Below are 56,293 nucleotides of genomic sequence, written 5' to 3'. Positions count from 1 at the left end.
CAGGGCTATAATATAGGAAGACGTCCTGAAACTAAGAGAGCTTATGTAACCTTGAAAAAAGGCAGCAAGAGTATAGAGTTTTTCGATAACATGGTTCAGTAATAAGCAAAATTAAAAGGTTTTGGCCGACAAGTTTAGGAGGAACGTATTATGGCTATTAAAAAATATAAACCGACCTCACCAGGCAGAAGGTTTATGTCAGTCTCCGCTTATGAGGAGATAACAAGCAAAACTCCGGTGAAGTCTAAAATAGAAGGAAAGAAAAGTTCTGGCGGAAGAAATGCCGACGGACATATTACCGTACGTCATAGGGGCGGCGGAACAAAGAGAAAATTAAGGGAAGTAGATTTTAAAAGAAATAAAGACGGTATTGAAGCAAAGGTAGCGACAATAGAGTATGACCCTAATAGAACCGCAAACATAGCACTTTTAAATTATGTAGACGGTGAAAAGAGATACATTTTAGCTCCTTATGGCCTTTTAGTAGGAGACGTAATAGTATCCGGCCCAGATGCAGACATCAAAGTAGGAAATGCTCTTCCGCTTACAAACATACCGGTAGGTACTATGATCCATAATATAGAATTGCAGCCTGGTAAAGGCGGGCAGTTGGTAAGAAGCGCCGGTAACGCAGCGCAGCTTATGGCTAAGGAAGGTACATATGCACAGGTAAGGCTCCCTTCTGGAGAAGTAAGGATGATTTCAATCCGCTCAAAGGCAACTATAGGGCAGGTTGGAAATATAGATAATGAAAACATAGCACTTGGAAAAGCAGGAAGAAAGAGGCATATGGGTATCCGTCCGACAGTAAGAGGTTCAGTCATGAACCCTTGCGACCATCCGCACGGCGGTGGCGAAGGCAAGTCGCCTATAGGCCGCTCTGGACCTGTTACACCTTGGGGAAAACCAGCACTTGGATATAAGACAAGAAAGAAAAAGAACAGATCCGATAAATTTATCGTTAAGAGAAGAAATAAAAAATAAGGTTATTATCCGCCGAAAAGGAGTGAAAGAAAAGTATGAGCAGGTCAGTAAAAAAGGGACCTTTTGTCAGCGAAAGGCTGCTTAAAAAAATACAGGATATGAATAATAAAAATGAAAAGAAGATAATTATGTCCTGGTCTAGAGCATCTACGATCTTTCCGGATTTCGTAGGGCATACCATTGGAGTCCATGATGGGAAAAAATTTGTTCCCGTATATGTAACGGAAGATATGGTAGGACATAAATTGGGCGAATTCGCACCCACGCGTACATTTAGAGGGCATGCGGGCGAAAAAAGTTCGGCGTCCAAGTAGTTTCAAGGAGGAACAAACATGGCAAAGCGTCAAAGAGAAAAGGCGAGCATGCGTGCACAGAATAAAGATACGAGGCCAAAAGCAATTGTGCGTTATGTGCGTATATCGTCTAGCAAAGCAAAAGCAGTTATAGATTTAATCCGGGGCAAGAAAGTAGATGAAGCAGAAAAGATTTTGATGTCGCTTCCAAAAGCTTCGTCGGAAATTTTAGCTAAGCTTTTAAAATCTGCTGTAGCTAATGCTGAGAACAATTTGGAAATGGCTAAAGAAGATCTTTACGTAGCAGAAGCTTATGCGAACCAGGGGCCGACATTAAAGCGTTTTATGCCACGCGCCCAGGGCAGAGCAACTCGTATAAGAAAAAGAACCAGCCATATTACTATAATACTTGATAGGATTAAATAGGGAGGTAAACCATGGGACAAAAAGTACATCCACACGGCCTTCGGGTCGGCGTTATCAAAGATTGGGATACGCGTTGGATAGCAAACAAAAAAGATTTTGCCAATTACCTCATTGAGGATCATCAGATAAGAAAACACTTGAAAGAAAAGCTTTTTGCAGCCGGTGTTTCAAAAATTGAAATAGAGCGTGCAGCTAATAAAGTTACGGTAAATATCTTTGCATCAAAACCAGGAATAATAATCGGCAAAGGCGGAGCTGGAATAGAAGCGCTAAAGGCTGATTTAGCAAAGCGTTTCAGTAAGGCTATAAACTTGAATATAATAGAAGTTAAAAGGCCGGATACAGACGCGCAATTAGTTGCAGAAAACATTGCGGCACAGCTTGAAAAACGTATTTCGTTCAGGCGTGCTATGAAACAAGCGATTTCCCGTACGATGAAATCTGGAGTCCTTGGAATAAAGACTATGTGCTCCGGCCGTTTGGGCGGTGCTGAAATAGCAAGGACTGAACAGTACCACGAAGGGTCTATCCCACTGCAGACTATTCGTGCAAACATCGATTACGGTTTTGCAGAAGCTCATACTACTTATGGAAAGATCGGAGTTAAGGTCTGGCTATATAAAGGAGAGCTCTTAGGGGATCCGCTTAGGGATAAATATAATACTGCTGCGGAAGGGGGCAAAAAAAATGTTAATGCCAAAAAGAGTTAAACGCAGAAAAGTACAACGCGGGAGAATGAAAGGTAAAGCATTATCCGGAAACTTCGTATCATACGGAGAATACGGTTTACAGGCCCTGCAGCCGGCTTGGATAACAAGCAACCAAATAGAGGCAGCACGTATAGCGATGACACGTTATACGAAAAGAGGCGGTAAAGTGTGGATAAAGATATTCCCACACAAACCAGTAACCGAAAAACCTGCAGAAACTAGAATGGGTTCTGGTAAAGGTTCACCTGAATATTGGGTGGCAGTTGTAAAGCCAGGTAAAGTACTATTTGAAATAGCAGGAATTACAGAGGACGTTGCAAGAGAAGCATTAAGGCTCGCGGCGAACAAACTTCCAATTAAGTGCAAGTTTGTAAAAAAGGAAATAGGTGGTGAGCAGGATGAAGGCTGAAGAAATTCGTGGTTTATCCGAACAGGAATTAAACGTTAAATTAAAAGATCTAAAAACAGAGTTATTTAACCTGCGCTTTCAAAATGCAACAGGACAGTTAAATGACGTAATGACTATAAACAAAGTAAAAAAAGATATAGCAAGGGTTAAAACCATTATCCGTGAACGCGAGATAATGGCTGCAGCCGAGTAAGAAAAGGAGGACCCTTAGATGTCTGAACAAAGAGGAAACAGAAAGACCAGAATCGGTGTTGTCGTAAGCGATAAAATGGATAAAACAATTGTCATAGCTATTAAGACAAAGGTTAAGCATCCGCTTTACGGCAAGACTGTTAATAAAACAAGCAAGCTTAAAGTACACGACGAGAACAATCAGTGCAAAGTGGGCGATATTGTAAAAATCATGGAAACCCGCCCGTTGAGCCGCGAAAAGAGATGGAGACTTGTCGAGGTTCTCGAGCAGGCCAAGTAGAGGAGGGTAAGCAATGATTCAACCGCAAACGCGCCTTAAAGTAGCTGATAATTCAGGCGCAAAGGTTATACAATGCATTAGAATAATGGGTGGATCTGTAAGAAAATCTGCCAATATCGGCGATGTAATTATAGCATCGGTTAAAACCGCAACGCCTGGCGGTACCGTTAAGAAAAAAGACGTTGTACGTGCTGTTGTTGTCAGGTCTGTTAAAGGCATCAGCAGAAAAGATGGTTCGTATATACGTTTTGACGAAAACGCTGCAGTTATCATAGATAACCAGAAACAGCCAAAGGGAACGCGTATCTTTGGACCAGTTGCTCGCGAGCTTCGTGAGAAAGACTATATGAAGATAGTTTCTCTTGCACCCGAAGTGCTTTAACGAAAGGTGGTAAAGTGAAATGAATATTAAAAAAGGCGATACAGTAGCTATAATGACTGGAGAAGACAAAGCAAACAAAGGCAAATTGAAAAAGGGCAAAGTCTTAACAGTATTCCCTAAGGAAAACAAGATTATTGTCGAGGGAATAAATATGGTTACTAAACATAAAAAAGCGAAGAGCGCATCCGACCCGGGTGGAAAAATCAATCAGGAAGCAGCTTTTGATGCTTCAAATGCAATGGTTGTTTGCCCTAGTTGCGGAAAACCTGCTCGTATTGGATATCAGATATTGGGTGACGGCACAAAACTTCGTGTTTGCAAAAAGTGCGGCGAGCCCTTTAAGAAGTAAGGGAGGTAATTTCAGTTGCCTAGATTAAAGGATAAATACAAAAATGAAGTCGTACCGGCTTTGATGAAAAAGTTCAATTACAGCAATATTATGAAAGCTCCCAAGCTTGAGAAAGTTGTTTTGAACATGGGCATGGGAGATATTAAAGAAAATCCAAAGGGACTAGACTCTGCATTAAAGGTATTAACTGACATAGCAGGGCAAAAGCCGGTGGTCACATTGGCTAAAAAGTCTGTTGCTAACTTTAAAGTTCGTGAAGGCATGAAGGTGGGCGCTAAGGTAACACTACGCGGAGACCGTATGTACGAGTTTTTAGATAAGTTTATGAACTTGGTTCTTCCCCGTGTAAGAGACTTCAGAGGAATTAACGGGAAATGCTTTGACGGAAGAGGAAACTTTGCTATGGGACTAAAAGAACAGCTTGTTTTCCCTGAAGTTAATTATGATGATATAGATAAGACACGCGGTATGGATATAATCATCGTTACAACGGCAAAGACAGACGAAGAGGCAAAAGAACTCTTGGCCAATATGGGCATGCCGTTCAAACAATAAGGAGGTAGTAGCGTGGCTAAATTAAGTATGATAAACAAACAACAGAAGGGTTCTAAATTTTCTACGAGAAATTATACTCGTTGCCGTATATGTGGCCGCCCTCATGCTGTTTTGAAAAAATATGGTATATGCCGTATATGCTTTAGAGAATTAGCATATAAAGGACAGATTCCTGGAGTTAGAAAAGCGAGCTGGTAAAAACCAAAATTTTTAAGGAGGTAGTAAAGATGCCTGTAACCGATCCAATTGCGGATATGTTAACCCGCATTCGTAACGCACTAGTTGCGAGGCATGAAGTAATAGATATACCCGCCTCAAATATGAAGAAAGAAATTGCCCAGATATTATTAACTGAGGGCTTTATAAAAGGCTTTGAGGTTAAAGATGATATCGTAGGTGGAAGTATCAGAGTAACACTTAAATATGGCCCTAATAATGAGAAGGTCATAAACGGTTTAAAGAGAATAAGTAAACCAGGTCTTAGGGTATACGTTAAAAACGATCAGGTTCCTAAGGTCTTGGGCGGCTTGGGGATAGCCATTATCTCCACATCCAAAGGCATTATGACAGACAGAGAGGCAAGACAAAAAGCTGTCGGCGGTGAAGTTTTGGCTTATGTTTGGTAATGCAAGGATAAGAATCAACGGAGGTATATAACTAATGTCAAGAATAGGAAGGCTTCCCATAACCTTACCTGCAGGCGTTACCGTTACGGTTGCCGAAGACAATATGGTTAAGGTTAAAGGCCCAAAAGGGGAATTAGCCGAAAAAATTAATTCGGATATAAAAGTTGAGGTCGGTGAAGATACTGTAACCGTAACCAGGCCCAACGATGAAAAGGAAATGAGAGCTCTTCACGGTCTTACGCGCGCTTTAATTGCCAATATGGTACACGGTGTAACTCAAGGCTTTGAAAAAGCACTTGAAATAATTGGCGTTGGATACAGAGCACAAAAATCCGGTAAGAAAATCGTACTTACTATTGGATATTCCCATCCTGTAGAAGTTTTAGAAGATGACGGAGTCACATTTGACGTTCCTACACCAAATACGATCGTCGTTAAGGGAATAAGCAAGCAGAAGGTAGGACAGATTGCCTCGGACATACGCTCAATTCGCCCGCCAGAACCGTATAAGGGCAAAGGTATCAAGTATAAAGGCGAATATATACAGCGCAAAGTCGGCAAGACTGGTATAAAGTAAGGGAGAGGTGAGATAAAAGTGATTGTAAAACCAGATAGAAATAAAATTCGTACTGCAAGACATAGAAGAGTACGAAACAAAATATCCGGAACGAGTGAGAGACCAAGGCTTAACGTATTCAGAAGCACTTCTCATATATATGCTCAAGTAATTGACGACATTAAAGGAGTGACAATCGCCTCCGCCTCAACTGCTGAAAAAGATGTTGCCAGCAAGATTTCCGGCAAGACAAAAAAAGAAGCTGCGAAGATTGTAGGCGAAATTGTAGGCAAAAGAGCAATTCAAAAGAAGGTTACTGAGGTAGTCTTCGACAGAGGCGGATACTTGTACACTGGCAGAGTAGCAGAGCTGGCAGACGGTGCAAGACAAGCTGGACTGAAGTTTTAAAGGAGGTAGCAATTGTGCAACACATAGACGAAAACGCAAATGAATTGAAAGAAAAATTAGTTGCTGTAAATCGTGTCGCAAAGGTTGTCAAAGGAGGCCGTAACTTCAGGTTCACTGCTTTGGTGGTTGTTGGAGACGAGAACGGACATGTTGGCGCCGGAATGGGTAAAGCTGCTGAAATTCCAGACGCAATAAAGAAAGCCGTACAAAAAGCAAAAAGAAATTTGATAGATGTACCTATTGTTGGAACAACTATTCCACACGAGGTATTAGGAAAGTTTGGACGCGGCAAAGTTTTATTATTACCTGCTCAGGAAGGTACCGGAGTTATAGCCGGAGGACCTGCACGTGCAGTGCTTGAAATGGCAGGAGTTAAGGATATTAAAACTAAATCTTATGGTACGAACACACCAGTTAACTGCGTTAAGGCTACGATAGAAGGTTTAAGAGAGTTAAAGACCGCAGAAAAGGTAGCAAGACTTCGCGGCGTTAGCGTAGATCAATTGAGATAAGGAGGGCAAAGTTATGGCAAAGGTAAAAGTAACGCTTGTAAAAAGCCCTATTGGATACAGTAAAGATCAGAAAGCTACAGTTTTAGCTTTAGGACTTAGCAAGTTAAACTCTTCAGTTGTACATGAAGAGAACGAAGCTATAAAAGGAATGATTTTTAAAGTTAAACATTTGGTTAAGGTAGAGAGTGCAAAATAAAGAAAAGGAGGCAGGAAAAGTGGCGATATTAAATGAGTTAAAGCCGGCGCAAGGTTCTACAACTAAGAAAAAGCGCGTAGGCAGAGGAACCGGGTCCGGAATGGGCAAAACCTCAACGCGTGGTCATAAAGGACAAAAAGCAAGAAGCGGCGGCGGAGTTCGACCGGGATTCGAAGGCGGCCAGATGCCTCTTGCTAGAAGACTTCCTAAAAGAGGCTTTGTAAATATATTTGCAACAGTATATGCTACTGTAAACGTATCTAATTTGAATAAATTCGATGAAGGTACAGTTATTACAGCTGAGTTTTTAAAAGAGCAAAATGTTATAAAGAAAATAAATGACGGATTAAAAGTTTTAGGTGACGGTGAATTAAGCAAAAAGCTTACAGTTAAAGCTAAAAAATTTACTAAGACCGCACAACAAAAAATAGAGGCTGTCGGCGGAGCAGCTGAGGTGGTATAATGTTTAAAACTTTACGTGATTCTTGGAAGGTTTTGGATATACGAAAAAAGATTCTGTATACACTGCTAATGTTATTTGTTTATAGGCTAGGAGTGTATGTTTCCATTCCGGGAATATCCCTAGATGTGGTAGAACAGCAGATTTCCAATTCTACGCTACTTACATTTTTAAGCCTGTTATCAGGCGGCGGATTGGATAATATGAGCATTTTTGCACAAGGTATTACTCCATATATTAATGCTTCAATTATTATGAACCTATTAACTGTTGCAATACCAGCTCTTGAACGGCTTCAAAAAGAGGGGCAGGAAGGGCAGAAGAAGATATCCAATATAACCAGGTATGTGGCGGTTGGAATAGGCCTTGTACAGGCAACAGCTATTCTAATAAGTTTTATAAATGCAGGAGCTATAGACCCAACCGTATTTAATATAATAATGGTTCTGCTTTGCTTAACAGCAGGTACAGCTCTTGTTATGTGGATCGGTGAGAGAATCACTGAAAAAGGTATAGGAAATGGTATTTCGCTGCTTATCTTCGTAAGTATCATTTCAAGGTTGCCTAGTGCAATTTACGATTCGATAGCTCAGGTTGCAGCAGGAACACAGACTATAATAGAGACATTGATGATCTTAGCGTTGGCATTGCTCGTAGTTACGGGTATAACATTTGTAGATATGGGCGAGAGGCGTATACCGGTACAGTATGCTAAGCGTGTAGTAGGAAGAAAGATGTATGGCGGCCAGTCGACTCATATACCTATGAGAGTCAACCAGTCCGGTGTTATTCCTATAATATTTGCTATTACACTTATAAACTTCCCGATAATAATAACGGAAATGGTAGCAAAAGACTCATCGCTTTATCAATTTTTGTCAAATAACTTTAGTTCTAACGGTGCGTCTCCTGTATATCTTATAACTTATGCGCTGTTGATACTGTTTTTTACATATTTTTATTCACAGATCACATTCAATCCTGTGGATGTAGCAAAGAACATGCAGCAGTATGCAGGGTTTATACCAGGGATCCGTTCGGGTAAACCTACTTCGGATTACCTGCATAAGATTTTGAGCAGGATAACGCTGTTTGGAGCTTTATTCTTGGCATTGGTAGCAGTAATACCAACTATGATTAATGCGACGCTGTTTTCGATATTCGGCGCTACCAGCTTAATGATTATGGTAAGCGTATCGCTTGAAACTACTAAACAACTTGAGTCGCAGATGATGATGAGACATTATAAGGGATTCTTAAAATAATTTTTTGGAGGAATGAAAATGAAGTTATTGTTTTTAGGCCCACCGGGAGCAGGAAAAGGCACACAGGCACAGATCGCAGCTAAGGAACTTAATATTTCGCATATTTCTACTGGAGATATGCTTAGAAAAGAAATAAAAGAGCAGACAGAGCTTGGAAAAGCTGCTAAAGATTATATAAATCGTGGACAGCTTGTTCCAGATAGTGTTATAATCGATATGGTAAAAAAGCGTTTACAGGAGCCGGATTGCAAAAACGGTTTTATCCTAGACGGTTTTCCAAGAACGCTTGAGCAGGCAATAGCGCTTGATGCCGTTGTTAAATTAGACTACTGCATCAATTTCGTTATAAACGACGACATAATATTCCACCGTATCTGTGGAAGAAGAGTTTGTGAAAAGTGCGGCAACGTATCTCATATAGACAGACTTGGAGACAACACAGTTTGTGAAGTCTGCGGCGGTAAATATGTAACGCGTCCAGATGACAATGTAGAAACCATTAAAAACAGGCTTGAAGTCTATCAAAAACAGACACAGCCGCTGATTAGTTTCTATAAAGAAAAGGGAATACTCAGAGATATAGATTCAGGAGTTGACTCAGCAATAGTGTTTAAACAGCTTCTTGAAATATTGAAATAAGGGAAAATGTTAATACTTAAATCCTCAAGAGAAATACAGTTAATGAGGGAATCCGGAAAGATTCTTTATGAAGTTATGCAGTCTCTCATAGAAAATGTCAGGCCTGGGATAACTACGCACTTTTTAGACGAAGTTGCAAAAAAAGAAGTTTTAAAGTATAATGCTTCTTGTTCTTTTAAAGGGTATCAAGGATATCCGGCTCACATATGTACTTCTATAAATGAGGAGATAGTCCATGGTATACCGTCTCGTGACCGTGTTTTAAAAGAGGGCGACATAATCGGTATTGATGCCGGCGTACTTTATAAAGGGTATAATTCTGACATGGCTAGAACTATCCCTGTCGGGAAAATATCTGATAAAGCCAAACGCTTGATTGATACGGGTAAGCAATGCTTTTTTGACGGAATAGCAGAGCTAAAAGAAGGAAACAGACTTTATGATATTTCGGCAGCCATTGAAAAGACTGCTAAATCAAACGGCTATGCTATCACGCGGGAACTGACAGGCCATGGAATAGGTAAAACCCTGCATGAGGATCCTAGTATACCTAATTATAAACCTGCAGGTTTTGGCGTACGGCTTAAAACTGGAATGACGCTTGCTATAGAACCTATGATAAATGCGGGAGCGGCACCTGTTAAATGGGAAAAAAACGGGTGGACGGTACGCACGGCGGATAGATCTCTTAGCACTCATTATGAGAACACAGTTGCTTTAACTGATAATGGCGTTGTCATTTTGACTGCACCCTAGATCTATTTAAGGAGGGGAAATAAGTGAGTAACTTATCCATAGAGGTAGGTAGAGTGGTTGTTTCCACCGCTGGCAGGGATAAGAATAAAGTCTTTATAATAACAAAGATTGTAGACAAAGAGTATGTATATATAGCAGACGGAGATTTACGAATACTTGCTGTTCCAAAGAAAAAAAAGATTAAACATTTAGATTTAAAACCAGAGGTTTTAGATAACATAAAGGAAAAGTTAATGAATAGCAAGAAAGTTTTTGACGCCGAGCTTAAAAGCGCCATAAAGTCTTTAGAATATGGCGAGGTCAAGAAGGGGGATTAAAGAATTTGTCTAAAAGTGACGTGATTGAAATGGAAGGCATAGTTACTGAGACATATCCAAATGCGATGTTTCAGGTAGAGTTGTCTAACGGTCATAAAGTTTTAGCACATATATCAGGTAAACTTAGAATGAACTATATAAGGATACTACCTGGAGATAAAGTTACAGTTGAGCTTTCTCAGTATGATTTGACAAAGGGCAGAATTACCTGGCGCGGAAAAAACTAATCAATTGACCATATAAGTTTTTAGGAGGGTTATATTAATGAAGGTAAAACCATCAGTAAAACCGATTTGCGAAAAATGCAAAACGATAAAAAGACACGGTAAAGTTATGGTTATTTGTAAAAACAAAAAACATAAACAAACACAAGGTTAAAAATAATCTCCGGCTCATTAGCGGCTGATAAATTTTTAAGGGCTACCTTAAAAGATGGGCTGGGTTTTATAAGATAAATATTTATTTGTAATTACGGAGGTGTAGCAATTAATGGCACGTATCGCTGGTGTAGATCTTCCAAGAGATAAGCGTGTTGAAGTAGGCCTTACTTATATTTATGGTATAGGTCCTAAGTGCGCTCAAAATATAATTAAAGCTACCGGCGTAAATCCTGACATTCGTGTTAAGGATTTAGATGAATCGGATGTTAGTAAATTAAGAGAGTATATCGATAAGAATGTCAAGGTAGAAGGCGATTTAAGGCGTGAAGTTTCGTTAAACATAAAACGTCTTGTTGAAATCGGCTGTTACCGCGGAATAAGACATCGTCGCGGCTTGCCTGTTCGTGGGCAAAGCACGAAACAAAACGCAAGAACCCGCAAAGGCCCCAAAAGGGCTGCAGCGAGCAAGAAAAAATAGGAGGAGGGATATAAGTGGCTCAACCTAAAGGAAAGAAAACAACTAGAAAACGTAGAGAAAAGAAGAATATAGAGCGTGGGCAAGCGCATATCCGTTCTTCCTTTAACAATACTCTTGTAACCATAACAGACACAGCAGGCAATGCACTTTCATGGGCATCTGCAGGCGGCCTGGGTTTTCGTGGTTCTAAAAAGAGCACTCCATTTGCAGCACAGACAGCAGCTGAAACAGCAGCTAAAGCAGCGATGGAGCATGGTTTAAAGACAGTTGAAGTATATGTAAAAGGTCCGGGATCGGGAAGAGAAGCTGCAATAAGAGCATTGCAGACAGCAGGTTTAGAGGTTAATTTGATAAAAGATGTGACCCCTATCCCTCACAATGGATGCCGCCCGCCAAAGAGAAGAAGAGTATAAGGAGGAAAGCTATAAATGGCAAGACATACAGGATCTGTTTGCCGTTTGTGCCGCCGGGAGGGTGCAAAACTCTTCCTTAAGGGTGACCGTTGTTATTCGCAGAAGTGTTCTTATACTTTGCGTCCGGTTGCACCAGGCCAGCACGGTGTAAGCAGAAAAAAGCAATCTGGATATGGGCTTCAGTTGCGCGAAAAACAGAAAGTAAAACGTGCATATGGAATGATGGAATCTCAGTTTGAGAAATTCTTTAGAATTGCTGAAACCATGAAGGGAAAGACTGGTGAAAATCTGTTGCAGCTTTTAGAGCGCAGGTTAGACAATGTTGTTTACCGTTTAGGACTTGGCGACAGCCGTGCACAGGCTAGGCAGATGGTTTTACATGGTTTTATTAAAGTAAATGGCAAAAAGGTTGATATAGCATCATACTTAGTTAATGAAGGTGATGAAATTACTATTCGCGAGAAAAGCCGTGATATGGAAAAATTTAAGGAAATACGCGAAGGCGATGCAAGGCCGATGCCGAAATGGTTAACGTTTGATAATGCGAATTTAACAGGAAAAGTTATAGCAATTCCGGATAGAGACGACATCGATTTAACGATAGAAGAGCATCAGATTGTAGAGCTTTATTCCAAATAATTAAGCTTATGTGCCCCCAGAAAGATGGGTTTTAAGGAGGGTAATTAAAGAATGTTAGGAATTGAAAAGCCAGTAATAGAATGTGTTGAGGAGTCCGGTAAGAACTATGCAAAGTTTGTCGTGGAGCCTCTTGAGAGAGGGTTTGGGACAACGCTTGGCAACTCGCTTAGAAGAGTTCTTTTATCCTGTTTGCCGGGTGCAGCAGTTACCAGCGTTAAAATAGACAACGTACTTCATGAGTTTTCTACGATAGAAGGCGTTAGAGAAGACGTTGTCAATATTGTTTTAAATTTAAAACAACTTGTAGTACGTATGTATTCAGACCAGCAAAAGACGCTTATAATAGATGCACACGGGCCTAAGGATGTAACAGCGGCAGATATAGTCTGCGATTCGGAAGTAGAGATAGTAAACCCTGAACTTACAATTGCTACACTTGGTGAAAACGCTAATTTATACATGGAAATAACAGTTGATAAGGGCAGAGGATATGTCATGGCAGATAAAAGCAGCCAAGAAAATCTTCCTATTGGCATAATACCAATAGATTCTATCTATACGCCTATTAAAAAAGTCAATTTTAACGTTGAAAATACTCGTGTCGGCCAAATTACGGACTATGACAAGCTTTCTTTGGAAGTATGGACAAATGGCAGCGTAATGCCTGACGAAGCAGTATCGCTTGCAGCCAGAATTTTAAACGAGCATTTAATGCAGTTTGTCAACTTAAATAAAACGGTCGATATGGGAGAGATAATGGTTGAAAAGGAAAGCAATACAAAGGAAAAAGTCCTTGATACCACTATTGAAGAACTGGATTTATCTGTACGGTCTTACAATTGCCTAAAACGTGCAGGAATAAATACAGTACAAGAGCTTTTACAACGCAACGAAGAAGAGATGATGAAAGTCAGAAATCTCGGAAGAAAGTCTTTGGAAGAGGTTTTAGTGAAGTTGGATGCGTTGGGGCTTAAATTAAGACAGGATGATTAAACAAATAGGAGGGTTTTTAAAGTGGCGCTTTATAATAAACTTAGCAAACCGTCCGGCCCGAGAAAGGCAATGCTAAGAAATCTAGTTACCGACTTATTATGGAATGGTAAAATAGAGACTACTGAAGCAAAAGCCAAAGAAGTCAGGTCTATTGCTGAGAAGATCATTACCATGGCCATTAAGGAATACGATTCTAATGTCAAGGTGAAAAAGACGGTTTTAGAAAACGGCACGAAAGTGGAAAAAGAATTTGAAAATGATTCACCCGCTAAACTTCATGTAAGAAGGCAGATAATGTCTTATGTGTATGATATCAAAGAGGCAAAAGGTGAAAAAGAAAGCAAGTACACCTATATAAAAAGGACAAAGGACATTCAGCATCCATTAGTTGAAAAGTTATTTAGGGAAATCGCCCCTAAGTATGACAAGCGTGCGAAGGAGTCCGGTCAAGGCGGTGGATACACACGCATAGTGAAAAAAGGACCACGGCGCGGAGATGCTGCAGAAGTTGTTATTCTGGAGCTCGTATAGTGCTAAGAGATACTTAAAGGGCTTTAATTTAAGCCCTTTTTTTTAAAAAGATTATGGACGATATAATAAAGATCAAAAATGTCAGTTATTCTTATGATACGGAAAATGGTGAAAATGTAGCTCTTAATGATATAAGCTTAAATATCAAAGAGGGTGAATTTATTGTGTTTATCGGCCACAACGGTTCAGGTAAATCGACACTTGTCAAGATGTTAAATGCACTCATTATTCCAAAGGAAGGCGAAATAACAGTTGACGGAATGCTGACATCTGATGTTGAAAATAAATATGAGATAAGAAAAAAAGTAGGCATGGTTTTTCAAAATCCGGATAACCAGCTTATAGCCACGCTGGTTGAAGACGATGTGGCATTTGGCCCGGAAAATTTAGGGATACCGCCAAAGGAGATAGTCAAAAGGGTTAATTCAGCTCTTGAAGCCGTTGATATGACGAAATTCAGAAACAAGGCTCCGCATCTTTTAAGCGGCGGCCAGAAACAGCGCGTAGCTATCGCCGGAGTTTTAGCTATACGCCCGGATATAATAGTTCTGGACGAGCCTACTGCAATGCTGGACCCTGAAGGCAGGGGTGAAGTGCTTTCAACGGTTAGGCGCCTTAACAAAGAAGAAAACAAAACTATAGTTTTTGTTACGCATTATATGGAAGAAGTTGTATATGCTTCAAGAGTTGTGCTTTTATATGATGGTAAAATAGTATTCAACGGGACGCCCAAAGAGCTTTTTTTGAACAAAGAGCTTATTGCTGAATCGGGAATGACAATGCCTGTTCCAACGGCACTTTACCATCGGTTAAAGGCAAGGGGTATAGATATTGAGGACTGCCCGCTTACAACTGAGGAGTTAGTGGAGGGAATATGTCGCTTGTTATAGAGAATTTGGTTTATACATATATGCCAGGAACCCCATTTGAGGCAAAAGCGGTTGATAATATATCCTTTTCTATTAAAAAGGGCGAATATGTTGGGGTAATAGGCCATACCGGATCCGGGAAGACCACGCTTATTAAGATCATGTGTGCACTTTTAAAACAGGATTCCGGAAGAGTTTTGCTAAATGGTCAGGACATAGGCGCCAAGGGCTATGACAAAAAAGTGCTTAGAAAAAGTATTGGCGTCGTATTTCAGTATCCGGAGTACCAGCTTTTTGAAGAGACGGTCTATAAGGATATAGCCTTCGGGCCTAAAAAGCAGGGTTTGTCTGACGAGGAAGTTGATAAAAACGTTAAGGCAGCTATGAACATGCTTGACCTTCCATTTAATGAAATCAGCGAGAGGTCTCCTTTCGAACTGTCCGGCGGACAGAAAAGGCGTGTAGCTATCGCCGGAGTACTGGCGATGTTTCCGGAGATTCTGATACTCGATGAACCTGTTGCAGGCCTAGACCCTGTCGGCAGGAAAAATCTTTTTAGACTTATCAACAGGCTTAATAAAGAAGGAACTACTATAATACTGATAACACACAGCATGGACGACCTGGCACAGAATGCAAAACGTGTTTTAGTTTTAGACCATGGGAAAATACTGACGGACGATATACCGCAGAATGTATTTGGAAAGTCTTATGCGTTAAGGGAAATCGGCCTGGATATCCCAGAAGTATCTAAAATTGCGCTTATGCTAAATGAGCGGGGTGTAACCGTTGACAATAGTGTACTCACAATTAAGAAGCTGGAAGAAGACATTATTGAACTTTTTGGTAAGAACAAATGATTAAAAATATTACACTTGGGCAATATTTCCCCGGCGAATCGCCAATACATAAGATAGATCCAAGAACAAAGATACTACTTGCTGTTGCATTAATAGTCTTTGTTTTTATAGTTAAAACGTATATAGGGTATGCGGTATTGTTTGCTTATATATTTACGGCGATTCTTATGTCCGGTATCCATGTAAAGTACGTTTTGAAAAACTTAAGGTCACTTTGGTTTATACTTTTTTTTACATTCGTATTAAATGCGTTTTTTACATCTGGGGAGACGACATTATTCGAATGGTGGATATTCAGGGTTACTAAAGAGGGGTTAAATCAAGCTGTTTTTCTGGCTTTAAGGTTAATATTGCTTTTATTTGCAACCAGCCTTTTAACATTGACTACCTCGCCTATTGAATTTACGGATGGACTGGAAAAGCTGTTAAAGCCTTTAACTATAGTGCATTTTCCGGTAAACGAACTGGCAATGATGATGACGATAGCCATTCGTTTTATTCCGACACTTTTAGAAGAGACAGATAAAATAATGAGTGCACAGACAGCAAGAGGAGCAGACTTTGAAAGTTCCAGTTTGATAAAGCGAGCTTATAGCTTAATACCATTACTTATACCTTTATTTGTTTCAGCATTCAGGAGAGCTAATGAACTGGCGCTTGCGATGGAAGCAAGGTGCTATTCCGGCGGTAGAAACAGGACAAGGATGAAAAGCTTAAAAATGGGATATAGGGATTTAGTTTCTTATTTAACGTTTTGCGGGCTCATTGTTTTTATCTGTTTTGGATTCTAAATGTATGGAAAAATTTAAAATTATAATCGAATACAATGGAAAGAACTATTGCGGATGGCAAAAGCAAACAGGCCAATCAAGCGTCCAAGGCGAGCTTGAAAAAGCAGCTTTTAACATTTTTTCTAAAAATGTTGATATAGTTGGTGCAGGCAGAACGGATGCCGGAGTACATGCGGCTGCTCAAGTTGCTCATTTTTGCGTTGAAACCGATATACCGGTAGGTAAAATAGCGCTTGCGTTCAATGCACATCTGCCGCTGGATATAGCTGTTAAAAAAGCTGAGACAGTTTCTGTTGACTTTCATGCAAGATATAGCGCAAAAGGCAAAAAATACGTATATTCAATATACAATGCAGGCACAAGGCCGGCAATTTTTAAAGATTTTGCTACTTTTATCCCGACAAAATTAAATATTAAATTAATGCAGGAAGCGGCGGCGGCGTTTTTAGGCACGCATGATTTTGCAGCTTTTATGGCTGCCGGTTCGAGCGTTAAATCTACGATAAGGACTATAAACTATATAAGTGTAGTATCTAACGGTGATTATATTTTCATAGCAGTTAAAGGAAACGGATTTTTATATAACCAGGTAAGGATAATGGCCGGGACTTTAATAGAAGCCGGCAAGGGAAAGATTTTGCCTGAAGATGTGTCAGATATAATAAAAAGCAAGAAAAGGGAACTTGCGGGGCCTACCGCACCGCCTGAAGGGCTAATATTACACGAAGTAATGTATTAAAATTTTAAGAGGTCATATATGCATACATTTATTGGGAAAAGTGAAGATGAACTAAAGAAATCATTACCCGGCACTATAGACCACGCTGTGCTAAAAGCAGACGCTACAGCAGACGATGTTATACACGCTTGCACCCTAGCAAAAGAATACGGTTTTGCAAGTGTGTGCGTAAATGCAGCTTATGTTCCGCTTGCATTTGAACACCTGAAAGGTACCAATGTAAAAGTAGCTACCGTAGTTGGGTTCCCCCTCGGAGCCACAACTTCTAAAACCAAGGCGTTTGAAGCAAAAGAGGCAATAGATTCGGGCGCTGGCGAAGTGGATATGGTCATAAACATTGGGTTTATAAAAAGCGGTGACCTTAACAGTGCAAGAGAGGATATAAAAGAAGTAAAAAAAGTTTGCAGAGGAAAAGCACTTTTAAAAGTTATATTGGAAAACTGCCTTTTGACAGATGAAGAAAAAATTAAAGCCATAATTATAAGCAAAGAGGCAGGGGCGGATTATGTTAAGACATCTACTGGAATGAGCAAAGGCGGGGCAACGATTGAGGACGTTGAACTTATGTATAAAACAGCCGGTGATACTATGAAAATAAAGGCATCGGGTGGAATCAGAACGGCCAATGATGCAATTGCATTTTTAAAAGCCGGCGCTTCACGGATAGGAACAGGAAGCGGCGACGTGTTAGTAAAACAAGTGATAGAAGATTAAAATATTCGCCTTTTAAACGGTGGATTTTTAAAGAGAAGGGTACTTTACAAAAATATAAGTCTCGTTATAAAATTTACACATACATATTGGGAGGATAAGCAAATGGCAGGTAAACCGTTAGCAAAAAAGATAATTGAAAAACATTTGGTTTCTGGGGAAATGGTTCCGGGAAGCGAAATATCGATTAAAATAGACTATACGTTGACGCAGGATTCAACAGGCACTATGGCATATTTGCAGTTTGAATCCATGGGAGTGAAAAGAGTAAGGACCAAGCGTTCGGTTGCGTATATAGACCATAACACTTTGCAGTCTGGTTTTGAAAATGCGGACGACCATAAGTATATAGAGACGGTCGCAGCAAAGCATGGCGTATACTTTTCAAAGCCAGGAAACGGCATCTGCCACCAGGTTAATTTAGAGAGATTCGGAGTTCCGGGAAGTACGCTTCTAGGTTCGGACAGCCATACGCCGACAGGCGGAGGTATAGGTATGATAGCCATAGGTGCAGGAGGGCTTGACGTTGCAGTTGCCATGGGCGGAGGAGCTTATTACCTTCCTATGCCGAAGATAGTGAATATTAAGCTGACCGGAAAGCTAAGCAGCGGTGTTTCGGCAAAAGACGTTATTTTAGAAGTTTTGCGCATGCTGACTGTAAAAGGCGGCGTTGGGCGTATAATAGAATATTCCGGAGCAGGAGTAGCTACGTTGAGCGTTCCTGAGCGCGCAACCATAACTAATATGGGGGCGGAACTCGGAGCGACTACCTCGATTTTTCCAAGCGATGAAACGACAAAGGCCTTTTTAAAGGCACAGGGAAGAGAAAAAGACTATACTCCTCTTTCCGCAGATAAAGATGCTGTTTATGATGAAGAATATACGATCAATATGTCTAATTTAAAACCGCTCGCTGCAAAACCGCACAGCCCGGATAACGTAGAAGCAGTTTCAGATATAGGCAGCATAGCTATAGACCAGGTCTGCATAGGCAGCTGTACGAATTCATCCTATCAGGATATGATGAAGGTTGCCAATATATTAAAAGGCAAGACAGTTGCAAAAAACGTAAGCCTTGTCATTTCACCGGGCTCAAAACAGGTTTTAAACATGCTTGCTAAAAACGATGCGCTAGGGGACATGATAGCAGCAGGAGCAAGAATTTTAGAATGTGCATGCGGCCCATGTATAGGTATGGGGCAATCCCCGAAGACAGATGCCGTTTCACTTCGCACATTTAACAGAAACTTTTTTGGCAGGTCCGGGACTGCATCGGCAAAAGTTTATTTGGTAAGCCCCGAAACTGCAGCAGCATCGGCGATAGCGGGGGTGCTAAGCGACCCTACAAAAATGGATATAGATATGTCGGCACTTAACATAGACATGCCAGACGAATTTTTTATAAACGATAATTTGATAATTTCACCGGCAACCAACGGAGAGGATGTGGACATAGTCCGCGGGCCTAACATAAAGCCTTTCCCAGTAAACAACGAGTTAGCCGACTTAGTTACCGGAGAAGTACTCTTAAAGATGGAGGACAATATCACTACGGACCATATTATGCCGTCTAACGCAAAACTTTTGCCATATAGGTCTAATATACCTTATCTATCAGAGTATTGCCTTACACCGGTTGATGAGGCGTTCCCTGAAAGGGCAAAAAGCAAAAACGGAGGCTTTTTGGTTGCAGGACAAAATTACGGGCAAGGCTCTTCGCGTGAACATGCGGCTTTGGTTCCTTTATATCTTGGTATCAAAGGCGTAATAGCCAAGTCTTTTGCGAGGATACACATGGCCAATCTCATAAACTCAGGTATTTTGCCTATGGTTTTTGTCGATGAAGCAGATTATGACAGGATAGATACTGCAGACGTATTAGTCATTAAAGATGCAGTTTCAAATGTTCTTGATAAGGATACTTTTGAAGTTTTTAACAAAACTAAAGGCTTTGGTTTTATGGTAAAAATAGATGCGTCTGACAGGCTAAAATCAATACTTGCAGACGGAGGGTTACTAAATCACACTAAAAAATCAAATGCTTAAATGATTGCAATAACATAAATGATTTTAAAAAAGTAAAGATAAAAAGCCTTAAAAAAAGAAATTTTAAAAACTTAGTTATAAATATGCGTTTTTAATACATAATTTAATTTAAACGAGGTTTTTAATTTAAGGTAATAATTAAGTAATTTTTTTTAATAAGGAAACATTTACTTTTTTAACCCGTCAAAAATCTTGTAGATACAAATGTTTAACTTTATAAACATTTCTTAAAGCAAGCTTTTAAGGGGCAGATCATGAAAACAGGTAACAAGAGCGAGAAAAGACCGATAGAAAAGAAAAAAATTATTATAATAAGTTTACTTGGTACTTTAGGTGTACTCTTAGTCATTTCATTAATATTTATTTTTGTGATAGATAATACCCAATCTGTTAAGGATTCCATTAAAGATTATACTTTTTGCAGCGGCGTAAGCATAGAAGGGACGGATTTATCCGGCTTGACATTTGAACAGGGTAAAGCCAAGATTAAGGAAATAGACTTTAACGATAACACTGAAATAACATTTACAGTAAACGGGGATTCGTATACATATGAGGGAGACAAGATCGGCATATCTTATGATTTGGATGTAGTGTTGACAAATGCGATACTATATGGGAATGCAGGCACCTTGATGAACCGTATACTTGAAAAAAACACTGCTATTGAAAAAGGCAAAGATTTTAAACTAGAACTTACACTAGATGAAGAAAAGTTTCGTCAAGTCCTCAATTCGAGTGAGGGCATAAACAGGCAGGCTCAAGATGCGACTGTTGAATTCAATGCAGAAAAAGACGATTTCGACCCATTGACAGATGAGGTCTTTACATATCATGAGGCAAAAGAGGGTATTCAGGTCGATATGGATCAGGTAGTTTCTTTGGTCAAGGAGGAGCTAAAAAGCGGCGATTTAAAGACTATAGAGGTGTCAGGAACTACAACAGGGCCATCAGTTACAGTAGAAGATTTAAAGGCAACGAGACAACTTGTATCCGAATACAGTAATTCATATAAAGGCCATAACAACGACAACCCGAATAGGGTATATAACTTCACAAAACTAGCAGGGATAATCTGCGGCATGACTATTGAACCGGGAGAGGAGTTCTCCATGAACGATAGAGTCGGCCCAAGGTATGCTTCTCTAGGGTGGTTAGATGCACCGGGGCTTACAGGCGGAAGGGCGGTAGACCAGCCGGGCGGAGGAGTATGTCAGGCTTCATCTTGTTTTTATATGGCATCTATTTTGGCTGAGCTCGAAGTCGTTGAAAAGCAAAACCATTCATGGCCATCTTCATATCATCCGGCGGGGCTTGATGCTACGATAAATACCGGCTCACCCGACCTAGTGGTTAAAAATCAGTATTCTACAACTATATACATAGTGGCATATGTAAACACAAAGGACAAGACGATGAATGTAAAGCTTTACGGTGCTCCTTTGGCCCATGGGTATACAGTAGATTATGTATCTACCAAGGTCAGCAACATTCAGCCGGGGACTCAAAAAAAGATAGAAGCAACTGAGGACCCTGACGGGAATGCAATTGAACCGGGTGACCAAGTAGTATGGCAGAAAAGAAGAACGGGTTCTGTATGGACTGTTACAAAGAGATATTTAGATGCAGACGGAAACGTCGTTGAAGAATTTAAAAATTGGGATACTGTAAGGTATCCAGCATTTAGCGGAATTATATATTACAACCCTGAAAGCACGCCTGTATCAGAAGATACAGACACTAAAGGGACTACATCGACTACAAGCCCTAGCGCATCGGTCTCACCCAGTACTTCTACTTCACCAAGTACATGATTTGGTATATAATATATTAAAAAGAACCTGCTAAGCAAAGGAAGATAGCTTAAAAAGGGATATGGGGTATTAAAATACAAAAGATGAGAGTTAGGTTAATCAAACGACGCAGTAAAACCGCAAAATCAAAAACTTTACATTTATCTATAAAAGATTTAAAGCGCATTTTATCTTTAATGGTATTTGCGCTTATTGTAGCTAGCGTAATAGCTATTATATCATCTTCAGGAAATAGTACAGTTGATGAAAAATACGTTTTTTCAGATGGAATATTTATAAACGGAATAAACGTAGGCGGGATGACAAGGGAACAGACAGATGATTATTTTGCGCAGAATATAGAAGATATGTTAAACAATACGGGCATCAACTTTACTGTCCTAGATGAGGAACGTGTTTTTAGTGCTAAAGAAATGGGATGCTCAGTTAATATTGAGGAAGTATATAAAACGGCAAGCAGCTATAATGGCAATGCTGACAGCGTGGAAGACATACATTATGCCAAAGTTACCGATAACGGGTTAGAACTCACTTTATTTATTAAAGTCGGCAAAGAAAAGATGTACGATTTTTTGCTTCAGAATAAAAACGAAGTCAATATTGCACCAACTGAGCCCACTGTATCTTTTGACCCGGATAATTCTGATATGTTCTCTTATATAGAGGGCGAGAATGGTTTCGATGTCGATATGACCGATTTAGTAAACCGTTTATACGATAAATATGAAAACGGCTCAGAAGAAGCAATAGCAGCAATTGGAAGTGAAACTACGCCTAAATATACGGTAGAAGACGTTAAGGAAAACACGGTTAAGATAACATCTTATACAACTTATTTCAAAGAGAGCGTATCTTCAAACAGGGTATTTAACATTATAAAAATGGCTGGGATCATAAACGGCCAGGTAATAAAACCTGGAGAAGTATGGTCTATAAATGAGGTTGCCGGGCCAAGGACTGAAGAGCTGGGGTGGAAGCTTGCGCCGGGAATTGAAAACGGTCTTTATTCAGACCAGCCGGGCGGAGGCATATGCCAGATATCGACTACGCTATTCAATGCAGCGATAAGGGCAGAGCTTGAATTAGTAGAGCACAAGCGCCATTCATGGCCATCATATTATGCGCCTGAAGGACTGGATGCTACTATCTCTACGGGTTCGCCTGATTTAAAACTGCAAAACCCTTATGAAACACCCATATATATTTTGGCAAAAGTTGATAAAGAGACAAAGAGCGTTACGGTTGATATTTACGGTGCGCCGCTTTCCCATGGGTATACCGTTGACTTTGTATCAAAGACAGTAAAGACAGAGTATCCGCCGGCACCGGATATAAGGGAATCTGAAACGGATACGAACGGAGAACCGCTTGAACCGGGAGAGAGCGTAAAAGTTCGTGACAGCAAGATGGGCATATACGTTGAAGTATATAAACGATACATAGATAAAGATGGTAAAGTCGTGATGGTTCAGCTTATGTATGATTGCACATATTCTGCAAAATCAGCGGTTTATTATGAAAACCGGAACGAACCGACCGAAGGCACGGATTAATTAGACATTAAAATTTACTGTTGATGAAAAGACGCTTTTAAGAGGCGTCTTTTCAGTTTATAATTGCGAATATTAAAAGTAAGTGATAAAATATATTTTTAATAATGTATGTAATTTACACGTAATAGCCAGGAGGTATTTAAGATGGAAGAAAAAATAGCCAACGAGATATTAGATATTTTGCAAAATAATGGAAAAGCATTGCCAAGCGACATTACAAAGATGATTGGAATAGATGAGGAAACGGTCGGCTTGACGATAAAGCAGCTTGAAAAAGATAAGGTAATTGCAAAATACTGTGCAGTAATAAACCGTGAAAAACTCGAAGGTGAATATGCAGAAGCGTTGGTTGAAGTGGGCGTCACTCCGCAAAGGGACCGCGGATACGATGACGTGGCAAAAAGAATCTATCGCTTCCCGGAAGTCAAGGCAGTTTATTTGATGTCTGGCACTTACGACCTGGCTGTCATGTTAGAATCCGATAATGTTAAAAAGATATCGAAATTCGTTTTTGAAAAGCTGGCGGTTATAGACGGGGTCAGAAAAACTGCTACGCATTTCATTATGCGCAAGTATAAAGAGCAGGGCGCTATATTTGCCGAAGAAGAAAGAGATACAAGGTTGGTGGTCTCACCGTGAATTATAACAAAGTAATAGCTAAAAATGTAATAAATATGCCTCCATCGGGGATACGTAAGTTTTTTGACGTTGCATCAACGAGAAAAGACTGTATTTCTCTTGGAATAGGTGAACCGGATTTTGTCACTCCGTGGAACATACGCGAGAGAGCTATTTATGCCATAGAGAGAGGCGAAACACATTATACATCTAATTGGGGCTCGCCTAAGCTTAGGCTGCAAATAGCAGCATATTTGCAGTTGAGAACGGGGGTTTCATATGCCGAGAAAGAAATACTAGTAACGACAGGGGCTTCTGAGGCGCTTGATTTAGCTTTTCGTTCCCTATTAAACGGCGGTGAAGAGATACTTATACCGGCGCCTTCTTATGTTTCATATATGCCAAACACGATATTAGCAGGGGGCGTGCCAGTACCTTTGCAGGTCGTTGAAGAAAATAAATTTAAAATAACGAGAGATTTATTAAAAGCGGCTATAACTAAGAATACTAAAGCAATAGTCATACCTTATCCAAACAACCCGACAGGGGCGATAATGACAAAGGAAGACCTACTAGATATAGCAGACGTTATTAAAGAAAACGACTTGATTGTAATTGCAGATGAGATATATTCAGAACTTACATATGGAAGAAAGCACTTTTCAATAGTATCCATCCCAGGTATGAGGGAAAGGACCATATTAATAAACGGATTTTCCAAAGCCTTTGCTATGACAGGGTGGCGCCTTGGATATGTAGCTGGCCCGGTAGAGATCTTAAGTGCTATGTGCAAGATCCATCAGTATACTATGCTCTGTGCGTCTACGATAAGCCAGGCAGCGGGATATGAGGCCATTAAATATGAAATGGAAAACGATTTCCCACAAGTAACCGAAATGCTTATCCAATATGACAGGAGGCGTAAATTCATATATAACTCATTTAACGAAATGGGCCTTAAGTGTTTTGAGGCAGAAGGGGCATTTTATGTCTTTCCTAATATAACCTCAACCGGCCTTTCATCTGAAGAATTTTGTTCCAGGCTGCTTTTTGAAAAGAATGTGGCTTGTGTTCCGGGAGATGCATTCGGCGAAGCCGGCGAAGGCTATATACGTTGTTCTTATGCTTCATCTATTGAAAATATCGAAGAAGCTTTAAACAGGATACGCGAATTTTTACAGGAGATTTAAATAAACATGCACATAAAACTCGTGGCACTTGATTTTGACGGGACATTGATAAACGATGATTTGATCATTACTGAAGAAACAAAAAATACGATATATGAATGCCATAAGAGGGGTATAGAGGTCTTTTTAAATTCAGGCAGAGTATATTCAACCATAGTAAGGTTTGCACGTGATCTTAAAATCAAACTACCGATAGCCTGCTGTAACGGAGCTTACATGCGTGACGAAGAAAAAATATACAAACAGGAAATGCTGACGACAGATGCAACAATTAAGGCTATGGAAGTAATAAGAAAATACGGCTGCTATTTTCATGTTTTTGTTAAGGAAAAAATCCTGGCAGAAAAACACATGTTTTGGCCTGAGCTTTACGATATATGGAGAGACGGTATAGGTAAAGGATATGAGGACATTTTAAGAAAAGACCTGAGTTTTCAAGAAATAGTTGATTACACCGATGACGACGTTATAAAGATTTTAGTAGTAGAAGACGATGAAGAAAAGATGAATTCCTTAAAAAACGAACTCAGTGAAATAGGCAGTTATTATTTGTGCTCTTCGGCAAGAAATATTCTAGAGATTTTAAAACCGGGAATATCAAAGGGTGTAATTTTAAAAGAAATGGCTGATAAGCTTGGTATTGAGTCCGATGAAATCATGGCCGTTGGAGACAGCGACAATGACCTTAGCATGATAGAATATGCGGGGCTTGGAGTTGCACTTAAAAATGCGGCTAAAGAGCTTAAAAGCATTGCGGATCTTACAATGGAATTTACTAATAACGAAGAAGGGGCGGCGCAAGCAATCAAACGTTTTGCTTTAGAGTAGTTAAATGGGAAAAGTTGCTATATTAAAGTGCGATGAATACGAGTACGAAAAGGTACAAGATACACTTTTAAACGCTATTTCATTGCTCGGCGGAATAGATAAGTTCATTTTCCCTGGGGCAAAGGTAGTTGTCAAGCCTAACTTGCTTAGAAAGGCAGCTCCCAGACAAAATATAACAACTCATCCGTTTATCGTTAGAGCGATATGTACTCTTGCTAAAGAAGCCGGAGGAGACGTGACTATCGCCGAAAGCCCCGGAGGTATTTACACTAAAGCCGCATTAAAAGCAATATACGATGCAACAGGCATGACCGAAGCGGCAGAAAAAAGCGGGGCAAAGCTAAATTATGATACCGACGTCGTTGAAGTTGAATTTGGGCATGGTTCACATATAGAAAGTTTAAGGCTTATAAAGCCTGTAGTTAACGCTGACGTTATCATATCAGCAGCTAAACTTAAAACACACAGCATGATGGGATATACCGGAGCCGTTAAAAATATGTATGGTGCCGTGCCCGGAGTCACTAAGGCGGAATACCACTTTAGAATGAAGGATAAGGACCGTTTTGCGGACATGCTCATTGATTTATATGAGTTTATCCACCCGTCACTTAGCATTATAGATGCTATATGGGGAATGGAAGGAGAAGGCCCTGCAGCGGGAGACCCTGTCAAGATAGGGGCTTTGATGGCTTCAGACGATGCGGTGAGCCTGGACCTAGCTGCTACACATATGGTGGGAATGGACGCAGGATATGTCCCTGTCTTAAAAAGAGCGATTAAGCGCAGTATCTGTTTAAGCGATATTTCAAATATAGAGTTTTTGGGAGATGCTATAGATAATTTTAAGTGTAAAATAAAGACGCCTGTATCACTTCAACAAGAACTTATAAAGGGGTACGTCCCCGGATTCTTAGAAGGTTTTGCAGACAGGTGCCTTGCTCTTTATCCGGCATTTGATAAGGATAAGTGCATATCTTGCATGATATGCAAAGATAACTGCCCAGCTGGTGCCATAAGGGTTGTAAATTCAAAGCCAAAACTTTCCAAAAAATCGTGTATACAGTGTTATTGCTGCCATGAACTTTGCCCGAAAAAGGCAATTAAGATAAAACGCCCATGGATTTTTTCAACGGCGGAAAAACTGTTTAAGTAAAATTTAAAAGAGGCATTTTATATGGCATTTAATATAGTTCTGGTAGAACCGGAAATACCCCAGAATACGGGTAACATAGTTCGCACATGCGCAATCACGGGGGCAAAACTTCATTTGATAAAACCACTCGGGTTTTCTATAGAAGACAGGTATTTAAAAAGAGCAGGTCTTGACTATTGGAAAGATGCACAGGTTATCGTTTATGATAATTTAGAGGATTTTTTCTCCAAGAATAGCGGCAGGTATTACTATGCCTCTACAAAGGCTAAAAAGACATACAGTGATGTAGCTTTTACAGACAACGATTATATATTATTTGGGAAAGAGACAAAGGGGCTGCCGGAAGAACTCATATACGGCAACTACGATTATGCCATACGTGTGCCGATGAAAGAAGGGCAGCGCTCCTTAAACCTTTCAAATAGTGTGGCTATAGTACTTTATGAGGCATTGAGGCAAAGCGGTTTTTTAAGCCTTAAGTGATTTTAAATGACTATTTGGCCCATTATACTTGATTTTTTGCAAATAAATGAATAAAATATTATTTGGTGAAGGTTGAAATAAAAAAGGAGAATAAGTATGAATAAAAAGACTGTAAAAGATATAGACGTAACTTCAAAAAGAGTATTAGTTCGCGTGGATTTTAATGTTCCGCTAAATGATAAACAAGAAATAACGGATGAAACACGGATCAGGGCTGCGCTTCCAACAATAAATTACCTTTTAGAGAAAAAGGCAAAGGTTATTTTGTGTTCGCATCTAGGACGGCCAAAGGGTGAATTTAAGAGTGAATTTTCTCTAAAGCCTGTAGCTGCCAGGTTATCTCAGCTTGTTAATGCGAAGGTCACTTTAGCAAAAGATGTAATAGGTGAAAGCGCCAAATCTTGTGTTGCAAATATGAAAGACGGGGAAATAGTCCTTTTAGAAAATGTTCGTTTCCATAAGGAAGAGACTAATAACGACGAGGCGTTTGCAAAAGCATTAGCCAGCTTTGCCGATGTATATGTAAACGATGCATTTGGTTCTGCACACCGTGCACATGCATCTACTACTGGAGTCGCTGAATATTTACCTTCCGTAGCGGGGTTTTTACTTGAAAAGGAATTAAACGTTATAGGCGGAGCTTTAGAACATGCAGAAAGGCCTTTCGTGGCTATTTTAGGCGGTGCAAAAGTATCCGATAAAATCGGTGTTATAGAGAACTTGATGAAAAAGGTAGATACTTTAATAATCGGCGGAGGAATGGCATATACCTTCTTTAAAGCAAAAGGCTATGAAGTAGGCAAATCTCTTCTTGAGGCAGACAAAGTCGATCTTGCCGCAAATATCATGAAAGATGCCGAAAAGATGGGGTTAAAGCTTCTTTTACCTGTAGATAACGTGATAGGGAAAGAATTTAAGCCTGACACTGAGAAAAAAGTAGTAGACAGTGACAAGATACCGGCTGATTGGGAAGGTTTAGACATAGGGCCTAAGACAAGGGAACTGTTTGCCACTGAAGTAAGAGCTGCAAAGACCGTTATATGGAACGGGCCTATGGGCGTATTTGAATGGGAGGCTTTTGCTGAAGGCACAAGGGCTGTTGCACAGGCCATGGCAGACTGCAAAGGGATGACTATAATTGGCGGCGGTGATTCTGTTGCCGCAATCAAACAGATGAAGTTCGAAGATAAGATATCACATATTTCAACAGGCGGCGGAGCTTCGCTTGAATTTATGGAAGGAAAAGCATTGCCGGGCGTTGTCGCGCTTGATGATAAATAGTTATTAATAATAAATTTATATAGATTCGCGGAGGTAGTTATCATGAGGAGGCCGATTATTGCGGCAAATTGGAAAATGCATAAAACTATCGGAGAAGCTGTCGCACTAACCGAAGAGCTTGTTTCTCTTATAGCTGATGCAGAAGTTGACGTTGTAATTTGCACACCGTTTATTTGCCTGTCGGCAGTTAAAGACGCAATTGCTGGGACAAAAATTCATCTTGGTGCACAAAATTTACATTTTAAAGAAAACGGGGCATATACCGGAGAGATTTCTTCTATTATGTTAAAAGAGCTTGGCGTTGAATACGTGATTATAGGTCATTCGGAACGCAGGCAATACTTTGCAGAGACAGATGAGACCGTTAATTTAAAAGTTAAAGCTGCAATAGGACATGGGCTTATACCGATAATATGTGTTGGGGAAAATTTACTGCAAAGAGAGCAGGGAATAACAGATGAACTCGTATCTATGCAGACTAAACTTGCACTTTGCGGTGTAAGTTCGAAAGAAACTGAAAAGCTCGTATTGGCATATGAGCCGATTTGGGCAATAGGTACAGGAATGACTGCAACTAAGGAGCAGGCAAACGATACTATTAGCAAAATAAGAAAAGCTGTTGCCGAACTTCACGGTGATAATACGGCAAGCAAGGTTCGCATACTTTACGGCGGCAGCATAAACCGCAATAATATTTCAGGATTAATGAGAGAGCCGGAAATAGATGGCGGCCTTATTGGAGGGGCATCATTAAATGCAGAAGAATTTGCTAAAATAGTTAAATATTAAGGAGTATATAATGGCTAAAAATATAGTCGCGCTTATTATACTTGATGGATTTGGATGGCGCGAACAAAGAGAAGGAAATGCAATACTTGCTTCGGGTATAAAAAACATTGAAAAATTAATTGAAGAGTATCCAATGACTACAATAAGTGCAAGTGGCTTAAACGTAGGATTGCCGGACGGGCAAATGGGCAATTCTGAGGTTGGCCACTTAAATATTGGAGCCGGGCGTATAGTATACCAGGAGCTTACACGTATAACAAAAGCTATCGAGACAAAAGAATTTTTTCATAATGAAGAATTTTTAGAAGCTATAGATAACGTAAAAAAGAACGGTACAAAACTACACTTGATGGGGCTTATATCAGACGGTGGAGTTCACAGCCATTTAGAACATTTGTATGCGCTTTTAAAACTTGCAAAAGATAACGACGTAAAAGAGGTTTATATCCACTGTTTCATGGATGGCAGAGATGTGCCTCCAAAGAGCGGATACAGTTATATAGAGCAGTTGAATGAAAAGATAAACGAAATAGGCTGCGGCAAAATAGCGACTGTTATGGGCAGGTATTACGCTATGGACAGGGATAACCGCTGGGAAAGGGTAAGCAAAGCATACGACGCGCTGGTCTTATCAGAAGGAAAGCAGGCAAACGATGCTTTAAGTGCAGTTAAAGCAGCTTATGACGCAGGAGAGACTGATGAGTTCATATCGCCGACGGTAGTACATGAAAACGGAAAGGCAGTTGCAACTATCGGTGAAAACGATTCGGTGATATTTTTTAACTTCAGGCCGGACCGTGCAAGGGAGATATCACGGGCGTTTATCCAAAAGGATTTCTCGGAGTTCCCGCGTAAAAAAGGATTTTTCCCACTGTTTTATGTATCGTTTACACAATATGACAAGACGTTTACAAATATACATATTGCATTTAAACCGCATAACCTTAAAAACACACTTGGAGAATATTTAAGCGCAAACGGGAAAACACAGCTAAGGATAGCTGAAACGGAAAAATATGCGCACGTAACTTTTTTCTTTAATGGCGGCGTGGAAAAGCCAAATGAAGGGGAAGACAGAGTCCTTATTCCTTCTCCAAAAGTAGCTACATACGATCTGCAGCCGGAGATGAGCGCGTGTAAAGTAGCGGACGAAGCAGTAGAAAGAATAAAATCCGGTAAATACGACGTTATGATTTTAAACTTTGCGAATCCGGACATGGTCGGCCATACTGGTGTTATGAGCGCTGCTGTAGCTGCTGTTACAGCTGTTGACGAGTGTGTTAATAAAGTTATAAATGCCATTATTGATATGGGCGGTGAAGCTATAGTAACGGCAGACCACGGTAATGCGGAGATGATGAAAGACAAAGTAAGCGGGCAGCCGTTTACAGCACACACTGTTTCAAAAGTCCCGTTCATATTGGTAAGCAAGCGATTTAAGGATAAAAAACTCCGCAGTGACGGAATTTTAGCAGACATTGCACCAACGATGCTCGATCTAATGGGAATTAAAGTGCCAGAAGAAATGACGGGCAAAACGATGATAATTAAGTAGAATAAAAGAGAAGCAGATGCTTCTCTTTTTAATTTCAGTCTATAAAGTGCATTATACTGTCTAAATCTTTTCTGGTTTTTTTCCTAAGAGTGTCCGTTGCGGCATAACCCGTTGCTATAACCAGCCTTACGTGCTTTTCTTTAGGCAAGTTTAAAACTTCTTTAAGTTTTTTCTGATTAAGCCAGCCCATGATACAGGTAGAGAGGCCTAAATCGGTTGCTGCCAAACAATAGTGGGCAACTGCTATCCCTATGTCTATAGATGAAAACTCATCGTTTTTAAATAGCTGCAGCACTCTTTCGTATAAAACGGCGTTTTCCTCAACGACAACGGTAAAAGCGGAGCAGTTATCCGTGAACCTGTTTGCCCCCAGATACTGTACACATTTGGCAACGTCTGCTGCTTTGTCGCCACAGGCTATATAAAAGCTCCATGGCTGGGAGTTGCATGCGGAAGGGGCAAGACGGGCTGCTTCGATAAGGGAAACAATAGTTTTTCTGTCTACTTTTTTATCTGAAAAATTACGGCAGCTTTCTCTTAAAGCTATTAAATCAAAAAAGTTTTTCATTTAAACGTCCTCCATATATGTTTATTTTAACATAAAAATTTTTAGGGACCAACAATTTAACTTTTAAAAAGTAAATTTTTAATAATTTAAACTTTCATATGGAAATAAAAAAGATAATAATATATAATTAAGTTAATAAAGATGGAGGTATAATCTATGATACGTATGTTATATGGGAAAAAAGGAAGCGGAAAATCTAAGAAAATAGTAGATATGGCAAACGAATCCGTGAAAACTGCAAAAGGGGTATCAGTTTTTATCGACGATGATAACAGGCTTATGTATGACTTAAAAAGAGATATTCGATTTGTAGACACTACTGAATATGGCATTGATTCCCTAGATCGTTTATATGGGTTGATTTGCGGTATGATGTCGCAGAATTATGACTTGGAATGCGTATTTATAGATGGTTTAAACAATATTGTAAAAGAAGATATCGCTGAAATGAAAGATTTCTTTAAAAATTTAGACAAGGTCACTGAAGCAAATAATGTTGATGTGGTTATGATAATAAGTGCCGATGCAAAAGATATGCCGAAATTCTTAACTAAGTATGAAAACATAATTTAAATGTACAGATAAAAATTTGGCTTTTATAAAGCTAACCTAAAAGCATGGGTTAGCTTTATATTTAAGATTTCAAGCGTGGAGGAAAAACCAAGAAATGGATTTTATAAGCACGAGGGATGAGCAGGAAACATCTTCTCTTTTAGCTATAATAAAAGGAATAGCCGATTCCGGAGGGCTTTTTGTTCCGGAAAAATTCCCGGAATTAACGATTGACGAAATCGTCAGTTTTAAGGACATGCCGTATTACTCAGTTTGTGCAAAAGTTATTAATAAATATATAGACGAACTAACTGAAAAAGAGATCGAAGATATAACGATGACGGCATACAGCGGATTTGACACAAAAGAGGTCGCGCCGTTAGTAAAACTCGATGAAAACAAATTTATACTTGAATTATGGCATGGGAAAACACTTGCATTTAAAGATATGGCCCTTTCCGTATTGCCAAGCCTTTTGGCTATAGCAAAGAAGAAAAAGGGGAACAGCAATAAGACATTTGTTTTAGTTGCAACGTCCGGTGATACCGGAAAAGCTGCACTTAGCGGGTTTATGGATGCCCCGATGATTGATATATGCGTATTTTATCCTAACGAAGGAGTATCTAAGTTGCAGGAACTGCAGATGGTCACACAGGAGGGAAAAAATACACATGTAATAGCCGTTAACGGCAATTTCGACGAGTGCCAGACTGGCGTTAAAAAGATATTTGCTGACAGCAAGTTCAAGAAGCTTTTAAACGACAAAGGATATGAGCTTTCTTCTGCTAATTCAATAAACTTTGGAAGGCTGGTCCCGCAGATCGTATATTATATAAATTCTTATGCCAAGCTCGTTAAAAACGGTGATATAGCTAAAGGGGAAATGATAAATATAGCAGTGCCGACAGGGAACTTTGGCAATATACTGGCGGCATATTATGCAAAACGAATGGGCCTGCCTGTTAAAAAGCTGATATGTGCATCTAATGCCAATAATGTGCTTACAGATTTCTTTAAAAGCGGGAATTACTCACTTGACAGGAAGTTTTATAAAACAATATCCCCGTCTATGGACATACTTATTTCGAGCAATTTAGAACGCCTTTTATATGAGATAACGGGAAGGGATAAGGAGACGGTGTCTAAGTGGATGATCGAGCTTAAAGATAAAAAGGGATATTCCATCAGCGAAAAGCTGAACCAGCTAAATGAATTTTATGCCGGCTGGGTGGATGAAGAAGGCACTAGAAAAACTATTAAAGAAACATTTGACAAGTATAATTATTTGATAGATACCCATACTGCCGTTGCTGTAAAAGTCTATAACGATTATATAAGGGAAACAGGAGATAAGACTAAGACTATAATCGCTTCAACTGCTAACCCGTATAAATTCGTATTCGATGTGTTAAATATATTTACAGATGAAAAGTTTAGTGATGAGGACGTATTTGGAGCAGTAAATCGCTTAAACGAGATAACGGGAGCCAAAATACCTAAAAATATAGCAGAACTTGAAGGGAAAAAGATACTTCATACTAAAACAGTTGAAAAAAATGAGATGCAACAGGCAGTTTTAGATATTATAAAGTAAACGGGGGAAATAAACTTGAGCGAAACTAATGACAAACAGGTAATATTTTCAGGGATTCAGCCATCTGGAAATTTGACTATCGGAAATTATCTTGGAGCTATAAAGGAATGGGTTAAGCTCCAGGATCAATATAGATGCTACTATTGTGTAGTAGACCTGCATTCTATAACAGTGCGGCAAGTGGCTTCAGAGTTAAGGCGGCGCTGTTTAGACGTACTCTCTATACTGATTGCGGCAGGCCTTGATCCTAAAAAGAACATAATGTATTTTCAATCCCATGTAAGTGCACATGCTGAACTTGCCTGGGTACTTAACTGTTATACTTATACCGGTGAACTTAGCCGTATGACACAGTTTAAGGAAAAGAGCCAAAGGCATGCGGAAAATATAAATGCGGGGCTTTTTACCTATCCTGCTTTAATGGCTGCGGATATCTTGCTTTATCAAACAGATCTGGTCCCGATAGGAATAGACCAAAAACAGCATCTTGAGTTAACGAGGGATATAGCTATCCGCTTTAATAACTTATACGGCGATGTTTTTAAAGTTCCGGAACCATATATACCAAAAGTAGGCGCCAAGATAATGAGCCTTGCTGAACCGGAAAAGAAGATGTCTAAATCCGACGAAAACGACCAGAGCTTTATAACTATTCTAGACGAGCCGGATGCTATTGTGAGAAAAATAAAACGCGCCGTTACAGACAGTGAAAACCGCATAAAATATTCAGAAGATAAGCCCGGCGTTTCTAACTTGATGACCATATATTCTGCAATAACAAAAAAGGGCATAAACGAAATAGAAGATGAATTTGCGGGTAAAGGTTATGGGGACTTGAAAGCCTCAGTAGCCGAGGCCGTTGTTGAGGAACTAAGACCGATAAAGCAAAGCTTTGAAAAAATAAGGGCAGATAAGGCATATTTAAATGAAATAATGGCTTTAGGAAGAGAAGAAGCATCTAAAGATGCCATTAAGACACTTTATAAAGTGTATAAAAAAGTTGGGCTTGCGCCGAATAAACTTTAATAAAATATTATAAAAGAAAAGCAGGTAGTTAACTACCTGCTTTTTTAAATCACCTTGTAAGCCAGCGCCTTATCCTGATCCAGTAAAACTCCTGGATTTTTGAATATGCAATGTCATATAGAACAAATACTATTTCCATGATAGCGATGATCAGCCATAAAGGGAGATCAAGGCTTAAATCCTGTGACCAGACAGAGGATGCCGCAAAGTAAATAAGTGCCATACATATGTTGAAATATAGCAGTTTTAATATAAACGATATTACTTTGTCTTTTATTTTTTCTATATACTTTTTGCCTATGCCATAGTGCCCGAAAAATAAGACAAAAGGCACAACTCTTATAATATCCGGCAATATCAACAGTGATAAAAGCGATGTAGCCATAAAGGAAAGCAAGGCAAGCGAAAAGTCATCTTCCAATAAAATACCGGAGATAAATATAGAGGATAAAAAGTACATAGTCACTCTTCCAAAAGGCAGTATCGATGATAAAAATAAAAACAATAGTGAAAAGGCGGTAAACATAGCCGCCAGGCTTATTCTATGTGATTTAAATTGCTTTTGCATCGACCGTTTCATAAATACTCCTTTTTAAATATATGAAGAGGTTTTGGGGCGTATGTTAACAGCAGCCGCCACCAAAACAGTCACAACAGGAATTGGCGCAGCAAAGGCAGCTTAACCATTCACAGCATGAGCTTTCGGGGTTTGCGGAATTTCCATAAAAGTTTTGGTATCCGGTTCTCTGGCCGTTCATCTGCGCAAAGGCGGTAGCATATTCCGGGTTATTTGGCTCCATATTGTATGCATTTTGTATGTGCTGACGAGCCCCATCGTAAAAGCCTTTTCTTTGAAGTATAACTCCTTTTAAAAAGTGCCATTCTGCAGGCTTGGCAGACATAGAATCCAATATCATTTCTGCCTGGGCCAAATTACCGGCCTGTATAAAACTTCTTACGCGTGCAAATTCGGGAGTGGAACCAGAAGACCTGTACCCACTATTATACCCGCTGCCGTAGCCTCCGCCATAGTTTGACGAGCCGGCTTTTCCGGCGGTACGCTCGCGTGTTATTAAGTCGTATGCTTCGTTTATAGATTTTAGTTTTTCGGCTGCTAATTCCCCTAATGGGTTTGAGCCATATTGATCCGGATGATATTTTTTTACTAAAGCACGATATGCTTTTTTAATTTCTTCGTCTGATGCGGTTCTGGATACCCCCAGAACCTTATATGGATCCATTGACTACTTTTCCTCCAATACCGAGATAGTTTTGTTTTTTAGACCTAAATATATAATATTATCTAATATATCATTATTTTTTATAATTTCCAGCTTTTCATATTCACGGGCAGCCTGTGCAAGCGAATAATACAGATTAAATGAAGCTTCTTCGTAAATTCTTTTTTTAAATTTTCCTATATCTTCATTTGAGTATTTATACTTAAGCAAAAACGGGTTATAGCTTTTGCTTTTAATGTCTTTTGTTATATCATCGTATGCGTCTATCAGATATATAAAACGCCCCAGGTTAAAGCCAAAAGAAAAAAGCGTCTCTCTTTTTTCATCATCTACATTTGGGCTTAGGCTAAATAAGTTTCCGGTTACTTTGGCAAACTCGTTTGCCGGAATATCTAGATCCGCAGTTTTTTCCTCTTCTATTTGCGCAAGACGAGCAAGGTCTCTAGCCATGCATTCGCTTAGTTTGGGGCAAGTTAAAGAGGCGTGTTTATAAGGGCCCGAATATAACCATTTTAGCATATAGTAAAAGATATTTCTATCATCTTTTGCGGCATCTGAAAATTTATGCCAGGAAAGCAAAACGTTTGAAGCAGCGGCATAATCTGCATGGATTGTGTTGCAGACCGGGCGCTTTTTTGAAAGCGGATTTACAACACATCTTTTTTCAACGATGTTTTCTTCATCGTTTGCAAGCGAAGATAAAAATATATATAAAAACGTTGCATCATAACTTAAGCTTAAACGCGACAGTGAGGAGTAGTTATGTATCTCCTTGCAAAGCCCGCAATAATATGCTCTATATTTTTGAAAATCCTTAATTTTAAGCTCAGGTTTTAATGGTATTACGTATCCAAACATATGCGCTCCTTAAAAAATATATTATACCATAGATCTTACGATTGTGAACTTAAAGTATATGCAGCTCATACTATATATTATAACAAAAGAGAGGGGTATTTGATATGAGCTGTAACTGTAGTAGATACAGAAGCATAGAGGATATAAGAGAGATATATAAAAAAGATGATAGTGGCCCTGGCAATAATTTTAATAACAGAGTTAATAACCAATGCTGTAACCAAGGGCAAACAAATGATTTAAGGTATAAAGACCGGGGCACATCTTTTTTAAATAAAGATTCTCGAATGGATTATAGGTAATTAACTACAGTTTAAAATATATTTTCAAATAGGTTTTAAGGCGGCTTGATTTAAGCCGTCTTTTTAGTTGTTAAGTGTGGCAATCTATTTATTGACGATAAGTTATGGTATAATATTTATTAATATAAATACAGACGGTGAGTTTATGGGAGCTTATGAAAACATAGCGTTTATTATGAGGTATTTTTTTCTTGCCCTGTTTGTAATCCTGGTGGCAGGCTTAGTTTTAGTATCTTTTAACGAATACAGGGAAAAGAAACGGATAATGGCATTTGCCGGTTATTACATAGGTTTTGCCGAAGTTGTATATTCCGATGATGAGGATTATACTGCAGCACGTTTTGGCATATCAATAGAAACTTCTATAGGGAGCTCAAGTAAGTCTGATATCATTATTTCGGGCAACGGGGTATTAAAAAAACACGCAAGCATAGTAAAAGAAAAAAACAAAGTAATCATAACTCCAAATCAAAATGCTGTTGTTCAGGTAAACGGCCAAAAAATCAAGGCAAAGCGTACATTGTCTAGTGGCGATATAGTTTTGATAGGCGGCACTGCTCTTTTGATACATTTAAAGGAGGAAACAGTATGACGTTTGTAAGAAGAAGTGCTACTGCTGCTTTGATGTTAAATATGGTGTTTGTTTTGTCTGCGTTTATACTGCTTGCCTTTAAAGACGAGACCATAGACTATAACGCGCTAATAATGGGTGGGACGATCGCCGCCGTAATGCTTATATTTTACAATGTTACAAATAAAATATTTAAATATCCTGACAGGATAGTGCTGGTATGCTGTATAACACTCGTATCTATCGGACTTGTAATGCAGTATAGAATAAATTCAGAAACCGGATGGAAACAGCTTGTCTGGTTTGTATCCGGCATTATTGCCATGTATATAGCAATAATGTTTTTTAAAAGCAATTTGAACTTTGGCAAGATAAATTGGCTCTTAATAGCTGCAACGGCGGGGCTTTTACTTATGGCGCTTATCTTTGCACGTGTTATCGGCGGAGCTAAGAACTGGATAAGAATAGGGCCATTTAGCTTTCAGCCAAGCGAATTTGCCAAAATAACGTTTCTAGTTTCAGCAGCTTATTATTTTTCTAAAAGAGACAGGATATTGTCTTTACTACCGTATGCTATATTCAGCGGAGCATGCATCTTAATATTGGTTGCATCTAAAGACTTAGGTGCGGCTATGCTTTTTGCCCTTTCATTCCTTATAATATTTTTTGTTTCAACAGGCAGTAAATTATGGACGCTTGGGGGTATCGGAGTCTTAGGAATCGGTGCTTTTGCCAGCTATAAGCTTTTTTCGCATGTTAGGGTGAGAGTTGAAATTTGGCAGGACCCGTGGGCTGTTTACTATGGAGAAGGCTATCAGATTGTACAGGGATTAATGGCAATTGCAAGCGGTTCTTTTTTCGGGACGGGCTTGTCGCTTGGAACACCACAGTCTATTCCGGCAAATAGCACGGATTTTATATTTGCGGTCATATGTGAGGAATTTGGGATCATATTTGGTATCGCACTGATCGTGCTGTATCTTGTATTTATATTAAGAGGAGCACTAATCGCATTAAATGCAAGGGAAAAGCACGAGCAGCTTTTAGTATTTGGATGTACGGCAATGCTTAGCCTGCAGTGTTTTATAATAATAGCAGGCGTAATAAAGATGATACCATTAACAGGTATAACACTTCCGTTTATAAGCTACGGCGGGAGCTCTATGTGGTCTTGTATGATTTTAGTCGGTATTATACAAGGTATTGCCATTAAAAATGGAATTAAGGATGTTAAAGAGATAAGAAGCATAGGAGGTGATGTAATATAATGAGCGAGGCTAAAAAAACCATTAACGTAAAAAAGAATATGAAATTCATAATATCCGTATTCGTAATACTCTTTTCAGGAATGATAGTTTACTTAGGTTACGCAGTTACAGTTTACGGTGAACGCTGGTTTGCTTCACCATATAATCAGCGCCTGGAAGCTGCAAACTCAAATGTAATAAAAGGCAGCGTACTGGATACCAACGGCATTAAACTTGCATGGACGGAAGACGGAGAGAGACAATACATATCGGATACAGACACAAGGATAGCGATATCTCATACTCTTGGCGACAATTATGGTATGACACAGGGAGCCGAGCTTTTATATGCAAAATACCTCTTTGGTTTTGATTCGGATATAGTATCCAGAGTCGGTGAACTGATAACAGGCGAAAAACGCAAAGGCAGCGACGTCACTTTAACTATAGATTCTGAGCTTTGTAAATACGCAGCGTCTGTTATGGGTGATAATTCGGGAGCTATAGTTTTAATAAATTATGAAACGGGTGAGATATTAGCCTCGGTTTCACAGCCAGGCTTTGACCCGTTAAGTGTTAGTGACTATGCAGACGACGAGGACTCTACTGTGCTTTTTAACCGTGTTACTATGGGCAAGTATCCTCCTGGATCTACGTTTAAGATAATAACGGCTACAGCTATAATCCAAGAAGGGCTACAAGACGAGAGTTATACCTGTACAGGCAGTGTTGATATTGGCGGGATAACCATAGAATGCGCAGGAGGTAAGGCGCACGGCGAACTTACTTTAGAGGAGGCTTTTAACGTCTCATGCAATACTTATTTTGCAACCATGGCCAAAGAAATAGGCTCTAAAAAGCTTTTATCCGTTGCTGAAAAGTATGGGTTTAACTACGACTTTTTATTTAACGATATGATACTTTATCAAAGTGACTATGTTCAAAGCGACTATGATGAAAACGTAGCATTATCTGGAATAGGCCAGTATGAAGACTTGATTACCCCGCTTCATTCGGCAATGATATCAGGTGCAATAGCTAACGGCGGAACGATGATGCAGCCTATGCTATTAAAGGCGGTGACAACGGCTGAGGGAAATGAGACTGATTCCCCTTCCAAGGTCTTTAAAAGCGATGCTACCGGCGGTACGGCAAGCGTATTAAAACAGCTTATGATAAGTGAGGTAAAAAACGGAACCGGAAAATCCGCTGCTGTTGAAGGTTTGACTATAGGCGGGAAGACGGGCACTGCTGAATATACTGAGGGCGGTGAAACAAAAGAGCATGCATGGTTCACGGGATTTATAGCCGATGAGGACCATCCGCTTGCCATTGCAGTTATATTGGAAGGAGCTGGTTCAGGCGGAAAGAATTCAGCGCCCATTGCATCTAAAGTATTTAAAAAGGCTGTGGAGTTAGGATATTAAAATGCAAACGGCTAAGGATATAACTGAGAAGCTTAAATTACTCCCGGATTCTCCGGGAGTTTACATAATGAAAGATGCTTTTGGCAATATAATTTACGTTGGCAAAGCTGTATCTTTAAAAAACAGGGTACGGCAATACTTTTCGTCTACTATAAAAGACGCAAAAGTTTCGGCTATGGTAGATAAAGTAGCAGATTTTGATTATGTAATGACTGCATCTCAAAAAGAAGCATTGATACTTGAATGCAATCTCATAAAAAAACACATGCCCAAATACAATATACTTTTAAAGGACGACAAGCACTACCCATATATAAGGATAGATTTAAATGAGAATTATCCGAGAGTAGAAGTCGTTAGGAGCATTAAAGAAGATGGGGCCAAGTATTTTGGGCCGTATACTTCGGCTATAGTTATAAGAGACGTACTCGATACCCTTTCAAGGACATTTAAGATGCGCCAGTGTAAAAAGGATATATCAAAGGCACAGAAGAGAAAAGAACGGCCATGCCTTAATTTTGCAATAGGCAGATGTTTAGCTCCTTGCACGGGAAATGTCTTAAAAGAAGAATATGACAGCATAATAGATGAAATCATAGATTTTTTATCTGGCAACGGAGAGGGGCTTTTGTTAAAACTTAGCAAAGAGATGGAAGAGCTGTCTGAAAAGATGGAGTATGAAAGATGTGCTCGAATCCGCGATAAGATCGAGGGCGTTAAAATGATGATGCAAAAACAGCAGGCAACAACGCCGCATCTTAGCGATAAAGATGTCTTTGCTATAACTTCTGATGAGGGAAGCGCAGTCGTGCAGGCTTTTTTCATTAGAAGTGGAAAACTAAATGAAACGGCAAGTTTTAATTTAACTTTTTTAAATGAAGGAGAGGGCGAGATACTTTCATATTTCTTGCTCCAGTATTATATAAGCAAGGCATATATTCCTCGGGAAATTTTAGTTAACAAGCAAATAGAGGACAAAGAAATACTGACGGAGTGGCTAAGTGAGAAAAGGGGAAAGCGCGTTTATATAAAAATACCGCGTTTAAAGGAAGATAAAAACTTAGTTGATATGGCATATAAAAACGCAAGTGAAACGCTAAATATCAAGCTAAAACATCGCCAGCGCGAATACGACAAGACGATAGGGGCAGCAAAGAGGCTAAAAGCATACTTAGGCCTCCAGGACGATATTACCAGAATAGAATGTTATGACATCTCAAATATACAAGGGACGGACAGTGTCTCCTCTATGGTCGTTTTCACTAACGGTAAGCCGGACAAAAAGGAATACAGGCATTTTAAGATTAAGACGGTTTTAGGTGCAAATGATTTTGCATCTATGCAGGAGACTATTGAGAGGCGTTTTTTGCGTCTTTTAAAAGAAGGCGACAGAGGGAACTTTTCTTCAAGGCCGGATTTGATAGTCGTAGACGGCGAAAAGGGCAGTTAAGCGCTGCTTACGATGCGCTTATCTCGCTGGGGCTTGAAAGCATACCTACAATCGGGCTTGCTAAAAAAAACGAGGAAGTTTTTTTGCCATTTGAAAAAACGCCCCTTTTGATAGACAAAAGAGACGAGGCATTAAAACTTTTACAGCGTATTCGGGATGAGGCGCATAGGTTTGCCATTACATATCATAGGACTTTAAGGCAGAAAAATGCTAAATTTTCAGAACTTTCAAAAATAAAAGGAATAGGGCCAAAGAAAGTTAAGGCCCTATTAACCGCGTTTAAAAGCATAGAAAATATAAAAAATTCAACAGTGGAGGAACTGTCTAAAGTCAATGGGATAGACAGTTTAGCCGCGAAAAATATTTATGAATACTTTCATGCGTAAACCAGGTAAAATTTTAAGACATTATAACGTTTAATGCCTCCATGGCTTCGGATTCGTCTTTTCCAGAAGCGATTACTGTTATTTCGTCACCTGGTTTTAAGGATAAAGATAAAACACCTATTATACTTTTGGCGTTTATCTTTTTTAAGTCTTTTTCTATATATATCTGCGAGTCGAATGATGATGACAGCCTGACTATTACATCGGCATTAAGAGCGGGGCCGCCATTTAAGTTATTTGTAATTTTACGTTTTAGCATAAAAATCACTTCTTCCTTTCACTTTTTATATTATCTGCGATTTCATTTATTTTATTTAGCCGGTGGTTGACACCGGACTTGCCAATCTGCTTATTTAGCATTTTCCCAAGGTCTTCAAGCCGTGTATCCGGCGGTGAAGAAATCCTCAGCATAGCTACTTCCAGCAGCGGAGGCGGTAAAGCCTCTAAACCTATTGTATCTTTAATGTAATTTATACTATTTATCTGTTTAAAAGCGGCGTCTAGAGTTTTGGATAGATTTGCCGTCTCACAGTTCACCGCACGGTTGACGTTATTTTTGACTTCTTTTATAACGCGTACATTTTCAAGCTTTAAACGGGATTCATGGCAGCCCATAAAGGACATGAATTCGGCTACTTTGTTACCCTCTTTTATGTATACTATAAAATTTTCTTTTTTCCTTGTTATTCGCGCATTAAATTTAAAATTATTTAAAATTTTACATACATCTTTGGCAAGCTGCTCCGATGAAAACACCATTTCTAAATGATACATCTTTTCAGGGGTGGTAACGCAACCGCCACCTAAAAACAGCCCTCTTAAAAACGCTATTTTACAGCATCGCTTTTTTATAATAGAAGAAGAGAGTATGTCATTTCTTATTGCGCCTTCATTATCTATAAGATAAGTTTTTTCTGCGACAATGCGCGCTTTATCTGAATTTATAACTATGCTATATAAGTGCCCGGTCCTAATCGGCACTTCGTGCATTTCTATTTCAGGAGATATGTTAAATAGCTCTTTTAGCAAAGAGAATATACGCCGGGCAACAGCTGCATTGGATGTTCTTGCTTTTAGAGAAAAACCGGAATTTGAAAGTATTATACTCCCGGAAAGGCGTAAAATCCCTGACAATTCCGCTATTGCACAGCATTCCTTATTGATTGGCAGACGGGATAATTCATTTTTAGCCACGGAAGAAAAAGACATAACTCCTGCCCTCTTTGTTATTAATCATTTCATCTTTACGTTTCTGTGCTCAATGTTAACCAAATGATTTTGTGCCTTAAACAGCTTATATAACTCCTCGGCTACAACAACGCTTCTGTGCTGCCCACCGGTACAACCGATGGCGATTACCAAGCTTCTTTTATCCTGTTCCATATAATAAGGTGCCAACTTGTTTACCAGGTCGGCTATACTTTTTATAAAAAAGCTGGTTCTGGGGAAGGACAGAACATAGTCCCTTACGTCTTTATCCAAACCGGTTTTATCACGAAGATTATCCTGGTAAAATGGGTTTGGAATAAACCTCATGTCAAACACTAAATCTGCATCCATAGGTATACCGTGTTTATACCCGAAAGTGACTACCGTAATAACGAATTTATTTTGGGTTTCCGGGCTGTATAAACGGTCTATAATCGCACCTAACTGTTTTGGCGAAAGGGAAGAAGTATCAATGATACTGCCGGCCATATCTTTTATTCGTTTGAGCTTAGAACGCTCCATACTTATACCGTTTATTACACTACCATGAGAAAGAGGATGCATACGCCTTGTTTGTTTAAAACGTTTTATAATAGTTTCGTCGTTTGCATCTAGGTATAGGATTTCAAAATCTATTCCGGGTATCTCTTTTAGCCTGTCTATTGCGGAATATATTTCGTCGAACATAGTACCGACACGGGTATCTACTACAACAGCTACTTTTTCTATCGGTGTTTCTTTCGTATGACAAAGATGTGCAAAATCGTATATAAGTGCAGGAGGTAGGTTATCTACGCAGAAAAAGCCATTATCCTCAAGACGTTTCAGTGACATTGAACGCCCGGCGCCTGATAGGCCTGTTACCAGTAAAAAGCGCATATTATATCTCCTTTAATACATTATTCATTTGCATTTAGTATATTGTAATTTGAAAGCTCAGCAGATTCGGCAAATTTATAAGCGTCGTCAAAGTTTCCGACCAGGCTGCTTTCATGGGCATCACTTGATATAACTAATTTAATGCCCGCTTTAGTAAATGCATCTATATCTTCAATTGATAGCTCGTTATGTGATGAATTTATTTCAACAGCCGTGCCATATTTTTTAAGATAAGGGATTAACATATCATAGTTAAGCCGCATACCGTATCCGGGGTGTACTATTAAGAAAATGTTGTTTTTCTTAATGGCTTCTATATATGCACGAGTGGTTTTATCCACATTTTTTTTATTAAATCGCCGCATCAGGGTGAAGTAGAAAAACGAATCCAGACTGTCACACCAGACTGCTTTATGATATCCGAGCAAAAGTATGTCGAAGCGTTTTGCGGTTTCACTATCAACGTCTATAAACCCGTTAAATGAACGGACGTTTAGCTCAAGTGCGGACAATACCTTTATTTTATCTTTGTATTTTTTTTTGACACGGGCTATTTCATCTAAGTATTCGTTTAGCTTATGCCTCTTAATTCCATAAAATATATGAGACGGGCCGTGGTCGCATATTGCTATTTCGCTTAAATTCTTATCAATTGCGGCTAATACGTTTTCTTCTATGGTGTTTTTACCATGGCTGAATATAGTATGCGTATGATAATCGGCAATTATTTTAAGGTTCGCCAATTATTTTTACCTCCGGTTCCAAATCGACTCCAAATTTATCAAAGACGGTTTTTCTGACATGTTCGATAAGTGCTATAACGTCATATGCAGAGGCTTTTCCCGTATTAATTATAAAACCGGCATGTTTTTCAGAAACCTGTGCACCGCCTATTGAAAAACCTTTAAGCCCCGCGCTTTCTATAAGCGTACCTGCAAAATAGCCCTTAGGGCGTTTAAAAGTACTGCCGGCACTGGGGAAATCAAGTGGCTGTTTTTCATGTCTTTTTTTATTATAGCCTGAAAGTAGCTTTTTTGCGGTGATTATGTCACCAGATTTAAGCTTAAATGATGCATCTATAACTATAAGTTTTTTAGATAGTATACTACTAGTCCTATATCCTAGTTCTAAACTATCTTTATCTAAAGTAACTATGCTACCGGATTCATCAACTGCCCTTACGTTTAAAATGAAATCGGATATTTCACTACCGTAAGCGCCTGCATTCATTACGACGGCTCCGCCAATAGTGCCAGGGATACCTCCAAGAGCCTCCATTCCGCAAAGGCCGTTTTTATGTGCATCCCGGAGCAGTTCCCCTAAAAGAGCTCCGCTGGAGGCTAAGGCTATATCTCCATTAAAACTTATATCGGAAAAATTATCGGAAAGTTTTATAACGGCTCCGCGGATCCCTTTATCAGTTACCAGTAAATTAGAACCTTTTCCGATTATATAATAAGATATGCTACTTTTTTTTAGGTTATTTAAAGTGTTTATCAGTTCTGAGGTATTTTTCGGAAAAATCATATAGTCTGCCGTACCGCCGACACAAAAAGTGGTATGCTTCGACATAGGTACATCTTTTAGAACTTTAACACCAAGTTCACTAAATGATTTTAAAAAAAGTTTATTTGTCATATGTTTTAAAGCCCTCATTTTCAATTAAATTATACTGCATATAATGATCTTTTACAAGTTAGCCAAGCAGCATTATATCTTTTAAAAACTCAAGTGAACTTAGGTTTCCAGAAGAGATTTCTTGGGCATATTTTTGAGCAGTGGAGATATTTTTGGCATATAAAAATGTATTTGGGAAAACACCTTTTTTAAGCATACGTTCGTATATATTAAAAAGGGTTTCGTTTTGGCTAAATATTTCTTCTATATATATAACAGGGCACGTGCCTATTTCACTGAGGCGGGATTGGTTATTTAAAGAAAGCATACTGTTGGCAAATTTTCTGCATGTTTTAAGTTTTAAATTATCATCTGATTTAACGACACCGATATACTGTATCATATCGGTAAAGTCACATGAAGATATTACCGAAAATTCTGATAGGGAGTTTTCGTTTGCAAGCGAACTTAAATAACCCTGAGATGCCAGCATAAAAGCGGCTGAACCCGAAGCAAAGAGAGAATATCCATTTTGAGCTTCGTATAAAAGCTCTTTTCCGGTAGCGCCAGGTAGTTCTGAGGGTTTAGATAAACCGGAATTTTCTATTTCAGCTGTTACGTAAAATGGCAAAGAGCATTGTGGCAACGTTGAAGTTTCTTTTTGGACTACGAAACCATACATGTCTTTTGATTGGCTGCTTTGAGTATCGTTTTTCAAAGACAGGTATTTGGCTATACTAAAGATGTCCTTTAGGCTATATGAAGACAGATAGGAAGGGTCTATATCCGTATCGTAAAACATGTCATTTAAGCAGTAAAGCAGGTAATTGTTAAATGTATACGGCAGTGCGTATGTCTTTGAATCATAGGAAGCGGAAGATGCGATGTTTGAATTAATTTGGGTTTCAAACCCTATTTCCGACAATAAAGATGGGTCTGATAAAAACCCGCACGGGAAAGATATGAGGTCTGGCCTTTCACCGGATAAAATACGGGCAGCCGCTTCATCTTTGGAAAGAGACTCAACTTCTATAAACACGTAAGCGTTATTTTCCTCAAAAGAACTTATGCATTTCTTTAGATATGATAATATACTTGAGCTTTCAGACCTCCAGCCGTTTATATGCCATAAAGTTAAAATTCCTTCAAAGGATGCTTCTTCTTCATTGCCGAGGCTTACGAAATAACTGTAATTTGAAAGGCCTTCTTTCAAAATAGCAGGGCTTATAAATACGAACAAAATGGTTATGATACATAAAAAATAAGTAAAAGGTTTTTTTCTTTTCATAAATACCACCTTTTACTTATTTTATTTGCTGCATTTTGATTTTATACTTTTAATACGTGTTTAATCATCGGTTTTATTATTCATATTACTTATGAGTTTCTTATTTAAGTCGCCTAGTGTTGTATGCCCCATATCCCTGAAACGGAAGTTCATAGCGGCAACTTCTAGTATAACTGCCAAATTACGGCCAGATTTGACGGGTATAGTCATCATTGGTATTGAGACGCCGAGTATAGTAATATATTCCTGCTCTATTCCAAGACGGTCCATACTATTTGAAACGTTAGGCTCCAACGTAACGCACAGATCTATGTTTTTTTCTGCCATGACGGCACCGAGCCCATATAAAGAGCTTACGTCTATTATGCCAACACCACGTATCTCCATTAAATACTGCGTTATTTCAGGAGCCCTGCCTAGAAGTTCATCGTCTGAGATTTTTATTATCTCAACGACGTCGTCCGATACGAGGCGGTGGCCGCGTTTAACCAACTCAAGGGCAGTTTCGCTTTTTCCAACGCCGGAATCACCGGTAATGAGCATACCGACACCGTACACATCCATAAGTTCGCCGTGGCGAGACAAGTACGGAGCCAACAACTTGTCTAGATAAACGGTAGCCTTATGGCTTATCCTTGTAGTAGACAAACTTGAAGATAAAACAGGTGTACCATATTTTTCGGCTAATTCTACCATTTCGTCCAGCGGAAAACGGCCCCTGCTTACAATAACACAGGGAACATCATGGCTGAAATAATAATCCAGGCGTTCTTTCCGAGTGTCTTTATCCATGTATTTTAAAAATGTGGTTTCTGCATTGCCAAACAGCTGGACGCGTTCTCTTCCGAAATATTCAAAGAAGCCGGCAAGCTGGAGGCCGGGGCGGTTCATATCACTTGTAGACACTTCTATTTTAGGCTTTTTGCCTGGACATATTATGGTTAAATCTAAATCACTTGCAAATTGTTCTACAGTTATGTATTTTTTCATTTTAGCTCCTTAAAATACACTTTTTTATATTATACTATTAAATAAGGCATATGCAAATATTAAATAGCAAGAACCCCTGTTTTCAGATGAAAGCAGGGGTTCTTTTTTATATTGGGTAGTTATAAGGGTGGCTGTTTTAAACCTGTAAACATATAGATTTATAATAGCCGCGTTTACAGGAGGTGGCATGAATAAATCCATACCTTTCATTTAACAGGATACTTAATAAAAACAGTATCCCTGGTTGAAAATTTAAAGACGTGCAAACATACCTATTAATTAGGAAATTGCACGCCTTTGTGTTTATTTCATATTATTTTCCTTATATTATCCCGAATAACAACTCTGAGTAAGAAGGATACGGCCAATACTTAGCAGATACGTTTGTTTCAAGTTCATCTGCAACGGCTCTTAACTCTTGCATTGCAGCAAACACTGTATCGCGGTAGTATTTTGCGCTTTCTTTTAAATCCTCATAGTCTTTTGCCTGTATTACAGCGTTTTCAAGGACAGTTGTCTTTTTATCAAGAACTGAAAGCAGCTTAGATAATTTTTCTATCAACGCTGTTTCTACTCCGCAGTCGACAGAAGATGACACCGCCTTAACGTTAACAACAGTTTCTGAAAGGCTCTTTATATATTTGCATACTGCAGGGATTATATCGCGTTTTACCATGTCTATCATAGTCAAGGACTCGATATTTAAAGTCTTGCAGTATCCTTCAAGCATTATTTCACATCTTGAAAGCAATACTTGTTCGGAAAATACTTTATGTTTTGTAAATAATGTAACATTTTTAGGGCTTGCAAAATAAGGAAGAGCTTCTGCAGAAGATTTTAAGTTAGAAAGCCCGCGTTTTTCTGCTTCTTCAATCCATTCTTCTGAATAGTTGTTGCCATTGAATATTATGCGCTTATGATCTTTGATTGTCTTTTTAATAAGGGCGGAAAGTGCGCTGGAGAAATCTGAAGCTTTCTCAAGTTCATCTGCGAATTTATTCAATTCTTCAGCAACTATCGTATTTAAGACGATGTTAGGCCCGGAAATAGACATTGAAGAACCAAGCATACGGAATTCAAACTTATTACCGGTAAAAGCAAACGGGGAAGTACGGTTCCTGTCCGTTGTATCCCTTGGGAAGCTAGGCAATACGTTTACGCCGATTTTAATGGATTCTTTTTCTTTAGAACTATAAGGGTTACCGGTTTCTATTGCTTCAAGTATTTCAGTCAGTTCGTCGCCTAAGAATACGGATACTATTGCCGGAGGTGCTTCGTTAGCACCAAGGCGATGGTCGTTTCCGGCATTTGCAACAGAGAGACGTAACAGATCCTGATACTCATCAACAGCTTTTATAACTGCGCATAAGAATGTCAAGAACTGAGCGTTATCTCTTGGGTTATCACCTGGTTCCAACAGGTTTTTACCTGTGTTAGTAGCCAAAGACCAGTTATTATGTTTACCTGATCCGTTGACGCCGGCAAAAGGTTTTTCATGTAATAAGCATGTTAAACCATGACGCTCTGCTACTTTTTTCATTAATTCCATAGTCAATTGGTTCTGATCGGTTGCCACATTGGAATTTGTGAAAATAGGAGCTAATTCATGCTGTGAAGGTGCAACTTCGTTATGCTCCGTCTTGGCAAGGATTCCTATTTTCCAAAGCTCGCTATTTAAATCTTTCATGTATGAGGCTACTCTAGTTTTAATTGAACCAAAATAGTGGTCTTCCAATTCCTGCCCTTTTGGAGGTTTTGCCCCAAAAAGTGTTTTGCCACAGAGAATTAAGTCTTTCCTCTTTTTATACGTGTCTTGATTGATTAAGAAGTATTCCTGTTCTGCACCAATAGTTGTTATAACAGAAGAAACATCGCTATTGCCAAACAATTTTAATATACGCATGGCCTGATCGCTTAGAACTTCCATAGAACGTAAAAGCGGTGTTTTTTTGTCAAGCGCTTCGCCGCTATACGAACAGAATGCAGTAGGTATGCAAAGTGTTCCGTCTTTAATAAATGCATAGGAAGTCGGATCCCATGCTGTATATCCTCTGGCTTCAAAAGTTGCCCTTAATCCACCGGAAGGGAAACTGGAAGCATCAGGTTCGCCCTTAATAAGCTCTTTGCCTGAAAACTCCATTATTATAGTTCCATTTCCGTTTGAGGAAATAAAACTGTCGTGTTTTTCTGCAGTTACACCGGTCATTGGCTGGAACCAGTGTGTAAAGTGAGTTGCTCCTTTTTCAATTGCCCAATCTTTCATTGCATTTGCAACTACATTTGCGACCCCAAGTGTTAAAGGTTCCCCACAATCAATTGTTTTCTTTAACGATTTGTACGTTTCTTTGGGAAGCCGTTCTCTCATGATAGTGTCATTAAACACCATAGAGCCAAATAATTCGGTTATATTACCCATAGATTCACCCTCCAAACTATAGTTTAAAAATTAAAAAAATGGCACTGCGAGCACTATGCTCACAGCGCCATTGCTGTTTATAGACATTATTTTATACCGGATGCAAATTAATGTCAATATTTTTTTAAAAAAATATCAAGCTACATTTATAGTTAAGTAACTTAAATATTATAATGTAATATACTTAAATTAAGGCTATTATATAATATGTAACAATATTCAAAAAATAACTGAATTTGGGTTTGCAAGTTTTACTTATAAATAATTCAGTTGTTGTTGACAAAGCTAGACATTTGTTATAGAATAAAAGGCACGGACGAGGATGTTTATTGAGAAAAATTATTTTTCATCAAGGGCGTCCTTTTATTTATAGGGGAGGATATAAGGGAGGAACAACGATGCTAAAGGAAGGACAAATCAGGATACCTTCAGGATGCGCGATATCTGGCATTTTTTCAAAGAGCGGGAAGAACATAAACGGCAAGACGATTATTAAGTCTATTTCTACCATGCACGACAGGTCAAACGGCCTCGGCGGCGGTTTCGCTGGGTATGGTATTTATCCGCAATATAAAGATTATTATGCTTTTCATATTTTTTATGACGATGTGAAAGTAAAAGATGCCTGTGAAAAGTTTTTGGAAAGGCATTTTGATATTATACATTTATCAAAAATTCCACTACGCAAGAACCGCAATATAACAAATGAACCGTTAATATGGCGGTATTTTGTGCTGCCAACTCAGACTAAAATAAAAGAAAGCCAGCTTTTAGAAGATGAATTTGTAGTCAGATGTGTTATGAAAATCAACTCTAAAATAGACGGGGCATATGTATTTTCAAGCGGAAAAAACATGGGCGTCTTCAAAGCAGTAGGTTTTCCGGAAGATGTCGGAGATTTTTATTGTTTAGAGGAGTATGAAGGATACAGTTGGACTGCACATGGGCGTTATCCAACCAACACGCCGGGATGGTGGGGAGGAGCCCATCCGTTTGCTATGCTCGGTTATTCGGTAGTACATAATGGAGAAATTTCTTCATACGATGCAAACCGCAGATTTATAGAAATGTTTGGATACAAGTGTACTCTTTTAACAGACACTGAAGTAATTACCTATATAGTAGATTATTTACATAGGAAGAAAAAGCTGACATTTAGTGAGGTCGCTTTAATAATGGCTGCTCCCTTCTGGGCTACTATAGACAAGAAACCGGAAGAAGAGCGCAAGCGCCTTACATATTTAAGGAACGTATTTTCGAGTTTGCTTGTAACCGGGCCGTTTTCGATATTAGTAGGATTCGAAGGCGGAATGATGGCATTAAATGATAGATTAAAACTTAGGTCAATGGTTGTAGGAGAAAAAGACGATATGGTTTATATGGCCAGTGAAGAATGTGCTATCCGCATTATTGAACCTAACTTAGATAAATTCTGGTCACCTAAAGGTGGAGAAGCAGTTATTGTTACGTTGGATGGGGGTGAAACTGTATGCCGATAGATTTCTTATACCCAGAATATGAAGTTAAAAGAGATCAGGACAAATGTATTACATGCAGAGTATGTGAACGTCAGTGTGCAAATGAGGTTCACAGTTATGATGAAGATAGAAATATTATGGTTTCGGATAACGCCAAATGCGTAAATTGCCATAGGTGTGTTTCACTGTGCCCGACAAAAGCGCTTAAGATAGTTAAAACCGACCATACTTTCAAAGAAAATGCAAGCTGGACCGGGGAATCGATAAATGACGTTTATCGCCAAGCAGGAACGGGCGGCGTATTATTGTCTTCAATGGGCAACCCAAAGCCGCTGCCTATTTATTGGGATAAAATGCTGATCAACGCTTCGCAGGTTACCAACCCGTCTATAGACCCGTTGCGTGAGCCGATGGAAACCAAGGTGTTTTTAGGGACTAAGGATATGGAAATAGTCCGCGACGCAAAAGGCAATATCGTGCCTAAAGATACTCCGCAGATAGAATTGTCCGTTCCTATTATGTTTTCTGCTATGTCTTATGGTTCGATAAGCTACAATGCGCACGAGAGTTTAGCGCGCGCAGCACAGGAACTTGGCATAATGTATAACACAGGTGAAGGCGGATTACATGAGGATTTTTATAAATACGGTAAAAATACGATAGTTCAGGTTGCATCCGGGCGTTTCGGAGTTCATAAGGATTATTTAGAAGCGGGCGGGGCAATCGAAATTAAGATAGGCCAAGGTGCAAAGCCTGGAATCGGCGGTCATCTGCCTGGAACTAAAATAGTAGGTGATATTTCAAAGACACGTATGATACCGGAAGGCTCTGACGCTATTTCGCCGGCACCGCATCATGATATTTATTCTATAGAAGATCTAAGGCAGCTCGTTTACTCGCTAAAGGAAGCAACGGCGTATAAAAAGCCGGTTATAGTAAAGATCGCTGCCGTACATAACGTTGCGGCCATTGCCTCTGGTATTGCCAGAAGCGGAGCTGATGTCATTTCAATAGACGGTTTCAGAGGCGGTACAGGTGCTGCCCCGACTAGAATCCGCGATAACGTAGGTATTCCGATAGAAGTAGCTCTAGCAAGTGTAGACCAAAGGCTTCGCGATGAGGGGATCCGCGGGAACGTATCAGTTGTTATAGGCGGAAGCATAAGAAACAGTGCAGATATAGTAAAGGCGATAGCTCTTGGAGCAGACGCGGTTTACATAGCTACAAGTGCGCTTTTGGCTCTTGGATGCCATCTTTGCAGGTCCTGCCACAGCGGCAAATGTAACTGGGGCATAGCAACGCAAAGGCCGGAGTTAGTCCGCCGGTTGAATCCGGATGTTGGATATAAGCGCCTTGTCAATTTGATAACTGCATGGGAACATGAAATCAAAGAGATGTTAGGTGGCATGGGAATCAACTCCATAGAGGCATTAAAGGGTAACCGTTTGATGCTAAGGGGAGTTGGACTTAACTCTAAAGAATTAGAGATTCTCGGAATTAAGCATGCGGGGGAATAAGCGATGAAAAGGATTTATGTAAATGAAAAATGGTGTTTGGCATGTCATCTATGTGAATACTACTGCGCATATGCAGCTACAAACATAAAGGATATGGCAAAAGCCCTGAAAAATATAAAAATCAATCCGCGTATCCATATAGAAGAACGCGGGAATATTAGCTTTGCAGTTTCTTGCAGGCACTGTGAAGAACCTCTTTGCGTTAAAGGCTGCATAAGCGGCGCACTTACAAGAAAAGACGGATTAATTACTATTGACCAAGACAAATGCGTTGGATGCTATACTTGTATTTTATCCTGCCCGTATGGTGCTATCATGCCGTCTGTCAATGGAGCAATGCAAAAGTGCGAACTTTGTACGCAGAGCTTGACTGGAGAACCTGCATGTGTTGCCGGATGTCCAAATAATGCCATTGTATTTGAGGAGAGGTAAAGAATATGAAGTATGTAATTATTGGGAACTCAGCAGCTGCAATCGGTTGTATTGAAGGTATCCGTCAGGTAGACAAAAAAGGTGAGATCACAGTTATTTCAGATGAACCGCATCACACATATTCAAGGCCGCTTATATCTTATTTGCTTCTCGGAAAAACTGACGAGCAAAAAATGAAGTACCGCCCGGATAATTTTTATGAAGAAAACGGCGTAACCCCGATACTTGGAGTACGCGTAACTAAAATAGATAAGGATAAAAAGCAAGTAATCTTGTCAAATGACAAGGTGATACCTTATGACAAATTAATGGTTTCAACAGGGTCAAAACCATTTGTTCCTCCTATGAAAGGGCTGGATACCGTTAAGTATCACACATTTATGTCGTTAAACGATGCAAAAGCACTTGGAAAGGAACTTGGCAAAGACAAGAAAGTATTAATAGTCGGTGCTGGCCTTATTGGATTAAAGTGTGCTGAGGGCATACTTGAAAAAGTAAAAAGTATTACTGTCGTCGATTTAGCGGACCGTATACTGCCCAGCATTTTAGACGTAAAGGGTTCTGAAATCGTAAAGAAGTTTCTTAAGAAAAAGGGAATCAAGTTTTATTTATCGGATAGCGTTGCGGAGTTTACGCCAAACAAAGCAACCCTGGCAAGTGGAAATGTATTAGATTTTGATATATTAGTAATCGCCGTTGGAGTTCGCCCGAATGTAGAACTTATCCAGGAAGCAGGAGGAGACGTATCTCGCGGTATAGTAACTAATTTAGACAGCTCTACCAGCTTAAAAGACATTTATGCGGCAGGAGACTGTACTACTTGTTTTGACTCGGTAACATGCGAGCAGCGTATACTGGCTTTACTGCCAAACGCATATATGCAAGGCGAATGCGCTGGAATAAACATGGCAGGCGGAAGCAATCAATTTGAAAAAGCAATGCCGATGAACGCAATAGGGTTTTTCGGGCTGCATATAATTACCGCTGGTAGCTATGTCGGAGAAGAATGTGTTGAGACCAAGGAAGACGTATACAAAAAATTTGTGACAAAAGATAACCTTTTAAAGGGATATATCTTAATTGGGGATGTAGAACGTGCAGGCATTTATACTTCTTTGATACGTGAAAAAACACCTCTTGATACCATAGACTTTGAGCTTATAAAAGAAAAGCCACAGCTTATGGCGTTTTCAAAGGTTGAGAGAAGTAAAAAGCTTGGAGGAGCAAAGTAATGAAGATAAATGCTAAAGATATGCACTTTAAGACTCTTAACGACATGGTAAGGGATTCTAAAGATAAAGAAATAGTAATAGATAACTGCATAGGGCAGCGTTACATTGGAGCTGGACTTAAAAATAAGAATATAACAATAAACGGTACACCGGGTAATGCTTTGGGAGCATATCTAGACGGTGCAAATATTACGGTTAACGGTAATGCTCAGGATGCAACTGGGGATACTATGAATGATGGTGTTATTTGCGTTCACGGTTATTCCGGTGACGCAACTGGATATGGCATGCGCGGAGGCAAGATACTAGTTAAGGATAACGCAGGGTATCGTGCCGGAATTCATATGAAAGCATACCAGAGCAAGCTGCCTGTATTAGTAATAGGCGGAAAAGCCGGAAGCTTTTTAGGCGAGTATCAGGCCGGAGGGCTAATTATAGTTCTTAATTTAAATTGTGACGATAATGCTCCTACAGGATATTTCTGCGGTACAGGAATGCACGGCGGAAAGATATTTTTGCGCTGCGATGAAATAACGATGGATTTGCCAAAGCAGGTTCTTGTAAATAAAGCTGAAAAAAAGGATTTAGCTGAAATAGAAAAACATATTGAAGATTATTGTGCTGCTTTTGGCGGAAATAAAGAAGAGATATTAAGCAAGAATTTTTATGTACTAACTCCTAACACGAAAAATCCATATAGGCAGTTATATACACATAACTAAAGTTATATAGTATAATAAATAGTAAATAAAGTGTTGGAGGCTTTTAATATGGAGTATACCAAAGGTGAAATATTACAGTTTGTAGAGGAAAACGATGTAAAGTTTATTCGTTTAGCCTTTTGTGATATGTTTGGTAAACTGAAAAATATATCTATTATGCCAGATGAACTGCCGCGTGCATTTGACAGTGGCATATCTTTTGATGCTTCAGTAATACCGGGATTTATGAATCAGACAGATTCAGACCTGTTTTTATTCC

72 protein-coding genes (2 of these 72 cut by a window edge) are annotated in these 56,293 nt (G+C 39.3%); 60 read left to right on the top strand and 12 right to left on the bottom strand.

What is annotated here, in order from left to right:
* The 45 genes from rplW to gpmI form a co-directional block, all read left to right on the top strand.
* Window positions 1-102 carry the final stretch of a 50S ribosomal protein L23 gene (rplW, locus tag R2876_03015; GenBank protein ID MEZ4357588.1) on the top strand. 195 nt of this gene lie to the left of the window's left edge, so the window shows 102 of its 297 coding nt (coding positions 196-297); the start codon falls outside the window, past its left edge; the stop codon is at window positions 100-102.
* A 48-nt stretch (window positions 103-150) separates the two neighbouring features.
* The gene (gene rplB, locus R2876_03010) at window positions 151-984 is read left to right on the top strand and encodes a 50S ribosomal protein L2 (GenBank protein ID MEZ4357587.1); all 834 of its coding nucleotides are present in this window, start codon (window positions 151-153) and stop codon (window positions 982-984) included.
* Window positions 985-1,019: 35 nt separating this feature from the next.
* Window positions 1,020-1,298 carry a 30S ribosomal protein S19 gene (rpsS, locus tag R2876_03005; protein ID MEZ4357586.1) on the top strand — a complete coding sequence of 93 codons (279 nt, stop codon included), beginning with the start codon at window positions 1,020-1,022 and terminating at the stop codon, window positions 1,296-1,298.
* An 18-nt stretch (window positions 1,299-1,316) separates the two neighbouring features.
* A complete protein-coding gene (rplV, locus tag R2876_03000) occupies window positions 1,317-1,703 on the top strand; it encodes a 50S ribosomal protein L22 (GenBank protein MEZ4357585.1) in 387 nt (128 codons plus the stop codon).
* 11 nt (window positions 1,704-1,714) lie between these two features.
* On the top strand, window positions 1,715-2,413 hold the full coding sequence (gene rpsC / locus R2876_02995; protein MEZ4357584.1) for a 30S ribosomal protein S3: 699 nt from the start codon (window positions 1,715-1,717) through the stop codon (window positions 2,411-2,413).
* A complete protein-coding gene (gene rplP / locus R2876_02990) occupies window positions 2,391-2,822 on the top strand; it encodes a 50S ribosomal protein L16 (GenBank protein ID MEZ4357583.1) in 432 nt (143 codons plus the stop codon). Before rpsC ends, rplP begins: the two co-directional genes overlap by 23 nt.
* The gene (gene rpmC, locus R2876_02985; GenBank protein ID MEZ4357582.1) at window positions 2,812-3,015 is read left to right on the top strand and encodes a 50S ribosomal protein L29; all 204 of its coding nucleotides are present in this window, start codon (window positions 2,812-2,814) and stop codon (window positions 3,013-3,015) included. Before rplP ends, rpmC begins: the two co-directional genes overlap by 11 nt.
* A gap of 18 nt (window positions 3,016-3,033) precedes the next feature.
* Window positions 3,034-3,294 carry a 30S ribosomal protein S17 gene (gene rpsQ / locus R2876_02980; protein ID MEZ4357581.1) on the top strand — a complete coding sequence of 87 codons (261 nt, stop codon included), beginning with the start codon at window positions 3,034-3,036 and terminating at the stop codon, window positions 3,292-3,294.
* Window positions 3,295-3,307: 13 nt separating this feature from the next.
* Complete coding sequence (gene rplN / locus R2876_02975; GenBank protein ID MEZ4357580.1) at window positions 3,308-3,676, top strand: 50S ribosomal protein L14; 369 nt, start codon at window positions 3,308-3,310, stop codon at window positions 3,674-3,676.
* A gap of 19 nt (window positions 3,677-3,695) precedes the next feature.
* Window positions 3,696-4,025 (top strand): 50S ribosomal protein L24, encoded by a 330-nt coding sequence (gene rplX / locus R2876_02970; protein ID MEZ4357579.1) that lies wholly within the window; start codon window positions 3,696-3,698, stop codon window positions 4,023-4,025.
* 15 nt (window positions 4,026-4,040) lie between these two features.
* Window positions 4,041-4,580, top strand: coding sequence for a 50S ribosomal protein L5 (gene rplE / locus R2876_02965; GenBank protein ID MEZ4357578.1), 540 nt, complete (start codon window positions 4,041-4,043; stop codon window positions 4,578-4,580).
* Between the two features lie 12 nt (window positions 4,581-4,592).
* Window positions 4,593-4,778, top strand: a complete 186-nt coding sequence (locus tag R2876_02960; protein MEZ4357577.1) for a type Z 30S ribosomal protein S14 — start codon at window positions 4,593-4,595, stop codon at window positions 4,776-4,778.
* 29 nt (window positions 4,779-4,807) lie between these two features.
* Window positions 4,808-5,206: a 30S ribosomal protein S8 gene (gene rpsH / locus R2876_02955; GenBank protein ID MEZ4357576.1), complete on the top strand. Its 399-nt coding sequence runs from the start codon at window positions 4,808-4,810 to the stop codon at window positions 5,204-5,206.
* Between the two features lie 34 nt (window positions 5,207-5,240).
* A complete protein-coding gene (gene rplF / locus R2876_02950) occupies window positions 5,241-5,783 on the top strand; it encodes a 50S ribosomal protein L6 (GenBank protein ID MEZ4357575.1) in 543 nt (180 codons plus the stop codon).
* Window positions 5,784-5,795: 12 nt separating this feature from the next.
* On the top strand, window positions 5,796-6,170 hold the full coding sequence (gene rplR / locus R2876_02945; GenBank protein MEZ4357574.1) for a 50S ribosomal protein L18: 375 nt from the start codon (window positions 5,796-5,798) through the stop codon (window positions 6,168-6,170).
* A gap of 14 nt (window positions 6,171-6,184) precedes the next feature.
* Complete coding sequence (gene rpsE / locus R2876_02940) at window positions 6,185-6,682, top strand: 30S ribosomal protein S5 (protein ID MEZ4357573.1); 498 nt, start codon at window positions 6,185-6,187, stop codon at window positions 6,680-6,682.
* A gap of 13 nt (window positions 6,683-6,695) precedes the next feature.
* On the top strand, window positions 6,696-6,878 hold the full coding sequence (gene rpmD / locus R2876_02935; GenBank protein ID MEZ4357572.1) for a 50S ribosomal protein L30: 183 nt from the start codon (window positions 6,696-6,698) through the stop codon (window positions 6,876-6,878).
* A gap of 25 nt (window positions 6,879-6,903) precedes the next feature.
* Window positions 6,904-7,341 (top strand): 50S ribosomal protein L15, encoded by a 438-nt coding sequence (gene rplO / locus R2876_02930; GenBank protein ID MEZ4357571.1) that lies wholly within the window; start codon window positions 6,904-6,906, stop codon window positions 7,339-7,341.
* Window positions 7,341-8,603, top strand: coding sequence for a preprotein translocase subunit SecY (gene secY / locus R2876_02925; GenBank protein MEZ4357570.1), 1,263 nt, complete (start codon window positions 7,341-7,343; stop codon window positions 8,601-8,603). The genes rplO and secY overlap by 1 nt, the downstream gene beginning before the upstream one ends.
* A gap of 18 nt (window positions 8,604-8,621) precedes the next feature.
* The gene (locus tag R2876_02920; protein MEZ4357569.1) at window positions 8,622-9,242 is read left to right on the top strand and encodes an adenylate kinase; all 621 of its coding nucleotides are present in this window, start codon (window positions 8,622-8,624) and stop codon (window positions 9,240-9,242) included.
* A gap of 6 nt (window positions 9,243-9,248) precedes the next feature.
* Window positions 9,249-9,998 carry a type I methionyl aminopeptidase gene (gene map / locus R2876_02915; GenBank protein ID MEZ4357568.1) on the top strand — a complete coding sequence of 250 codons (750 nt, stop codon included), beginning with the start codon at window positions 9,249-9,251 and terminating at the stop codon, window positions 9,996-9,998.
* A 23-nt stretch (window positions 9,999-10,021) separates the two neighbouring features.
* Window positions 10,022-10,315 carry a KOW domain-containing RNA-binding protein gene (locus tag R2876_02910; protein MEZ4357567.1) on the top strand — a complete coding sequence of 98 codons (294 nt, stop codon included), beginning with the start codon at window positions 10,022-10,024 and terminating at the stop codon, window positions 10,313-10,315.
* 5 nt (window positions 10,316-10,320) lie between these two features.
* Window positions 10,321-10,542 (top strand): translation initiation factor IF-1, encoded by a 222-nt coding sequence (infA, locus tag R2876_02905; protein MEZ4357566.1) that lies wholly within the window; start codon window positions 10,321-10,323, stop codon window positions 10,540-10,542.
* A gap of 37 nt (window positions 10,543-10,579) precedes the next feature.
* Window positions 10,580-10,693 carry a 50S ribosomal protein L36 gene (rpmJ, locus tag R2876_02900; GenBank protein MEZ4357565.1) on the top strand — a complete coding sequence of 38 codons (114 nt, stop codon included), beginning with the start codon at window positions 10,580-10,582 and terminating at the stop codon, window positions 10,691-10,693.
* 111 nt (window positions 10,694-10,804) lie between these two features.
* Window positions 10,805-11,173 (top strand): 30S ribosomal protein S13, encoded by a 369-nt coding sequence (gene rpsM, locus R2876_02895; GenBank protein MEZ4357564.1) that lies wholly within the window; start codon window positions 10,805-10,807, stop codon window positions 11,171-11,173.
* A 14-nt stretch (window positions 11,174-11,187) separates the two neighbouring features.
* A complete protein-coding gene (gene rpsK / locus R2876_02890; protein ID MEZ4357563.1) occupies window positions 11,188-11,586 on the top strand; it encodes a 30S ribosomal protein S11 in 399 nt (132 codons plus the stop codon).
* Window positions 11,587-11,601: 15 nt separating this feature from the next.
* A complete protein-coding gene (rpsD, locus tag R2876_02885; GenBank protein ID MEZ4357562.1) occupies window positions 11,602-12,225 on the top strand; it encodes a 30S ribosomal protein S4 in 624 nt (207 codons plus the stop codon).
* Between the two features lie 51 nt (window positions 12,226-12,276).
* Complete coding sequence (locus tag R2876_02880; GenBank protein ID MEZ4357561.1) at window positions 12,277-13,218, top strand: DNA-directed RNA polymerase subunit alpha; 942 nt, start codon at window positions 12,277-12,279, stop codon at window positions 13,216-13,218.
* 21 nt (window positions 13,219-13,239) lie between these two features.
* Window positions 13,240-13,749 carry a bL17 family ribosomal protein gene (locus R2876_02875; protein ID MEZ4357560.1) on the top strand — a complete coding sequence of 170 codons (510 nt, stop codon included), beginning with the start codon at window positions 13,240-13,242 and terminating at the stop codon, window positions 13,747-13,749.
* 50 nt (window positions 13,750-13,799) lie between these two features.
* Window positions 13,800-14,639 carry an energy-coupling factor transporter ATPase gene (locus R2876_02870; GenBank protein ID MEZ4357559.1) on the top strand — a complete coding sequence of 280 codons (840 nt, stop codon included), beginning with the start codon at window positions 13,800-13,802 and terminating at the stop codon, window positions 14,637-14,639.
* Window positions 14,624-15,478, top strand: a complete 855-nt coding sequence (locus tag R2876_02865) for an energy-coupling factor transporter ATPase (protein ID MEZ4357558.1) — start codon at window positions 14,624-14,626, stop codon at window positions 15,476-15,478. The genes R2876_02870 and R2876_02865 overlap by 16 nt, the downstream gene beginning before the upstream one ends.
* Complete coding sequence (locus tag R2876_02860) at window positions 15,475-16,269, top strand: energy-coupling factor transporter transmembrane component T (protein ID MEZ4357557.1); 795 nt, start codon at window positions 15,475-15,477, stop codon at window positions 16,267-16,269. The genes R2876_02865 and R2876_02860 overlap by 4 nt, the downstream gene beginning before the upstream one ends.
* Before the next feature lie 4 nt (window positions 16,270-16,273).
* Entirely contained in the window at window positions 16,274-17,008 is a 735-nt protein-coding gene (gene truA / locus R2876_02855; GenBank protein ID MEZ4357556.1) for a tRNA pseudouridine(38-40) synthase TruA, read from the top strand.
* A gap of 18 nt (window positions 17,009-17,026) precedes the next feature.
* Entirely contained in the window at window positions 17,027-17,722 is a 696-nt protein-coding gene (gene deoC / locus R2876_02850; GenBank protein MEZ4357555.1) for a deoxyribose-phosphate aldolase, read from the top strand.
* 102 nt (window positions 17,723-17,824) lie between these two features.
* On the top strand, window positions 17,825-19,765 hold the full coding sequence (locus R2876_02845) for an aconitate hydratase (protein MEZ4357554.1): 1,941 nt from the start codon (window positions 17,825-17,827) through the stop codon (window positions 19,763-19,765).
* Window positions 19,766-20,019: 254 nt separating this feature from the next.
* On the top strand, window positions 20,020-21,579 hold the full coding sequence (locus R2876_02840) for a VanW family protein (GenBank protein ID MEZ4357553.1): 1,560 nt from the start codon (window positions 20,020-20,022) through the stop codon (window positions 21,577-21,579).
* An 83-nt stretch (window positions 21,580-21,662) separates the two neighbouring features.
* Window positions 21,663-23,132, top strand: coding sequence for a VanW family protein (locus R2876_02835; GenBank protein ID MEZ4357552.1), 1,470 nt, complete (start codon window positions 21,663-21,665; stop codon window positions 23,130-23,132).
* Window positions 23,133-23,276: 144 nt separating this feature from the next.
* Window positions 23,277-23,771 (top strand): Lrp/AsnC family transcriptional regulator, encoded by a 495-nt coding sequence (locus R2876_02830; GenBank protein ID MEZ4357551.1) that lies wholly within the window; start codon window positions 23,277-23,279, stop codon window positions 23,769-23,771.
* A gap of 35 nt (window positions 23,772-23,806) precedes the next feature.
* Window positions 23,807-24,940, top strand: a complete 1,134-nt coding sequence (locus R2876_02825) for an aminotransferase class I/II-fold pyridoxal phosphate-dependent enzyme (GenBank protein MEZ4357550.1) — start codon at window positions 23,807-23,809, stop codon at window positions 24,938-24,940.
* Between the two features lie 6 nt (window positions 24,941-24,946).
* Window positions 24,947-25,768, top strand: a complete 822-nt coding sequence (locus R2876_02820; GenBank protein MEZ4357549.1) for a Cof-type HAD-IIB family hydrolase — start codon at window positions 24,947-24,949, stop codon at window positions 25,766-25,768.
* Window positions 25,769-25,772: 4 nt separating this feature from the next.
* On the top strand, window positions 25,773-26,924 hold the full coding sequence (locus R2876_02815; GenBank protein ID MEZ4357548.1) for a DUF362 domain-containing protein: 1,152 nt from the start codon (window positions 25,773-25,775) through the stop codon (window positions 26,922-26,924).
* A gap of 21 nt (window positions 26,925-26,945) precedes the next feature.
* Window positions 26,946-27,407 (top strand): tRNA (cytidine(34)-2'-O)-methyltransferase, encoded by a 462-nt coding sequence (locus R2876_02810; protein MEZ4357547.1) that lies wholly within the window; start codon window positions 26,946-26,948, stop codon window positions 27,405-27,407.
* Between the two features lie 96 nt (window positions 27,408-27,503).
* The gene (locus R2876_02805) at window positions 27,504-28,688 is read left to right on the top strand and encodes a phosphoglycerate kinase (protein ID MEZ4357546.1); all 1,185 of its coding nucleotides are present in this window, start codon (window positions 27,504-27,506) and stop codon (window positions 28,686-28,688) included.
* Window positions 28,689-28,730: 42 nt separating this feature from the next.
* A complete protein-coding gene (tpiA, locus tag R2876_02800) occupies window positions 28,731-29,477 on the top strand; it encodes a triose-phosphate isomerase (GenBank protein MEZ4357545.1) in 747 nt (248 codons plus the stop codon).
* Between the two features lie 10 nt (window positions 29,478-29,487).
* The gene (gene gpmI, locus R2876_02795) at window positions 29,488-31,032 is read left to right on the top strand and encodes a 2,3-bisphosphoglycerate-independent phosphoglycerate mutase (GenBank protein MEZ4357544.1); all 1,545 of its coding nucleotides are present in this window, start codon (window positions 29,488-29,490) and stop codon (window positions 31,030-31,032) included.
* A 34-nt stretch (window positions 31,033-31,066) separates the two neighbouring features.
* Here gpmI and R2876_02790 read toward each other — a convergent pair whose 3' ends face one another.
* Window positions 31,067-31,600, bottom strand: a complete 534-nt coding sequence (locus R2876_02790; GenBank protein MEZ4357543.1) for a nitroreductase family protein — start codon at window positions 31,598-31,600, stop codon at window positions 31,067-31,069.
* A 156-nt stretch (window positions 31,601-31,756) separates the two neighbouring features.
* Here R2876_02790 and R2876_02785 point away from each other — a divergent pair, with 156 nt between their 5' ends.
* The 3 genes from R2876_02785 (at window position 31,757) to trpS (ending at window position 34,772) form a co-directional block, all read left to right on the top strand.
* Window positions 31,757-32,173, top strand: a complete 417-nt coding sequence (locus tag R2876_02785) for a hypothetical protein (GenBank protein MEZ4357542.1) — start codon at window positions 31,757-31,759, stop codon at window positions 32,171-32,173.
* Between the two features lie 94 nt (window positions 32,174-32,267).
* Window positions 32,268-33,746: a threonine synthase gene (gene thrC, locus R2876_02780; GenBank protein ID MEZ4357541.1), complete on the top strand. Its 1,479-nt coding sequence runs from the start codon at window positions 32,268-32,270 to the stop codon at window positions 33,744-33,746.
* Between the two features lie 15 nt (window positions 33,747-33,761).
* Window positions 33,762-34,772, top strand: a complete 1,011-nt coding sequence (gene trpS, locus R2876_02775) for a tryptophan--tRNA ligase (GenBank protein ID MEZ4357540.1) — start codon at window positions 33,762-33,764, stop codon at window positions 34,770-34,772.
* A 49-nt stretch (window positions 34,773-34,821) separates the two neighbouring features.
* Here trpS and R2876_02770 read toward each other — a convergent pair whose 3' ends face one another.
* The 3 genes from R2876_02770 to R2876_02760 are packed head-to-tail and all read right to left on the bottom strand — an operon-like array spanning window position 34,822 to window position 36,871.
* Window positions 34,822-35,352 carry a hypothetical protein gene (locus tag R2876_02770; GenBank protein MEZ4357539.1) on the bottom strand — a complete coding sequence of 177 codons (531 nt, stop codon included), beginning with the start codon at window positions 35,350-35,352 and terminating at the stop codon, window positions 34,822-34,824.
* Between the two features lie 43 nt (window positions 35,353-35,395).
* Entirely contained in the window at window positions 35,396-36,013 is a 618-nt protein-coding gene (locus R2876_02765) for a DnaJ domain-containing protein (GenBank protein ID MEZ4357538.1), read from the bottom strand.
* Between the two features lie 3 nt (window positions 36,014-36,016).
* Window positions 36,017-36,871, bottom strand: coding sequence for a DUF5685 family protein (locus R2876_02760; protein MEZ4357537.1), 855 nt, complete (start codon window positions 36,869-36,871; stop codon window positions 36,017-36,019).
* A gap of 104 nt (window positions 36,872-36,975) precedes the next feature.
* Between R2876_02760 and R2876_02755 the strand changes: the two genes are divergently transcribed.
* The 6 genes from R2876_02755 to R2876_02730 all read left to right on the top strand — a co-directional run bounded on the left by R2876_02755 (window position 36,976) and on the right by R2876_02730 (window position 42,254).
* On the top strand, window positions 36,976-37,173 hold the full coding sequence (locus R2876_02755) for a hypothetical protein (protein MEZ4357536.1): 198 nt from the start codon (window positions 36,976-36,978) through the stop codon (window positions 37,171-37,173).
* A gap of 76 nt (window positions 37,174-37,249) precedes the next feature.
* On the top strand, window positions 37,250-37,765 hold the full coding sequence (locus R2876_02750; GenBank protein MEZ4357535.1) for an FHA domain-containing protein: 516 nt from the start codon (window positions 37,250-37,252) through the stop codon (window positions 37,763-37,765).
* Complete coding sequence (locus R2876_02745) at window positions 37,762-39,012, top strand: FtsW/RodA/SpoVE family cell cycle protein (protein ID MEZ4357534.1); 1,251 nt, start codon at window positions 37,762-37,764, stop codon at window positions 39,010-39,012. The genes R2876_02750 and R2876_02745 overlap by 4 nt, the downstream gene beginning before the upstream one ends.
* Entirely contained in the window at window positions 39,012-40,418 is a 1,407-nt protein-coding gene (locus R2876_02740; GenBank protein MEZ4357533.1) for a penicillin-binding transpeptidase domain-containing protein, read from the top strand. Before R2876_02745 ends, R2876_02740 begins: the two co-directional genes overlap by 1 nt.
* A gap of 1 nt (window position 40,419) precedes the next feature.
* The gene (gene uvrC / locus R2876_02735) at window positions 40,420-41,868 is read left to right on the top strand and encodes an excinuclease ABC subunit UvrC (protein ID MEZ4357532.1); all 1,449 of its coding nucleotides are present in this window, start codon (window positions 40,420-40,422) and stop codon (window positions 41,866-41,868) included.
* Window positions 41,869-41,888: 20 nt separating this feature from the next.
* Window positions 41,889-42,254, top strand: a complete 366-nt coding sequence (locus tag R2876_02730) for a helix-hairpin-helix domain-containing protein (protein ID MEZ4357531.1) — start codon at window positions 41,889-41,891, stop codon at window positions 42,252-42,254.
* A 13-nt stretch (window positions 42,255-42,267) separates the two neighbouring features.
* Here the strand turns inward: R2876_02730 and R2876_02725 are convergent, their stop codons facing one another.
* The 8 genes from R2876_02725 to R2876_02690 form a co-directional block, all read right to left on the bottom strand.
* The gene (locus tag R2876_02725) at window positions 42,268-42,513 is read right to left on the bottom strand and encodes an HPr family phosphocarrier protein (GenBank protein ID MEZ4357530.1); all 246 of its coding nucleotides are present in this window, start codon (window positions 42,511-42,513) and stop codon (window positions 42,268-42,270) included.
* A 5-nt stretch (window positions 42,514-42,518) separates the two neighbouring features.
* Window positions 42,519-43,463, bottom strand: coding sequence for a DNA-binding protein WhiA (gene whiA / locus R2876_02720; GenBank protein ID MEZ4357529.1), 945 nt, complete (start codon window positions 43,461-43,463; stop codon window positions 42,519-42,521).
* Window positions 43,464-43,487: 24 nt separating this feature from the next.
* Window positions 43,488-44,342, bottom strand: a complete 855-nt coding sequence (gene rapZ, locus R2876_02715) for an RNase adapter RapZ (protein ID MEZ4357528.1) — start codon at window positions 44,340-44,342, stop codon at window positions 43,488-43,490.
* 20 nt (window positions 44,343-44,362) lie between these two features.
* Complete coding sequence (locus tag R2876_02710; protein ID MEZ4357527.1) at window positions 44,363-45,085, bottom strand: PHP domain-containing protein; 723 nt, start codon at window positions 45,083-45,085, stop codon at window positions 44,363-44,365.
* Window positions 45,072-45,980, bottom strand: a complete 909-nt coding sequence (gene murB / locus R2876_02705) for a UDP-N-acetylmuramate dehydrogenase (protein ID MEZ4357526.1) — start codon at window positions 45,978-45,980, stop codon at window positions 45,072-45,074. Before murB ends, R2876_02710 begins: the two co-directional genes overlap by 14 nt.
* A 58-nt stretch (window positions 45,981-46,038) precedes the next feature.
* Window positions 46,039-47,247: a hypothetical protein gene (locus R2876_02700; GenBank protein MEZ4357525.1), complete on the bottom strand. Its 1,209-nt coding sequence runs from the start codon at window positions 47,245-47,247 to the stop codon at window positions 46,039-46,041.
* A 60-nt stretch (window positions 47,248-47,307) separates the two neighbouring features.
* Window positions 47,308-48,237, bottom strand: a complete 930-nt coding sequence (gene hprK / locus R2876_02695) for an HPr(Ser) kinase/phosphatase (GenBank protein MEZ4357524.1) — start codon at window positions 48,235-48,237, stop codon at window positions 47,308-47,310.
* A 322-nt stretch (window positions 48,238-48,559) separates the two neighbouring features.
* The gene (locus R2876_02690; GenBank protein ID MEZ4357523.1) at window positions 48,560-50,653 is read right to left on the bottom strand and encodes a glutamine synthetase III; all 2,094 of its coding nucleotides are present in this window, start codon (window positions 50,651-50,653) and stop codon (window positions 48,560-48,562) included.
* 398 nt (window positions 50,654-51,051) lie between these two features.
* Here R2876_02690 and R2876_02685 point away from each other — a divergent pair, with 398 nt between their 5' ends.
* The 6 genes in view from R2876_02685 to R2876_02660 are tightly spaced (at most 48 nt apart) and all read left to right on the top strand, a layout consistent with a single transcriptional unit that may run on beyond the window.
* Window positions 51,052-52,152: a glutamine amidotransferase family protein gene (locus R2876_02685; protein MEZ4357522.1), complete on the top strand. Its 1,101-nt coding sequence runs from the start codon at window positions 51,052-51,054 to the stop codon at window positions 52,150-52,152.
* The gene (locus R2876_02680) at window positions 52,143-53,648 is read left to right on the top strand and encodes a glutamate synthase-related protein (GenBank protein ID MEZ4357521.1); all 1,506 of its coding nucleotides are present in this window, start codon (window positions 52,143-52,145) and stop codon (window positions 53,646-53,648) included. The genes R2876_02685 and R2876_02680 overlap by 10 nt, the downstream gene beginning before the upstream one ends.
* A gap of 3 nt (window positions 53,649-53,651) precedes the next feature.
* On the top strand, window positions 53,652-54,080 hold the full coding sequence (locus tag R2876_02675) for a 4Fe-4S dicluster domain-containing protein (GenBank protein MEZ4357520.1): 429 nt from the start codon (window positions 53,652-53,654) through the stop codon (window positions 54,078-54,080).
* A 5-nt stretch (window positions 54,081-54,085) separates the two neighbouring features.
* Entirely contained in the window at window positions 54,086-55,312 is a 1,227-nt protein-coding gene (locus R2876_02670) for an FAD-dependent oxidoreductase (protein MEZ4357519.1), read from the top strand.
* A complete protein-coding gene (locus tag R2876_02665) occupies window positions 55,312-56,034 on the top strand; it encodes a glutamate synthase (protein ID MEZ4357518.1) in 723 nt (240 codons plus the stop codon). The genes R2876_02670 and R2876_02665 overlap by 1 nt, the downstream gene beginning before the upstream one ends.
* A gap of 48 nt (window positions 56,035-56,082) precedes the next feature.
* Window positions 56,083-56,293 carry the 5' end (the start) of a glutamine synthetase family protein gene (locus tag R2876_02660; GenBank protein ID MEZ4357517.1) on the top strand. It continues 1,049 nt past the right edge of the window, so only the first 211 of its 1,260 coding nucleotides appear in the window; it begins with the start codon at window positions 56,083-56,085; the stop codon falls past the right edge of the window.

The organism is Eubacteriales bacterium (assembly GCA_041390245.1).
Classification (GTDB): Bacteria; Bacillota; Clostridia; order Christensenellales; family JAWKQI01; genus JAWKQI01.
The sequence above is the reverse complement of the archived record's forward strand: the minus strand, read 5'-3'. Positions and strand labels throughout refer to the sequence as shown.

Excerpts from the sequence above, each read along its gene's own strand:
- rplB (MEZ4357587.1), top strand. The coding sequence starts at position 151 with ATGGCTATTAAAAAATATAAACCGACCTCACCAGGCAGAAGGTTTATG.
- rpsS (MEZ4357586.1), top strand. The coding sequence starts at position 1,020 with ATGAGCAGGTCAGTAAAAAAGGGACCTTTTGTCAGCGAAAGGCTGCTT.
- rplV (MEZ4357585.1), top strand. The coding sequence starts at position 1,317 with ATGGCAAAGCGTCAAAGAGAAAAGGCGAGCATGCGTGCACAGAATAAA.
- rpsC (MEZ4357584.1), top strand. The coding sequence starts at position 1,715 with ATGGGACAAAAAGTACATCCACACGGCCTTCGGGTCGGCGTTATCAAA.
- rplP (MEZ4357583.1), top strand. The coding sequence starts at position 2,391 with ATGTTAATGCCAAAAAGAGTTAAACGCAGAAAAGTACAACGCGGGAGA.
- rpmC (MEZ4357582.1), top strand. The coding sequence starts at position 2,812 with ATGAAGGCTGAAGAAATTCGTGGTTTATCCGAACAGGAATTAAACGTT.
- rpsQ (MEZ4357581.1), top strand. The coding sequence starts at position 3,034 with ATGTCTGAACAAAGAGGAAACAGAAAGACCAGAATCGGTGTTGTCGTA.
- rplN (MEZ4357580.1), top strand. The coding sequence starts at position 3,308 with ATGATTCAACCGCAAACGCGCCTTAAAGTAGCTGATAATTCAGGCGCA.
- rplX (MEZ4357579.1), top strand. The coding sequence starts at position 3,696 with ATGAATATTAAAAAAGGCGATACAGTAGCTATAATGACTGGAGAAGAC.
- rpsH (MEZ4357576.1), top strand. The coding sequence starts at position 4,808 with ATGCCTGTAACCGATCCAATTGCGGATATGTTAACCCGCATTCGTAAC.
- rplF (MEZ4357575.1), top strand. The coding sequence starts at position 5,241 with ATGTCAAGAATAGGAAGGCTTCCCATAACCTTACCTGCAGGCGTTACC.
- rpmD (MEZ4357572.1), top strand. The coding sequence starts at position 6,696 with ATGGCAAAGGTAAAAGTAACGCTTGTAAAAAGCCCTATTGGATACAGT.
- secY (MEZ4357570.1), top strand. The coding sequence starts at position 7,341 with ATGTTTAAAACTTTACGTGATTCTTGGAAGGTTTTGGATATACGAAAA.
- R2876_02920 (MEZ4357569.1), top strand. The coding sequence starts at position 8,622 with ATGAAGTTATTGTTTTTAGGCCCACCGGGAGCAGGAAAAGGCACACAG.
- map (MEZ4357568.1), top strand. The coding sequence starts at position 9,249 with ATGTTAATACTTAAATCCTCAAGAGAAATACAGTTAATGAGGGAATCC.
- rpmJ (MEZ4357565.1), top strand. The coding sequence starts at position 10,580 with ATGAAGGTAAAACCATCAGTAAAACCGATTTGCGAAAAATGCAAAACG.
- rpsM (MEZ4357564.1), top strand. The coding sequence starts at position 10,805 with ATGGCACGTATCGCTGGTGTAGATCTTCCAAGAGATAAGCGTGTTGAA.
- rpsD (MEZ4357562.1), top strand. The coding sequence starts at position 11,602 with ATGGCAAGACATACAGGATCTGTTTGCCGTTTGTGCCGCCGGGAGGGT.
- R2876_02880 (MEZ4357561.1), top strand. The coding sequence starts at position 12,277 with ATGTTAGGAATTGAAAAGCCAGTAATAGAATGTGTTGAGGAGTCCGGT.
- R2876_02865 (MEZ4357558.1), top strand. The coding sequence starts at position 14,624 with ATGTCGCTTGTTATAGAGAATTTGGTTTATACATATATGCCAGGAACC.
- R2876_02860 (MEZ4357557.1), top strand. The coding sequence starts at position 15,475 with ATGATTAAAAATATTACACTTGGGCAATATTTCCCCGGCGAATCGCCA.
- truA (MEZ4357556.1), top strand. The coding sequence starts at position 16,274 with ATGGAAAAATTTAAAATTATAATCGAATACAATGGAAAGAACTATTGC.
- deoC (MEZ4357555.1), top strand. The coding sequence starts at position 17,027 with ATGCATACATTTATTGGGAAAAGTGAAGATGAACTAAAGAAATCATTA.
- R2876_02845 (MEZ4357554.1), top strand. The coding sequence starts at position 17,825 with ATGGCAGGTAAACCGTTAGCAAAAAAGATAATTGAAAAACATTTGGTT.
- R2876_02840 (MEZ4357553.1), top strand. The coding sequence starts at position 20,020 with ATGAAAACAGGTAACAAGAGCGAGAAAAGACCGATAGAAAAGAAAAAA.
- R2876_02835 (MEZ4357552.1), top strand. The coding sequence starts at position 21,663 with ATGAGAGTTAGGTTAATCAAACGACGCAGTAAAACCGCAAAATCAAAA.
- R2876_02830 (MEZ4357551.1), top strand. The coding sequence starts at position 23,277 with ATGGAAGAAAAAATAGCCAACGAGATATTAGATATTTTGCAAAATAAT.
- R2876_02825 (MEZ4357550.1), top strand. The coding sequence starts at position 23,807 with ATGCCTCCATCGGGGATACGTAAGTTTTTTGACGTTGCATCAACGAGA.
- R2876_02820 (MEZ4357549.1), top strand. The coding sequence starts at position 24,947 with ATGCACATAAAACTCGTGGCACTTGATTTTGACGGGACATTGATAAAC.
- R2876_02815 (MEZ4357548.1), top strand. The coding sequence starts at position 25,773 with ATGGGAAAAGTTGCTATATTAAAGTGCGATGAATACGAGTACGAAAAG.
- R2876_02810 (MEZ4357547.1), top strand. The coding sequence starts at position 26,946 with ATGGCATTTAATATAGTTCTGGTAGAACCGGAAATACCCCAGAATACG.
- R2876_02805 (MEZ4357546.1), top strand. The coding sequence starts at position 27,504 with ATGAATAAAAAGACTGTAAAAGATATAGACGTAACTTCAAAAAGAGTA.
- tpiA (MEZ4357545.1), top strand. The coding sequence starts at position 28,731 with ATGAGGAGGCCGATTATTGCGGCAAATTGGAAAATGCATAAAACTATC.
- gpmI (MEZ4357544.1), top strand. The coding sequence starts at position 29,488 with ATGGCTAAAAATATAGTCGCGCTTATTATACTTGATGGATTTGGATGG.
- R2876_02790 (MEZ4357543.1), bottom strand. The coding sequence starts at position 31,600 with ATGAAAAACTTTTTTGATTTAATAGCTTTAAGAGAAAGCTGCCGTAAT.
- R2876_02785 (MEZ4357542.1), top strand. The coding sequence starts at position 31,757 with ATGATACGTATGTTATATGGGAAAAAAGGAAGCGGAAAATCTAAGAAA.
- thrC (MEZ4357541.1), top strand. The coding sequence starts at position 32,268 with ATGGATTTTATAAGCACGAGGGATGAGCAGGAAACATCTTCTCTTTTA.
- R2876_02770 (MEZ4357539.1), bottom strand. The coding sequence starts at position 35,352 with ATGAAACGGTCGATGCAAAAGCAATTTAAATCACATAGAATAAGCCTG.
- R2876_02765 (MEZ4357538.1), bottom strand. The coding sequence starts at position 36,013 with ATGGATCCATATAAGGTTCTGGGGGTATCCAGAACCGCATCAGACGAA.
- R2876_02760 (MEZ4357537.1), bottom strand. The coding sequence starts at position 36,871 with ATGTTTGGATACGTAATACCATTAAAACCTGAGCTTAAAATTAAGGAT.
- R2876_02755 (MEZ4357536.1), top strand. The coding sequence starts at position 36,976 with ATGAGCTGTAACTGTAGTAGATACAGAAGCATAGAGGATATAAGAGAG.
- R2876_02745 (MEZ4357534.1), top strand. The coding sequence starts at position 37,762 with ATGACGTTTGTAAGAAGAAGTGCTACTGCTGCTTTGATGTTAAATATG.
- R2876_02740 (MEZ4357533.1), top strand. The coding sequence starts at position 39,012 with ATGAGCGAGGCTAAAAAAACCATTAACGTAAAAAAGAATATGAAATTC.
- uvrC (MEZ4357532.1), top strand. The coding sequence starts at position 40,420 with ATGCAAACGGCTAAGGATATAACTGAGAAGCTTAAATTACTCCCGGAT.
- R2876_02725 (MEZ4357530.1), bottom strand. The coding sequence starts at position 42,513 with ATGCTAAAACGTAAAATTACAAATAACTTAAATGGCGGCCCCGCTCTT.
- whiA (MEZ4357529.1), bottom strand. The coding sequence starts at position 43,463 with ATGTCTTTTTCTTCCGTGGCTAAAAATGAATTATCCCGTCTGCCAATC.
- rapZ (MEZ4357528.1), bottom strand. The coding sequence starts at position 44,342 with ATGCGCTTTTTACTGGTAACAGGCCTATCAGGCGCCGGGCGTTCAATG.
- murB (MEZ4357526.1), bottom strand. The coding sequence starts at position 45,980 with ATGACAAATAAACTTTTTTTAAAATCATTTAGTGAACTTGGTGTTAAA.
- R2876_02700 (MEZ4357525.1), bottom strand. The coding sequence starts at position 47,247 with ATGAAAAGAAAAAAACCTTTTACTTATTTTTTATGTATCATAACCATT.
- hprK (MEZ4357524.1), bottom strand. The coding sequence starts at position 48,237 with ATGAAAAAATACATAACTGTAGAACAATTTGCAAGTGATTTAGATTTA.
- R2876_02690 (MEZ4357523.1), bottom strand. The coding sequence starts at position 50,653 with ATGGGTAATATAACCGAATTATTTGGCTCTATGGTGTTTAATGACACT.
- R2876_02685 (MEZ4357522.1), top strand. The coding sequence starts at position 51,052 with ATGCTAAAGGAAGGACAAATCAGGATACCTTCAGGATGCGCGATATCT.
- R2876_02680 (MEZ4357521.1), top strand. The coding sequence starts at position 52,143 with ATGCCGATAGATTTCTTATACCCAGAATATGAAGTTAAAAGAGATCAG.
- R2876_02675 (MEZ4357520.1), top strand. The coding sequence starts at position 53,652 with ATGAAAAGGATTTATGTAAATGAAAAATGGTGTTTGGCATGTCATCTA.
- R2876_02670 (MEZ4357519.1), top strand. The coding sequence starts at position 54,086 with ATGAAGTATGTAATTATTGGGAACTCAGCAGCTGCAATCGGTTGTATT.
- R2876_02665 (MEZ4357518.1), top strand. The coding sequence starts at position 55,312 with ATGAAGATAAATGCTAAAGATATGCACTTTAAGACTCTTAACGACATG.